The sequence below is a fragment of the Nonomuraea sp. CX421 genome, assembly GCF_059358955.1.
This window is the reverse complement of sequence record NZ_JCADBK010000018.1, coordinates 56,365-114,035: the sequence shown is the minus strand read 5'-3', so window position 1 is coordinate 114,035 and position 57,671 is coordinate 56,365. Positions and strand designations below refer to the sequence as shown.

The following is a 57,671-nucleotide window of genomic DNA, read 5'->3' as shown; positions in this document are numbered from 1 at the left end:
CCGCCCACCTGGACCTCAGCCGCGCCGACGCCGTCCGCTTGCACCACGAGTATCTGAACGCGCTGGCCCACGCGGCCAAGGCCGACGGCATCGTCACACCCGCCGAATGCCGCGAACTCGACCTCGTCGCCGCCCTGCTCGACCTCCCCCCGACAGCGGTGGAAGCCGCGCTGGCGTCCAGCGAAGCGCCCCGGCACCCCTGCGCCTCGGGCGGCTTCCGTCTCCAGCCCGGTGATCTCGTCGTGTTCACCGGCGAAATGGAGGGCGGTCGTGAGGCATGGGAGGAGCGGGCGCGTCAGGCCGGCTACGTCCCACACGGCAACATCACCAAACGGGTCCGATTGCTGGTCGCCGCCGATCCCGACTCGATGTCCGGCAAAGCACGCAAGGCACGCGCCTACGGCATCCCCATCGTCACCCCGGACGCTTTCGCCCGCATGAGTGCTCCACCAACCGCCCCGGCGTAGGGGCCGAGTCCGTTGGAGTCGCGCTCGTGGATCGTCATGCCACCATGGGCGCCACTGGACGGACCCGCCGGCACCAGGTGGTCTTGGGAGCACTCACCCCCATAACCGGTCATCGGCACAGACCCTGATGTCGGTGACCTGGCTGACGTGCCGGGCGCCGCAGCGATCACCCGGCATCACCAGGTGCGGGCCCTGCTCGTCCAGAGCCCGGCAGTCCATGCTGACGGCCAGCAGCGCCGCCGTGTTGCCGAACTCCGGATCGAGCTCTCCCCACGACAGCACCGCGCGATGGCCGTCCCTGCCCGACCGCAGGGCGGCCATGCTCAGCCAGGCCGGCTCGCGCACCTCACCGGTCAGGCGGACCGGACGGTTCGTCCCCAGCTCGATCGACGTGGGCTTTATCTTCCCCGAATGTGCCGCACATGATGCTTTCGGGCTTCCGTACATTCTGAGGCGCCGAGCTCAGCGCAGGAAGGCAACCTGACCCCTGATCGTGGAGACGGCAGTTCTGTGCAGCCTCATTCAACGTGATGCACCGCAGGTCAGCTCTACCGCCACATCACCCAAGGCCGGGCCGAGGGCGATCGGCCGGAGTCAGCCTCCTCATGTTCTGGATCAACATGATCATGGCTGCTCTGCTCGCCCTGATCGGGCTGGTGCTTGTGGTCATCGAAACCAGGAGGAGTGTTGCACAAGGCGCGGAGCCAGGCGGTGGTGCCGGCTTATGAGACGGGCCTGGTCACGGCGCGGGTCAACGGGACGCTCAAGCAGGAGGCCGAGACCGGTGACCTCGCGTCCGAGCTCGGCTGATGGGAACATCGAACACGAGACTCCACCCCCGGGTGTACACCGCAGGTTGGCAGCCGGGCGGCGACTACCGCGGTTGTCGTAGTCAAGATTCAATCCAGCGCCGAATGGTCGCCCGATCATCCCGCGTCTAGTTTCTGATCATCAGGACGGGGTGTGGGGAGCGGGTGCGATGCTGGTGATGCTCGGCGGCAAAGGCGGATCAAGGCGCGTTCTGGCCCAGGGCGTAGCGGTTCTCGCCGTGCTGGCAGGCCTGAGCGTGGGCGGGTCTGAGGCGGGTGCGGCCGCGGTCACCGAACCGCCCGCGGATCCGCCCGCCGGCACAGCGGTGACCGACGACGACGCGGTCACGCTGGCGCGGAAGTCGGGACGGCCGGTGGAGGTGCTCTCACAGCGGGGCGAGCACCGCACGGTCACGGTCCTGCCCAACGGACGGTTCGAGGTGACCGAGCACCTGCGGCCGGTGCGCACGCGCCGCGACGGGCAGTGGGTCGGCATCGACACCACGCTGCGGTGGGACGGTTCCGGTGTCGCCCCGGCCGCGACCGCTGTCGGGCTGCGGCTGTCCGGCGGCGGGCAGCAGCCGCTGGTGCGGATGTCCAGGGCGGGGCGCGAGCTGTCGCTGTCGTGGCCCGGCCCGCTCCCCGAGCCGGTTTTGGAGGGGGACAGCGCCGTCTACCGGGCTGTTCTGGGGAGCGACGTCGATCTGCGTGTACGGGCGCTGCCGGACGGCTTCTCGCACACCCTCGTGGTCAAGACGGCGGCGGCGGCCAGGGACCCTCGGCTGAGCCGGGTCCCCTTCACCCTGGACACCTCCCGGCTGTCGGTGGACCGGGACGCCGCCGGAATGCTGCGAGCCGGGGACGGCACCACCGGCGAGGCCGTGTTCGAGGCGCCCTCCCCGGTCATGTGGGACTCCTCGCCGCCCGCCACGGGTACGGCGGCGCGCGACCTGGCCGCTCGTGGCCAGGACCTGAGCAAGGGGCCGGGAGAGGGCTCCCGAACCGCCGACGTGCGGGTCGGCCTGGGTGAGAGGCGACTGGAGCTGACCCCGGACCAAGGGCTGTTGACCTCACCCGACACCGTGTTCCCCGTCTACATCGACCCGGTGTGGCAGACCAGCGCCGCCTACTACTGGGGAATGGTGTCCTCGGGCTACCCCGACGAGAACTATCCCAAGTTCAACGGCAACGCCACCGAGGGCATGGGCCGTTGCGAGGTCGCCAAGGACGGCCGGTGCGTGAAGAACCAGACCAAGCGGCTCTTCTACCGGATGAAGCTGCCCTCGATCAAAGGCAGGTACATCGAGTCGGCCGAGTTCGTGGCCTACGAGACCGCGGCCTACGACTGCGACAACGCCACCTCGGTGCAACTGTGGCGGGCCGGCTCACTCACCTCCGCCGCGACCTGGAACAACACCAAGAACGCCTGGCTTGAGCACCTGACCTCGCGCGACGTGGCCTACTGCTCGCGGGCGCCGGTCGAGTTCGGCGGGTCCAAACTCCGCGCCCACGTGCAGAGCGCGGTGGACAAGGGGTATTCGACCATCACCTTCGGCCTGAAGGCCTACAGCGAGAGTTCGATGGACTGGTGGAAGCGGTTCGCCGACGACGCCTACCTGCGCATTCAGTACAACCGGCCGCCGCACCAGCCCAACACCGGCTCGATGTTCGCCAGCCCCGGCACCAAGTGCGTGAACAGCGGAGAGGCCCAGTGGGTCAACGACCTGTCCACGCTGTACGCCTACCTGTGGGACCCGGACACCGAGGACGCCAAGAAGGTGCGAGGCCAGTTCACCCTGCACTGGGCCGCCAACGCCGACGGCTCGGACTGGGGCGCCAAATGGACCTCAGCGCTGACACCCGCGCTGACCTCGGGCAGCAGGCACCAGATCAAGCTGCCCAGCTCCATCCCGCAGAAGAAGCTCATCGGCTGGGGCGTACGAGCGTGGGACGGCGTCCAGTGGGGACCGTGGAGCTACGACGGCGCGCAGACCGGCTGCTACTTCTTCTACGACCCGTCCGTGCCGGCCGCGCCCTCGGTGTCATCGGCCGAATACCCCGGCGACCAGAGCTGGCACGGCGGCGTCGGGGACGCGGGCACGTTCACCATCAGCGACCCGGCCAGGGCCGCGGCCCGCTACGAGTTGAAGCTGAACGGGGCCCCCCTCACCACCGTCGCCACGGCGGGCGGCGCCGCGCGCCAGGTCGCCGTGGCGCCCAGCCGCTCCGGCCCCAACCTGCTGACCGTGCAGGCGTTCACCCAAGCCAACCAGAACAGCGCACCGACCACGTACGAGTTCTGGGCGCGGGCGGGCGCGGACGCCGCGGCCCGGTTCACGCTGGATGAGACGGCGGGCGCGACGAGCGTGACGGGCCGCGGCCCGGGCGCGGCGGCGTACATCCGCGGCGGCGCCACGCTGGGCGGTGCCGGCCAGGCGGGCACGTCACTCACCGTCGACGGAACCAGCGGCCACGCCGAGACGAACCTGCCGGTGCTGCGCACCGACGACAGCTTCACCGTCTCCGCGTGGGTCAGGCCGGTGAGTCACGGCATGGTCAACGCGCTGTCCCAGGACGGGGTGCACCAGAGCGGTTTTCAGCTGGGCATCCTCCCGTCAGGGCAGCCGGAGTTCAAGAGGCCCGGCGCCGACACCGCCGGCGACGGCGGGGGAGCCTGGTACAGCGCCAGGGGCGACACCCCGATCCCGCTGAACGCCTGGACGCACCTGTGCGGCGTCTACGACCGGCCCTCCGGCCAGCTGCGCCTCTACGTCGACGGGCGACTCGCCGGCGCGGTGAGCGGGGTGACCGCCTGGCAGGCGGGGGGCGCCTTCCAGTTCGGCCGCAGCAAGTACAACGACGCCCAGGCCAACCAGTGGCCGGGTGGCATCGACGAGGTCAAGGTGTTCCAGCGGGCGCTGCCCGACCAGGAGGCCCAGCAGCTCGCGGCGGGCGCGACGCCGTCCGGCGCCGGTCCGGTCGCGTACTGGTCCATGGACGAGGAGGCCGGGGCCGGGCGCGTCTACGGCACCGCCACCACCGTCCAGGCCGCGCTGTCGGGCGGCGCGACTCTCGGGCAGGCCGGTCAGGACGGCACGGCGCTGCGGCTGGACGGCTCCACCGGCCACGCCGCCACGAACGGGCCGGTCGTGGACACCAGCAAGAGTTTCGCGGTGTCGGCGTGGGTGCGCCTGGAGACAGGCCGGCTCGACGGGAACTACACGGTCGTCTCCCAGGACGGGCTGCGCAAGAGCGGCTTCTACCTGAAGTACGACGGCGGCATCAGGAAATGGGTGTTCGCCAAATCCAAGACCGACACGGACGACAGCGGCTGGTACCAGGCGGTCTCCAAAGCCACTCCGTCCGCTGGTTCCTGGACCCACCTGGTCGGCGTGCACGACGCGGTCACCCGCAAGCTGCGCATCTACGTCAACGGCGAGCAGGGCACCGACAGCGGCCCGCTGGAGGCGGTGTGGCACGCGGCCGGCGGGCTGCAGATCGGCCGCGCCAAGTGGCTGGGCGCCTACGTGGATCAGTGGCCCGGCCTGGTCGATGACGTACGGGTCTACGACCGGTCCGTGGGCGCGGTCGAGGCCGAGGAACTCGTCACCCAGCACCCGGTGGTGAAGGGCCGCTGGAAGCTCAACGCCGATGGCGCGGGCGAGCCCGCCGGCGCCCAGAACCTCACCCTCGCGGGCGGCGCCGTCATCGACCCCGCCGCCGGCTTCCGCTACGTGTCCAGCGCGGGGCTGCTGCTCAACGGCACCACGGCCTACGCCGAGACGGCGGCCCCGCCGATGCGTACCGACGACAGCTTCACGGTGGCCGGCTGGGTGCGCAACATGGGCCGCCCGCAGGCGGCCAGGACCGTGTTCTCCCAGGCGGGAGCGAACGCCAACGCCTTCGCGCTGCGGTACGTCCCTGATCCGGCCGATCCCGACGCCGGAGGCTGGCAGATCCAGATGCGCAACGCCGACTCCACCGCCGCCTCCGAACTGCGTCAGGCCGAACATTCGGCCTTCACCGAGTGGGACTGGGACCACGTCGCGCTCGTCCACGACGCACTGCGAGACCGGATGAGCCTGTACGTCAACGGCCAGCTGGAGGAGACCGCGCTCGGCGTCTCCCAGGAGGACCAGGTGTTCGGGTTCACCGCCGCCAACGGCGGGCTGCAGGTCGGCCGCAGCAGGTTCGGCGGCGAATTCTGGCCCGACGCCATCGACGACGTGTGGGCCTACCAGGGCGCGCTCACCCAGGAGCAGGTCCAGATGCTGGCCACCGGCGGCGAACTGGACACCGCCTCCGGTCCCTGACGCACATCGGCCGCCCGCGCCTCCGCCAGGGGGCCGGGCCGTAAACCCCTGTCGGCTGCCCTGCCCCGTGGAGATCGTGATGAAGGTGAGCCTGAAGCGCGCGGCCCTGCGCTGGACCGTGCTCGGCACGGCGCTGGTGTGCCTGACCGGGGTCCTGCCCGGCGTCCCGGCACTGGCCGAGCCCGAACCGGTCAACACCGAACGGCCCAGACCGGCCCGCACCGAACGCCCCGTCAAGGGCAGGACCCTAACGGGTCTGCCCCGCCCGGCCGACCCGGCGGCCCGCCCGGGGCCGCCGCCCATGGCGGCCTGGCCGGTGGCGGGCACCGCGGAGGTGAGCGTGCCGGGCGCGGGAGGACCGGTGCGCGCGGGCCGGCTGCCGGTGTGGATACTCCCCCCAGCTGAAACCTCGGCGCAGGCACAGCGGACGACGCCCCCTCCCGCGGGCAGGGTACGCGTGTCGGTGCTCGACAAGGCCGCCGCGGCCAGGGCGGGCCTGGACGGCCTCGTGCTCACACTGGGCTCCGGGGAGGCCGCCGGGCCCGGCCCGGTCGGGGTGCGCGTCGACTACTCCTCCTTCGCCCAGGCCTACGGCGGCGCCTATGGCACCAGGCTGCGCCTGCTGCGCCTGCCGGAGTGCGTGCTGACGACCCCGGACGATCCGGAGTGCCGTACGGCCGTGCCGCTGCCGGCCACCAACGACGGGGCCGCGCGAACCCTGACCGCCGAGGTCGAAGCCGCCTCAGGGACCGTGCTGATGGCCGCCGCCGGGGAGTCGGGAACGCAAGGCGACTACAAGGCGAGCTCCCTGTCGGCGTCGGCCACCTGGGAGGCCGGCGGCAACGGCGGGGAATTCACCTGGACCTACCCGATGCGGGTGCCGCCCGTGCCGGGTGACCTGAAGCCAGAGGTGGCGCTGACCTACTCCTCGGGCAGCGTCGACGGGCGCACCGGCAACACCAACGGCCAGCCGTCCTGGGCAGGCCAGGGCTTCGAGCTGTCACCGGGGTTCATCGAGCGCCGCTTCACGTCGTGCGAGGACGACGGCGCCCCGAAGGACTCCTGGGGCAACCACCCCGGCGACCAGTGCTGGGGGTACGACAACGCCACCGTCTCCTGGAACGGCAAGGCAGGCGAACTCGTCAAGGCCGCGGACGGGAAGTGGCGGCTGAAGAACGACGACGGCACCATCTTCGAGAAGCTGACCGGCGCCGCCAACGACGACGACAACGGCGAGTACTGGCGGGTCACCGGCACCGACGGCGTGCAGTACTTCTTCGGCCGCGACCGGCTGCCCGGCTGGACCGACGGCGACCCGGAGACCGCCTCGACCTGGGCGGTGCCGGTGTTCGGCGACGACGCGGGCGAGCCCTGCCACGACTCCTCCGGTTTCGCCGGCTCCTGGTGCCAGCAGGCCTACCGGTGGAACCTGGACCACGTCGTGGACCGGGACGGCAACGCGGTCACGTACACCTACGCCAAGGAACGCAACCACTACGGCCGTAACCTCAAGGCCGGCGACGAGACCCCGTACACCCGCGGCGGGTACCTCAAGTCCATCGCCTACGGGCTGCGCGCCGACGCTCTGTTCGCCGCCGCGCCGGCCAGGGTGGTCTTCGGCACCGCCGAACGCTGTCTGCCGGACGCGTCCTTCGACTGCGCCCCCTCCAAGATCGGCGACCACCCGCAGCGCTGGTGGGACGTGCCCTGGGACCTCAACTGCGACGCCGGCCAGGAGTGCAAGGACAGCCACGGGGCGGTGGCGCCCACCTTCTGGTCGCGCAAGCGGCTGACGAAGGTCACCACCCAGGTGATCAAGGCCGATGGGTCGGGCCACCGCGACGTGGAGTCCTGGTCGATGGACCACGCCTGGGGGCTGGCGGACGTGGAGCGGGACCTGCTGCTGGCCTCCATCCAGCACACCGGGCACGCCGTCCCGGACGGCGAGAAGCCGGTGACGCTGCCGAAGGTGACGTTCAGACACGTGCAGCTGCCCAACCGGCTCGACAAGTCCGGCGACGACATCCTCGCCTACATCCGCTACCGGCTCGGCGCGATCTACGACGAGTCCGGCGGGCAGATCGACGTGCGGTACAGCGAGCCGGACTGCGCGCTCGACGCGTTACCGACCCCGCAGACCAACACCAAGCGGTGCTTCCCGGTGATCTGGCAGCCACCGGGGCGGGAAGACCCGATCACCGACTGGTTCCACAAGTACGTCGTCACGAGCGTCACCCAGGTGGACCGCACCGGACTGGCCCCCGACATGGTCACCACGTACGAGTACCCGGGCGGTGCGGCCTGGCACTTCGACGACGACGACGGGCTCACCAAGGAGAAGCACAAGACCTGGTCCCAATGGCGCGGCTACGGCCAGGTCCGCACGCTGACCGGCGATCACGCCGCCCCCGCCACCCAGACCGACGTCTTCTACCTGCGCGGCATGGACGGCGACCGGCTCGACAAGTCAGGCGGCGAGAAGTCGGTGACGGTGCCCGACGGCGAGGGCGGCACGCACACCGACCACGACGCCCTGGCCGGATTCGAGCTGCGCACGATCCAGTACACCGGTCCCGGCGGCCAGGTCCACGCCAAGACCGTCAAGACCCCGTGGCGGGCGCAGACCGCCTCCCGCACCCGCTCCTGGGGCACGGTCACGGCCAACGTCGTCAACACCGACGTCACCCGCACCTGGACGGCCAAGGACGGCGGCGGCTGGATCGAGACCAGGACCGACGCCGACTACGCCCAGTCAGGCCCCGGTGTCGGCCGCGGCACCACCGTCAACGACCTGGGCGACGTCACCACCGCCGCCGACGACAAGTGCACCCGCACCAGCTACGGTGACAACACCGCCGCGCACATGGTGACCTTCCCCATCCGCGTGGAGACGGTCGCGGTGGCCTGCACCGCCACCCCCGACCGGTCCCGCCAGGTCATCTCCGACGTGCGCACCTACTACGACAACGGCGCCTACGGCGCCGCCCCGAGCCGGGGCAACGTGACCAGGACCGACGCGCTGGCCGCCCACGACGGCACCACCGCCACCTACGTCACCGACAAGCGGACCGCCTACGACCCCTACGGCCGCCCCACCGTCGTCACCGACGCCCTCGGACAGTCCACCACCACGGTCTACACCGACACCCGCGGGGTGACGACCAAGGTCGCCAAGACGCCGCCGACGGTACCCGGCCTGGAGTCCACCCCCCTGACCACCACCGAGGAACTCGACCCGGCGTGGGGCGAGCCGACCGCCAAGATCGACGAGGCCAACCGGCTCCGCACCGACCTGGCCTACGACGGGCTGGGGCGGCTCAGCAAGGTCTGGCAGCCCAACCGCTCCAAGGCCACGGGACAACAGCCCAACTTCGCCTTCGCCTACCGGGTTGAGGACCAGAAGATCGTCGCGATCACCACGACCGAGCTGACCGCGACCGGTGGCCAGCGAGTCTCGGAGATCGAGCTGCTGGACGGCTGGCTGCGCTCGCGGCAGACCCAGGTGCCAGGACCGGAGGGCCGGCTGATCACCGACACCTACTACGACGACCGCGGACAGGTGAACAAGAGCTACGCCCCCTACTCGGCCGCCGGGTCACCGCAGCCCGAGCTGTTCGGGGTGCTGACACCCGGCAACGTCGAGGCGCAGACCCGCACCCAGTACGACGGGCTGGGCCGCAAGACCGCCGAGATCCTGATGGTGGGCAACGGCTCGCAGCCCGCGCAGGAGAAGTGGCGCACCACCACCGGCTACGGCGGCGGCAACCGCGTCTCCGTCACCCCGCCCGCGGGCGGCATCCCCACCACCGAGATCACCGACGCCCGCGGCCAGGTGATCGAACGCCGCCAGCACCACGGCTCCACGCCCACGGGCGACTACGACGCCACCCGCTACACCTACACACCCGCCGGAGAGCAGGCGACCGTGACCGGACCGGCCGGCGCCGTCTGGACCACCACCTACGACCAGCGTGGCCGGAAGATCAAGACAGTGGACCCGGACAAGGGCACGACCACCTTCACCTACGACGACCTGGACCGGGAGACCTCCGTCACCGATGCCCGCGGCAAGAAGGTCGTCACCGGCTACGACGCGCTGGGCCGCAGGACCGGCACCCGCGAAGACTCGGCGAACGGCCCCCGGCTGACCTCCTACACCTACGACACCGCGCCCGTCGGCAAGGGCAAGGTCGCCACCTCCACCCGGCACACCTCCGGCGGCGACTACACCAGCCAGATCCGCCACTACGACCAGCTGGGCCGCGCCGACACCACCGCGGTCATCGTGCCCGCCGCCGAAGGCGCCCTGGCCGGCACCTACGTCTTCACCACCTCCTACGGCCTGGACGAGACCGTCACCGGCCGCAGCCTGCCCGCGGCCGGTGGCCTGCCCGCCGAGGCGCTGGTGACCACCTACGACGACCACCTGCGCCCCACCCGCCTGACCAGCAACCTGGGCACGTACGTGGCCGCCACCGACTACACCCCGGCCGGCAAGCCGCTGCTGTACGAGCTGGGCACCACCGGTAAGCGCGTCTGGCAGACCTTCACCTACGAGTGGGGCACCCAGCGGCTGACCACCGCCCGTACCCTGCGCGAGAACCAGCGCGGCACCGATCGCGACGCCACCTACCGCTACAACGACGCGGGCCTCGTCACCGCCCTGTCCGACGCGTCCAACAGCGGCACCGACAACCAGTGCTTCGCCTACGACCACCTGCAGCGCCTCACCGAGGCATGGGCCGAGGGCGACGCCTCCTGCGAGACCGCCCCCACCGCCGCCGTGCTCGGCGGCCCGGCGCCCTACTGGCAGTCCTTCACCTACGACAAGGCCAGTAACCGCACGTCGGAGACCCGGCACGGAGTCGGCGGCACAGCCGACACCGTGCGCGCCTACGCCTACGCCCCGGCCGGCCAGAGCCACCGGCTCAACCAGATCGCGCAGACCGGCGGCGACGGCGCCCGCACCGACGCCTACACCTATGACGCCACCGGCAACACCACCACCCGCACCATCGGCGGCGCCGTCCAGACCCTCGACTGGGACGCTGCCGGCCAGCTGGTCCAGGCCACCGAGAGCGGCAAGAGCACCGCCTTCGTCCACGACGCCGAAGGCAACCGGCTGCTGCGCAAGGACGCGACCGGCACCACCCTCTACCTGGCCAACACCGAGCTGCGCCTGAACACCGGCGCCACCACGCCCGTCGGCACCCGCTACTACAGCCATGGGGACGAGACCGTCGCCATGCGGACCACGACCGGAGTCACCTTCCTGACGGTCGACCACCAGGACACGGCCCAGATCGCCGTGGACGCCGCCACCCAGCGGACGACCACGCGCCGCTTCACCCCGTTCGGCGGCCGGCGCGGTCCCGACGCGTCCTGGCCGGGCGAGCGGGGCTTCGTCGGTGGCACCAAGGACCCGACCGGGCTCACCCACCTGGGCGCGCGTCTCTACGACCCGGACACCGGCCGGTTCGTCTCCGTCGACCCGGTCTTCAACTTCGACCATCCGCAGAGCTGGAACGGCTACGTCTACGCCAACAACACCCCTGTCACGCAGAGCGACCCCTCGGGGCTCGACGGCCCCCTGCGCGGCAACACCGGCTGCTACTACTCCGGCAAGAACTGCGGCGGCGGCGGAGGCTCCTCGCTGTGCAGGGCGCTCCCGTTGCTGTGCCAGATCCTCAACCCGCCCAGGCCGAAGATCCCCAAGAAGGTCCGCAACAGCCTCGGCTCGATCGGCTGCGGCATCCTCTACTCCTGCTCCTCCGGCGGCGGCAGCCGAGGCGGCTACCGTCCTGCCCCGCGGGCCAGGATGGTGCCTTTGATCCGCCCGGTGCAGCCCTACGAGACCCCGGACGGTTACCTGGGGATTTTCATCAGCAACCTCAATCCGCAGGCATTCACCAACCAGGGCTGGGGGAGCCTCGGCAACACCTTCCTCAGCACGATGCTGGGCGGCGCGCGCACCATCCCGCTGCTGAACCACGGCGACGAACTGGCGGAGCTGAGGAGAGCCAAGTTCGCCGCCGAGCTGCTGGCCATCAAGAACGGCGGAAACTACCGCTACTGGTCCGACTACTACCGAAGCGCCATGCTCAAGTCGATGACCGGGGCCCAGACCAAGAGCCTGCGTCTCGTACGGCTCGCCAAGGGCGCCAACTACGTCGGGGCCGCGCTGGCGGGCTGGGACAACTACAACGCGCAAAGGGCGGAGGACAAGGGCCGTACGGACCTGTCCGGCGGCATGAAGACCACGCGAGCCGTCGTCCGCGGTGCCGTCACGGTCGGCGGCGCGCTGGCCGGTGGAGCCTTGGGCGGCGCGCTGTGCGGCCCGGCGTGCGCCGGGGTCGGCGGCTATCTCGGTGCCGCGGCGGGCAGCGCGGCGGGCGCGTGGGCTGCCCGAGCGCTGCCGAAGGTCAGGAGATGGTTCGACTGACAGCCGTTCCGATCTGTGGATCTGGAGGTCGGCCGGTGGATCTCCGGACCGGACGACCTCCTCCCCGGCGATCGGGCACGAAGGCTGGACACACCCCTAAGATGCGACCTTATGATCATTCGCTTATCCGTCGGGACGGCCATGGGCCTGGCTCTTCTTTCCGCTCCGGCGCTCGCCGAGCCGGTGAAGGGCGCCCCCGAGCTGACCCACAACGCGCTCTACAAGGCGGCCAAACTGCCCAAGGTCGCCTGCAAGCTGAACAAGGGCACGAGCAGGGCGTCCACCAAGAAATACGTCACCAAACTCGTCGGCTGTCTCAACACGGCGTGGAAGCCGGCCATCAAGGACTTCGTCCCGGTGAAGGTGGTGTTCAAGGACGCCGACGACAAGCAGTCCTGCTCCACCGGCCTGGACGTCCGCGGCTCCTTCTCCGAGATCTGCACCACGGAGATCCGCGTCCGGCTGGCCGATGACTGGATCAAGGCCAAGAGCGACCTCACCGTGTTCACGTCCATCGCCAGGACGTGGGGCGGGGTGGTGACCGGGCAGACCGGCATCGGTGAGGCCTGGTGGGGGTTGGAGAACGGCGCGTCCGAGCCCGTCATGAACGAGCAGAACCGCCGCTACTACCTGCAGATCGACTGCTTCCTGGCGGTGTCGGCCAAGAGTGTGGGGCGTCAGGTCAAGGACTGGAAGCCGGTCGTCAGGGTGCCCGAGTTCTGGAAGAACAAGTTCCACGGCAAGACCGGCAACCGCCTCTACTGGCTGGAAAAGGGTTACAAGGCCGGCAAGCCGGGTGCCTGCAACACCTGGTCGGCGAGCTCGTCCAAGGTCGCCTGAGCCGGAACCCACGTGACGGGACAAGCTCTGGTGGAGCTCGTCCGGGCCCGCCGGCCAGGTGCCGGCGGGCCCGCCGTCGACAGGGTCAGCCGAGCGGTATGACCGGCTCCGTCGAACGGCTGGTGTAGAAGCAGCCCGTGGTGGGCAGGCTGCTCGCCGCCGGCGGCGTGGTGCCGTCGTACACGGCCAGCAGGAAGTTCTGCGGGCACCGCCGGGTGCTGGCGGTGCGGATGCCGAAGTGCAGATGCGGACCGGTCGAGTTGCCGGTGTTACCGGTCAGCCCGATCTGCTGCCCGGCGCCGACCGACGCGCCGTTGGAGACCGACCACGACGAGAAGTGGCAGTACGTGTAGATGGCCCCGTCGGTTCCGGTCAGGTTGATGCCGCGCCCGCACGAGCTGTCGTCGATGACCGTCACCGTGCCGGCGCGCACCGCGTACGCCGGGGTGCCGGTGCCGACCGGGAGGTCGATCGCGGGATAGTCGTGGTGCGGGTCGTCGTACTCGCTGCGCGGCAGCGCGCTCCGCGGAAGGGGCAGCGAGAACGAGACCGCTCCGGTCGAGGAGGTGATCCTGACCGCGTCGGCGACGACGTAGCCGGGCTGGCTGGTCCAGCGGCTGACGCCGACCACGTTGTAGTCGCCGGCGGCCAGGGTGAACGTGCCGAGACTGACCCAGCGGCCACCGTTGGCCCGCTGGTCGACGACCACACTGCGGGTGCCGCCGGTGGTCGCCACCATGAACGGGGTGGCGCTGTTGTAGCCGGCGTCCGCCGGATACCAGACCTCGACCAGGTGGGCCCCGGCCTCGGCGATCGCCGCCTTGAACCAGGCGGCGTCGCTCGTGACCAGGTTCGGTGTCGCGAACCGGTAGTCCGCGCCGTGCCGCTGCGCGGACCAGGCCGACGTGCCCCAGTCGCTGCTGGCGATGAACCGTTCGGCGGTGGCGTTGTCGACCGTGGTGCTCGCGGCCGCCGCGGCCGCCGCGGGGCCGACCAGAACCAGAGAGGCCGCCACGACGGCGGCTAACCAACTAACGATGATCTTCACGAGCTGTTCCCTCCGAGGGGGGTGAGGGTAAGCGAAGGTGAAGGTATTTAACCAATACGCGAAGGCTTGTGAAAGATATCTACATAAATCAGTTTCTCAGCCGCTGGTCAGCGGCCGGGATCGCGCCGGTCGCCGCTCGTCCCGCGCATGGCGGCTGCCTACCCCGTGTTCGGTATGGACCAGCTTCGCCGCAGGTGAAGATCGTGTCCTGATGTCGCCCGCGACGATCAGAAGGTGGGGGTGACGTCGATCGTCTGGCCGGCGGTGCCGGTGTGGTCGGGTCCGGTGGACCACCGCGAGTCGTTGATCAGTGGCTTGAACGCGAACGTCCGGCCGGCGGGGATGCCCTGGATCGGGCACTCCCACAGGGCGGCGGCCTTGTTGACGCAGGCCAGGCCGCTGCTCCAGCTCAGCGGGGCGGTGTCGCCCCTGATCGTGATGCGGTTGCCGTAGCCGGTGTCGTAGTGCACCCGCACCGTCGTCGCTCCCGGCGTCACCGTGGGCGCCGGGCCGGCGTCGCCGAGGCGGGCGCCCGCGTGGATGGCCAGGGCGTCCATCCCGGCGACCGGCGCGGTGAACCTGCCGTCGGCGTTCACGCTGACGGTCCGGCCGGAGCAGGTGCCGGCGTTCGCGTCGAAGTCGCCGTCGATCACGTCGCAGTAGACGCCGGCCGGCAGACTGGAGTCGAACGCCCGTGACAGCGTCCCGTCGGTACGGTTGATGACGACGTACCCCTTGTCGCCGCGCCCCCAGGCGGTCTGGTTGCCGTTGATCCACCTGTCGCCGACCGGGGCCGAGCCGACCGCGTTGCGGAAGCCGACCATGTTGGCGGTCTCGCGGTAGCGGTGCTCGCAGACCCACTCGCCGCCGCAGGAGGTCACCGGCCTGGTGTCGCCGTTGGACTGGCGGGGCGGGCTGGTGTCGCGGTCGGTGAAGGCGAAGCTGGACATGACGACCGGCGTGCCGTACGGCCAGCCGAGCTGGAAGACGTTGGCCAGCTTGTACAGGGCGCCGTCCTTGTACGTCAGCACGTGGTGCTTGGTGAGCTCGTCGCGCTGGGTGTCGTGGTTGTCGACGAACGGCACGGCCCGGTCGCCGGGGATCAGCCCCCAGCCGCTGCCGTAGTCGTGGCCGACCAGGTCGGAGACGGTGCCGCCGGTGTTCTTGAACTTCTTGGCGAGCTCGGTGCCGGAGCGGAACTCGTTGGTGTCGCCGATGGCGAAGTACTCGGCGGGAGTGATCGGCTCGCCGGCGCCCTCGTACCAGACCTCCTGGTAGTAGTACGGCGCGGCCAGCCCGGCGGCGGCGGTCTTGGCGCTCACCCTGCTCTTGACGGCGGCCAGGTCGGCGGGCCGGACGTGCTTGGCCGCGTCGACGCGGAACCCGTCGACGCCGTTCCTGACCAGCTGGAACAGGTACTCCGCGATCCGGTCCCGGACGTAGTCGGTGTCGGTCCTCAGGTCGGCGAGGTTGAGCAACTCGCAGTCGCGGATCTCGCCGGCGTCGCTCCAGTTGGCGATGTCACGCCGGCAGGAGCCGAAGTCGCCGTCGCCGTAGCCGTACTGGCCGTCGCCGTGCAGGTCGGGGCTGCGGTACTTGGTGGTGATCGTGGTGCCGGCGCTGCCGGTGCCGCCGCCGTCCTGGCCGGTCAAGTGGTTGACGATGACGTCGGCGTAGATCTTGACGCCGGCGTTCTCGCAGGTCTGCGTCATGGCCCTGAACTCGGCCAGCGTGCCGCGCCTGGTCTTGTCGAGCCGGTAGCTGATCGGCTGGTAGTCCTGCCACCAGGGGTAGCCGCCGGAGCCGGCGCTCGGCAGCACGACGTGCTCGGCCGGGGGCGAGACCTGCACCCCGCCGTACCCCTTGGGGCCGAGGACGTTCGCGCACTCGGCGGCGATGTCGGTCCAGCGCCACTGGAACAGGTGGGCGATCACCGAACGCTCGCCCGGAGGGGCCGCGAGCGCGGAGCGCGTCGTGGCCGTGGAGGCGCCGGTGAGGGCCGCCGCCGCGATGACGCCCAGCGTCACCAGGGCGCTGATCCCGGTTCTGTGCGGTTTCATGGCTCCCTTTCCTGTGGGTGTGACTGTGGTGTCGCCCCATGGGCGGGCTCGGGTGTCGACGGTCCCCAGGCCCGGAGCACCGTGGCCTGCACGAGGTGGCATTGCGGGAGTGCTGCCCGGAAGGTACTCAACGCACCAGATCATTGCAATGCCTCTCTGAAACTTCGGCACCGGATTTCAGAAATTTTCAGTAAGATCTTCCAATCGTGGTCAGGTGGGCGTAACGTCCGGGCGTACTCCACCCCGGCCGGCCGGATCTTCCGCGTCGTGGGCCGGACCCCCCTTGAGTTCACGAGGAGAAGAGATGCGGCGAGCCCTCCCGGCCGCGGCAGTCGTTGCGGCCCTCGCCCTGGCGGTCTCCGCCTGCGGCGGCGGCGGCGAGACCGCGGCCCCCGCCCCCGCCCAGTCCGCCGCCGACCCGTCGCAGATCAGCGGCGAGATCACCTGGTGGGACACCACCCGCCCCGACAGTGAGGGCCCGACCTTCCAGGCGCTGATCAAGCAGTTCGAGGCGGCGTACCCGAAGATCAAGGTGAAGTACGTCAACGTGCCGTCGGACCAGGCGCAGAACCAGTTCCAGACGGCCGCCCAGGCGGGCGCCGGCGCGCCCGACGTGATCCGCTCAGAGGTCGCCTGGACCTCGCAGTTCGCCTCGCTCGGCTACCTGCAGCCGCTGGACGGGACGCGCGCCCTCGACCAGCAGGACGACTTCCTGCCCGGCCCGCTGTCCAGCACGAGATTCCAGGACAAGACCTACGCGGTGCCGCAGGTCACCGACACCCTCGCGCTGATCTACAACAAGCGGCTGCTGAAGGAGGCCGGTCACGAGGAGGCGCCGAAGACCGTCGCGGAGCTCAAGCAGGTCGCGCTGGACGTCAAGGCCAAGACCGGCGTCAACGGCCTCGCGCTGAACGTCGACTCCTACTTCTTGCTGCCGTTCATCTACGGCGAGGGCGGCGACCTGCTGGACGTCGCCGCCAAGAAGATCGTGGTCGACTCGCCCGCCAACGTGAAGGCCGTCCAGACCGTCGCCGACCTGATCAGCTCGGGCGCGGCGCCCAAACCCGCCACCACCGACAGCTACGCCAACGCGATGACCGCCCTCAAGGACGGCAAGGCCGCGATGATCTACAACGGCCCGTGGGCGCTGTCGGAGATCCACCAGGGCAAGGAGTTCTCCGACAGGTCCAACCTCGGCATCGCCCCGGTGCCGGCCGGCTCGGTCAAGGCCGGGGCGCCCACCGGTGGCTGGAACCTGGCCGTCTACGCGGGCTCCAAGAACCTGGACGCCTCCTACGAGTTCGTCCGGTTCATGTCCACGGTCGAGGCCCAAGGGAAGATCGCCAAGGAGCTGGGGCTGCTGCCCACCCGTACCTCCGCCTACGGCACGCCCGAGGTGCAGGGCAACGCCGACGTCTCCGTCTTCAAGCCGATCATGGAGACCGCCGTGCCCCGCCCCTGGATCCCTGAGGGCGGCCAGCTGTTCCAGCCGCTGCTGGAGGGCTACCAGGCCCTGGTCAGCGGACAGAGCGAGCCCGCCGAGCTGCTGAAGAAGGTCGACGAGCAGTACCACGGGATCATGAAGGGCTGGAGCTGACCCCATGGCGCTCTCCACTGGGCGTGCGGCGGGCACGGCCAGCGACCCGGCCGCGGGCGGCGACGCCCGCGGCCGGCGCCACCGGGGCGAGCGGGGCCGGCTGCGCGGATCGCTGCACAGGCACTGGTACGCCTGGGCGATGGTCACGCCGGTGCTCGTGGTCATGGCGGTGCTCATCGGCTGGCCGCTGGCCCGCGGCGTCTACCTGTCGCTCACCGACGCCACCGAGGCCAACATCGGCCGCACCATCGGCGTCAACGTCATCCCGTCCAGCTACGAGTTCGTCGGGTTCGACAACTACCTCGAGATCCTCACCAGCGACGTCTTCTGGGACAAACTCCTCTGGACCGTGGTGTGGACCGTCGTCTGCGTCGGCTGCCACTACGGCATCGGGCTCGGCCTGGCCATGATGCTCAACCGCGAACTCCGCTTCCGCTCGCTCTACCGGGTGCTGCTGATCCTGCCGTGGGCGGTGCCGGCGTTCGTCGCCGCGTTCGTCTGGCGCTACCTCTACAACAGCGACTACGGCGTGATCAACGGCATGCTCAGGGCGGTGGGCCTGTCCGGGGTCGGCTGGCTCGACGACCCGACCACGGCCAAGCTCGCGGTGATCGCGGTCAACGTGTGGATCGGCGTGCCGTTCATGATGATCGCCGTGCTCGGCGGGCTGCAGTCGATCCCCAAGGAGTTGTACGAGGCGGCCGAGGTCGACGGCGCCACCCCGTGGCAGCGGTTCGCCCAGATCACCCTGCCCGGACTGCGGCAGGTGTCGAGCACCGTGATCCTGCTCGGCACGATCTGGACGTTCAACATGTTCCCCATCATCTTCCTGGTCACCAGGGGCGGGCCCGGCAGCGAGACCGAGATCCTGGTCACCTACGCCTTCCGCGAGGCCTTCACCGGGGTGCGCGACTACTCGGGCTCGGCGGCCTGGGGCGTGATCATCCTGGGGCTGCTCGTCGTCCTGGCGCTGGCCTACCGGCGCACGCTGCGCAGGCAAGGAGAGATCTGGTGACGACCGTGACGGCCAAGCGCAGGAGCCGCGAGGACCGCGGCCCGCTGGCCTCGATCGCCCTGCACGGCACCCTGATCCTCGCGGTCGGCGTCGCGCTGTTCCCCGTGGTCTGGCTGGTCCTGACCTCGCTCAAGCCGCGCGACGGCTGGCTGTCGACCGAGCTGCGGCTCTTCAGCGACAGCTCGCTGGACAACTACGCCCGGGTGCTGGGCGAGACGCAGTTCCCGCTGTGGCTGCTCAACTCGGCGCTCGTCGCGGCCCTGACCACCGTGCTCGGCGTCTTCCTCGCGGCCACCACGGGCTACGCGGTCAGCCGTTTCCGCTTCCCGGGACTCCGGAGCGTCATGTGGCTGCTGCTGGTGACCCAGATGTTCCCGGTCGCCGTGCTGATCGTGCCGCTCTACAACCTGATGGCCGCCCTCGGCCTCCTCAACCAGATCCCGGGGCTGGTCATCGCCTACATGACCATCGCGGTGCCGTTCTGCGCGTGGATGATGAAGAGCTACTTCGACACCGTTCCGCGCGAGCTGGACCAGGCGGCGATGGTCGACGGGCTCACGCCGTTCGGCGCGTTCTGGCGGGTCATCCTGCCGCTGGCCAGGCCGGGCATCGCGGTGACCGCGTTCTACTGCTTCATGACCGCCTGGGGCGAGGTCGGCTACGCCACGATCTTCATGTCGCAGGAGGACAAGCGCACCCTCGGCGTCGGGCTGCAGCAGTTCGTCGGGCAGCACTGGTCCGACTGGGGGCTGATGACCGCCTCCGCGGTGCTGATCGCGATCCCCGCCGGAGCGGTGTTCCTGGTGGTGCAGCGCCACCTGATCACCGGACTCACGGCGGGTGCCACTAAATCATGAGATTTCATTCGATCGGGGGAGCGACATGACCGAGCTCGCACACGTGGACCGGGACGCCTCCGGCGCCACCGGCTGGTGGCGGGACGCGGTGATCTACGAGGTCTACCTGCGGAGCTTCGCCGACGGCAACGGCGACGGCGTCGGCGACCTGCTCGGCCTGCGCGGCCGGCTGAGATACCTGGCCGACCTGGGCGTCGACGCGATCTGGGTGACGCCCTTCTACCCCTCGCCGATGGCCGACTTCGGCTACGACGTGGCCGACCACCGCGACGTGGACCCGATCTTCGGCACGCTGGCCGACGCCAAGGCCGTGATCGACGACGCCCACCGGCTGGGCCTGCGGGTGATCATGGACGTGGTGCCCAACCACACCTCCGACCGGCACGCCTGGTTCCGGCAGGCGGTGGCGGCCGGGCCGGGCAGTCCCGAGCGCGAGCGCTACGTCTTCCGTGCGGGCCGGGGAGAGCTGCCGCCCAACGACTGGGAGTCGGTCTTCGGCGGCCCGGCGTGGACCAGGCTGCCCGACGGGCAGTGGTACCTCCACCTGTTCGCGCCCGAGCAGCCGGACCTCAACTGGGAGCACCCGGAGGTGCGCGCCGACTTCGCCGGCGTCCTGCGGTTCTGGCTGGACCTCGGCGTCGACGGCTTCCGCGTGGACGTCGCGCACGGCATGGTCAAGGCCGAGGGGCTGCCCGACGTCGGCAGGCCCGCTCACGTCGAGATGATCGGCGGCGCCGTCCTGCCCTTCTTCGACCAGGACGGGGTCCACGAGATCCTCCGCTCCTGGCGGGCGATCCTCGACTCCTACGAGGGCGAGCGGATCGGCGTGGCGGAGGCCTGGGCGCCGACTCCGGAACGGCTGGCCCGATACGTCCGCCCGGACGAGCTGCACCAGGCGTTCAACTTCCACTTCCTCAACACGCCCTGGGACGCGGGCCGCTTCCGCGACGCGATCGACGAGTCGCTGGCCACGACCGCGCTGGTCGGCGCGCCGGCCACCTGGGTGCTGTCCAACCACGACGTCAAACGGCACGTCACCCGCTACGGCGGCGGCGAGACCGGCCTGCGCCGGGCCCGCGCGGCCACGCTGCTGATGCTGGCCCTGCCCGGTTCGGTCTATCTCTACCAGGGTGAGGAGCTCGGCCTGCCCGAGGTGTCCGGACTGCCGGAGGAGTACCTGCGCGATCCCCAGCGGCTGCGAGCCCCCGACAGCGGGCGCGACGGCTGCCGGGTGCCGATCCCCTGGGCGGACCTCGCGCCCGGCTTCGGCTTCGGGTTCCCCTGGGAGGAGAGCTGGCTGCCGATCCCCGGCACGTGGGGGCCGCTCAGCGTCGGCTCTCAGCTGCGCACGCCGGGCTCGACGCTGCGGCTGTACCGGAAGGCGCTGCGGATCAGGCGGGAGCTCGGCGACCTCGGCCCGCTGACCTGGCTCGACGCGCCGGACGGCACGCTCGCCTTCACCCGGGGAGACCTCATCTGCACGGTCAACATGACCGGCCGGCCGGTCGAGCTGCCCGCGCCGGGCGAGGTCGTGCTGGCCAGCGCGGCGCCCGCTCCGCTCGGGGCCCGCGTCCTGCTGGAGCCCGACTCCACCGTGTGGTGGCGCTGAGGTGAGCGCGGCCGGCAACGGGACGACCCGGCTGACCGACATCGCCGCCCACGCCGGGGTGAGCGAGGCGACGGTCAGCCGGGTCCTGAACGGCAAGCCGGGGCCGTCCTCCGCCACCCGGCAGGCGGTGCTGGCCGCCATGGACGTCATGGGCTACGAACGCCCGAAGCGGCTGCGGCAGCGCAGCAACGGGCTGGTCGGCCTGGTGACCCCGGAGCTGGACAACCCGATCTTCCCGGCGTTCGCCCAGGCCATCGAGAAGGCGCTGGTGCAGCACGGCTACACGCCGCTGCTGTGCACCCAGCTGCCGGGCGGCGCGATCGAGGACGAGTTCACCGAGCTGCTCGTCGAGCGCGGCGTCAGCGGCATCATCTTCGTCTCCGGGCTGCACGCCGACACCACCGCGCGCGCCGACCGCTACGCGGAGCTGATCCGGCAGGGCGTGCCCATCGTGCTGCTCAACGGGTACGCGGCGAAGGTCCCGGCGCCGTTCATCTCGCCCGACGACCGCGCCGCCGCGGGCCTGGCCGTCCAGCACCTGGCCGACCTCGGGCACGAGCGCATCGGCCTGGCCGCCGGTCCGGTCCGGTTCGTCCCGGTGATCAGGAAGATCGAGGGCTTCCGTGCCGCGATGGCGCGGGTGCTCGACGGCGGGGACGTGGACGGGCTGATCTCGCACTCGCTGTTCTCGGTGGAGGGCGGCCAGGCCGCCGCCGGCCCGCTGCTGGACCGCGGCTGCACGGGCGTCGTGTGCGCCAGCGACCTGATGGCGCTCGGGGCCATCAGGGCGTGCCGCGAGCGTGGCCTGTCGGTCCCGGGAGACGTGTCGGTCGTCGGTTACGACGACTCGCCGCTGATCGCCCACACCGACCCGCCGCTCACGACCGTCAGGCAGCCGGTGCAGCCCATGGTCGCCGCCGCGGTCGACACGCTGCTGGAAGCCGTCGCCGGTGCTCCGGCCCGGCACTCCGAGCTGGTCTTCCAGCCCGAGCTCATCGTGCGCGGATCCACCGGCTCGGGCCCAAGGATGCTGCGCTGACCGGGTCGCGGCCCGTCCCGGGACGCCGGTGGCGGCAGACTGCTGATCGTGCGCTCCTCATCGCTGATCTCGGTCACGCCGCTGCTGCCGGTGGCGCTGCTGGCGCTCGTCGCCCTGGGCGCGCTGGTGGCCCGGCTGGGCGGGCTGGGACACGGCCGGGCCGTGGTCACCGCCTGCCTGCGGGCGGCCGCGCAACTGGGCGCGGTGTCGGCGGTGATCGCCGCGGTCGTGGCGCTGCCGCCCGCGGTGGCGGGGTTCGTCCTGCTCATGTACGGCGTCGCGACCTTCACCGCGGGCCGTCGCATCACCCGGAACCGGGGCTGGTGGTGGGCCGGGCTGCCGATCGCGGTCGGCACCTGGCCGGTCCTGGCGCTGCTGCTGGCCTGCGGGGTGATCTCCACCCAGGGAATGGTGATCATCCCGGTCGCCGGCATCCTGCTGGGCGGATGCCTGACGGCCACGACGCTGGCCGGGCGGCGCGCGGTGGACGAGCTGGTCCAGCGCAGGGGAGAGGTGGAGGCGGCGCTGGCGCTCGGGTTCGGGCGGAGGGAGGCGGCGCTGGAGATCTGCCGCCCGGCCGCGGCGCAGGCCCTGGTGCCCGCCCTCGACCAGACCAGGACCGTCGGGCTGGTCACGCTGCCGGGCGCGTTCGTCGGCATGCTGCTCGGCGGGGCGAGCCCGATCGAGGCCGGGATCGTCCAGCTCGTGGTGCTGGTGGCCCTGCTGGCCGCCGAGGCGGCGGCGACCGTGGTGACCATCGAACTCGCGGTCCGCGGCCACCTCGACGGCGGATCGCCCAGGGTGACCGGGGGATCGAAGGTCAGCGGAAGACGCCGCTGTAGGCGTTGAGGGCGGGCTGCCCGCCGAGGTGGGCGTACAGGACGTTGGAGCCCTTGGGGATGGTGCCGTCGCGGACGAGGTCGATCAGCCCGGCCATGGACTTGCCCTCGTAGACGGGGTCGAGGATCACGCCCTCCAGGCGGCCGGTGAGCCGGATGGCGTCGACGGTGGACGCGACGGGGACGCCGTAGCGGTCTCCGGCCCAGCCCTCCAGGAGCGTGATCTCGTCGTCGCGCAGGTCGCGGCCGAGGCCGATGAGCTCGGCGGTGTCGCGGGCGATCTTCTCCACCTGGGCCCGGGTCTCGGCCGGCTTGGCCGAGGCGTCGATGCCCAGCACCCTGCGCGGACGCTCCTGACCGGCGAACCCGGCGATCATGCCCGCCTGGGTGCTGCCGGTGACGCTGCACACCACCACGGTGTCGAAGAACACGCCGAGCCGTCGCTCCTGCTCCTGGACCTCGTACGCCCAGCCGGCGAAACCGAGGCCGCCGAGGGGATGGTCGGAGGCGCCGGCGGGGATGGCGTAGGGGGTGCCGCCCGCGGCCCGGACGCCGTCGACGGCCTCGGTCCAGCTGTCCTTGAACCCGATGCCGAAGCCGGCGTCGGCGAGCCGCACGTCGGCGCCCATGACGCGGGACAGCAGGATGTTGCCCACCTTGTCGTTGACCGCGTCGGGCCAGTCGACCCACGCCTCCTGCACGAGCACGGCCTTGAGCCCGAGTCTCGCCGCCACGGCGGCCACCTGCCGCGTGTGGTTGGACTGGACGCCGCCGATGCTGACCAGCGTGTCGGCGCCCTGCCGGAGAGCGTCGGGGATCAGGTACTCGAGCTTGCGCGTCTTGTTGCCACCATAGGCGAGACCGCTGTTGCAGTCTTCGCGCTTGGCCCAGATCCGGACGCCGCCGAGGTGGTCGCTGAGCCGGTCCAGCGGGTGGACGGGGCTGGGGCCGAAGGTCAGGGGGTAGCGCTCGAAATCGTCGATGGACACGCGTGGCTCCTTCAGTCGGGCCGGGTTTGACGGTCGGGGTCGTCGTCAGGCGGGTTCGCCGGGTACGCCATCGGTCAGGGAGGACGAGGAGGTCAGGAGCGGGGCCAGGGTCTCCCAGTTGGCCCGGGACGCCTCCGCCGCCCCGTCGGCGTCGCCCGCCTCGCACAGCGCGATGATGCGATCGTGGTGGGCGACCGAGCTCCGGCCGCTCAGCGAGGAGAAGCGCAACCGCTCGATCCGCCGCAGCACCGGGGTGAACTGCTCCAGCACCGCGCGTACGGCCTGGTTGGCGCAGGCCTCGACCGGGACGGCGTGGAAGTCGTCGTCGGCGGCGAGCGCCTCGCCCGCGTCACCGCGGCGCAGCGCGGCGGCGAAGCGGGCGTTGGCCGCGCGCATCGTGTCCAGCTCGGCGGCCGAGAGGTTGGGCACCGCCTCCCGGACGGCGAGCGCGTGCATGGCCGAGGTCACCGACTGCGCGTCGCGGACCGCCCGGACGTCGAGCGGGCTGACGATCGTGTAGCGGCCGGGTTTGGTCAGCACCAGGCCCGACTGCTCCAGCCGGCCGAGGGCCTCGCGGATCGGGGTCCGGCTGATGCCCAGCCAGGCGGCGAGGCCGACGTCGTGGAGCCGCTCGCCGGGGGCGAGGGTGCCGTCGACGATCGCGTCCCGGATCGCCCGGTAGGCGTCCTCACGGAGCAGCGGTCGGGAGACGAGCCCTCGGCTCTGCGGTATCGGCATGCAATATTATGCACTTTGTATATCGCATTTTGTCAACGATAAGTCCTGTTATGTCGTGATTGATGGGTGGTCGGTCAGGCGTTCAGCAGGGTGATCACCCCGGCGCCCACCAGCGCGGCCGCCCACATCCGGTCCACGTTGAACCACGCGCGGCGCAGCATGGTCAGCCCGGCCACCTCGTAGACGGTCAGCGCGATCCCGCCCGCGACCGCGAACATCGCGAGCGTGTGCAGCGCCGCGACGCCGAGGCCCCCCGAGAGCGCGTGCCCGGCGTGCCCGGCATGACCGGCGTGCAGGCCGGTGAACACCGGGATCAGCATCAGGCCCGCGCCGTGCGCCGACGACATGAGGAACGACCACGCGGCCAGCTGCGGCAGGGACAGCCGCATGCCCACCCAGCGGAAGTGCCGCTTCGACAGCAGCCGCCACAGCCCGAACCCGACGAGCACCACGCCGCCGGCCATCGACAGCATCGTGCTCGTCGTCAGCGACCCGGTGACCCCGACCACGACCGCGACCAGCGCGACCGACCCCAGGTGCCCGGCCGCGATGGCCGGCAACGACGCGAGCAGCCTGACCCTGCTGCGCTCCTGCAGGCCCCGGGCGACGGCGAAGAGCCAGCCCATGGCCGGGTTCAGCCCGTGGAAGGCGCCCAGCAGGAGCGCCGCCGCGACCGTCACGGGTAGCAGTAGGAGTCGGAGGCATCGCCTCCCTGGAGTCTCACCTGGTGGGGGCGCAGGCCGCGGAAGTCGTCGCCGTGCGGGAAGAACCGCTCGTCGAACGTGAACGTGTCGGCGTCGATCCCGGCCAGCCAGGCGCCGACGCCCTCGGGATAGAACTGGTCGTCCCACGCCCCGTACAGCGAGTTGCTGACGTAGACGCGCCTGCCGTCCCTGCTCACCTCGACCATCTGGGGGCCGCCGCGCAGCGGGCCGTCGGCGGACGGGTGGGACTCCTGGCGGGTGATCCCGCCGATCCGCAGCGAGCCGATCTCCACAGGCTCGAACGGATCGCTGACGTCGTACTGCTTGAGCTCCCCGGTGCCCCAGCAGGAGACGTAGAGGCGCTGGTCGTCCACCGACAGATCGATGTCGGTCACCAGCGGCGGCACCGCCCCGAACGGCTTGAGCACGTCGGGCAGGCCGGCCGGGTCGGCAGGCTCGGCGGGGATCTCGATCACCTTGCGCGCCTGCCACGCGCCGTTCTCGCGGAACCAGGTCCACACCGAGGCCGACAGGTCCTCGACGCTGACGACCACGCCCGCGAAGCCGTAGGTGTGGGTCGGGTCGTGCGCGGGGCGCAGCTCCAGCGTCATCTGGTGCTGGTCGCCGAGATCGAGCTCCTGGACGTGGCGGCGCTTGCGCAGGTCCCAGAAGTGCAGCTTGTGGCCGTACTTCCGGCCGAGCAGCAGCTCGCCCACGACCCCGTTCTCGATCATGGACGGGGTGCCCCACTCCGAGCTGACCAGCACGTCGTGGTTGATGTGCCACCAGAAGTCGTAGGCCAGGTACTGCGGGCCCCGGTCCACCTCCCACCGGCCGAGCACCTCGAACGACTGGTGGTCGAGGATCGCGATGCCGCCCGGCCCGTCCCTGCCGTCGGCTCCGCCGAGCGCCGAGACGTAGAGCCCCTCGGGGCCGCAGTGCACGGTGTGCGGGCGGGAGTATCCGGCCCGCTTGGCCAGCTCCTCCGGCTCGATCACCTTGACGATCTCCGGGCTGATCCGGTCCTTGGTGTCGAGGATGTAGATGCGCGACGAGCGCAGACCGGGCACGACGAGGTAGCGGCGCTCCACGTGCGGATGCGGCGCGTACGGGCACAGCGCGCTGCTGCAGGCGTTCCAGCCGAAGTGGTGGAGCTCGTCACCCGTGTGGGGCAGGTCGGTCCAGCCGACCACGGTGCCGTAGTCCGAGGAGGAGGGGTCGGTGTCGAGGACGGCGATCGCATCCGGCCTCCGCGCGCCGCGGTCGAAGGCGGCGACGTAGGCGAGCCGTTCGGCCGGCGCGCCGGCGGCGTCCCTCGGCGAGGGGTAGAACGTAGGATCCGGTGTCCAGAGTGCCATCTCCCCATAATCCCCGCACTCCCTACAGGGTCAAGAGGCATTGCCCGCGTGTCGTCCGGCGGCCGTCCCGGCGAAGGTCACGAATAGGACCGATGCCTTGATCGGTGATGGATCGGACTGTTAGACAAGGTCAGCGGTTGCTCATCCCGAGGAACGGTGGTCCCCCCGTGCAGCAGTCCGTCCTCACCACAGTCATGCTTCCGGCCGCGCTCGCGCTGATCATGTTCGGGCTCGGGCTGTCGCTCACCCCGCGCGACTTCGCCAACGTCGCGACCCGGCCCAAGGCCGTGGTCATCGCCCTGGTCGCCCAGGTGCTCCTGCTGCCGGCCGCCTGTTTCGGGCTCGTCGTGCTGTTCGACCTGGAGCCGCTGCTCGCCGTCGGCATGATGCTGCTCGCCGCCTCACCCGGCGGCACCACCGCCAACCTCTACAGCCACCTGTTCGGCGGCGACGTCGCGCTGAACGTCACCCTCACGGCCGTCAACTCGGTGCTGGCCGCGTTCACGCTGCCCGTGGTGGTCAACCTGTCACTCGCCCACTTCGTGGGGGACGGGCAGGACATCGGGCTGCAGGCCGACAAGGTGGTGCAGGTCTTCGCCATCGTGCTCGTGCCCGTCGCGATCGGCATGCTCGTCCGGCGGTTCGCCATGGCGTTCGCCGACCGGATGGACAAACCGGTCCGGATCCTGTCCGCGGTCGTGCTCGCCGTCGTGATCATCGGGGCCATCGTCCAGGAGCGCGAGCGGATCGGCGGCTACATCGCCGCCGTCGGGCTGGTGGCGCTGCTGTTCAGCGCGATCAGTCTCACCGTCGGCTACTGGCTGCCCCGCCTGTTCAGAGTCGAGCGCCGGCAGGCCATCGCGTCCGGCATGGAGATCGGCATCCACAACAGCACGCTGGCCATCACCATCGCGCTCAGCCCGTCCCTGCTCGGCAACTCGACGATGGCCGTGCCGCCCGCCGTGTACGGGGTACTCATGTTCGGTACCACACTGGTCTTCGGCTACCTCGTACGACGCCGGCGCGACATCACCGAGGCCGACGAGCCCCTGACCGCGGACACCTGACAGGGGAGCGCTCATGCCACGGATCATCGGCACCACCGGCGGAAAGGTCCAGGGGTTCGAGCGGGACGGATGCGAGATCCACCTCGGCATCCCCTACGCCGAGCCGCCGTTCGGCGCCGGCCTGTTCCGGCCGCCCCGGCCGCGCACCCCGTGGCAGGGCGTCCGCGACTGCACGGCGTACGGGCCCATCGTGCCCCAGCCGCCGATGCCCGTCATGCCGTGGCCGGTCGAACCGGGCGAGGACTGCCTGTCGGTCAACGTCTGGAGCCCGGCGGGCGCGTCCGGGCTGCCGGTGATGGTGTGGTTCCACGGCGGCGCCTACATGTACGGCTCCGGCGCCGAGCCGCTCTACGACGGCGGCGCGTTCGCCCGCGACGGGGTCGTCCTCGTCACCCTCAACTACCGGCTCGGCGCCCTGGGCTTCCTGCACGCGGGCGCCCTGGACCCGGCCTACGCGCAGGCCACCGGCAACTACGGCCTGGCCGACCAGATCGCCGCCCTGCGCTGGGTGCGCGACAACATCGCGGCGTTCGGCGGCGACCCCGGCAACGTCACCGTCTTCGGCGAGTCGGCCGGCGGGACGTACGTGCTGAGCCTGCTCGGCTGCCCCTCGGCGGCCGGGCTGTTCCGCAGGGTCATCTCCCAGAGCGCGGGCGGCCCGCCCCTGTACGGGTTCCCGCCCGAGGCGGCGGAGCCGGTGGCCCGCCTGGTCCTCGACGAGCTGGGCGTCAGCCCGGCGGAGCTGCCCTCGCTGCCGTACCAGCGGATCCTCGACGCCCAGGTCGCCGTGCTCGGCCGGACCGGCGGCGAGCACGGCGACGCCGCCGCCGGCGGCCACACCATCCCCTTCCTCCCGCTCACCGGCGCCGACCTGCTGCCGCTCGCGCCGATCGACGCCGTCGCCGCCGGAGCCGGAGCCGGCGTGGACCTCATCGCCGGGACGAACCGCGACGAGGTGGCCACCTTCGCGTTCATGGGCGCAGGCGGCCCCGCGTTCGACGCCGACCGGATGTGGCCCGACGACCCCGCCCGCCACGCCCGGATCACGGCCGTGTACGAGGCCACCCACGAGCCCGGCAGCCCGATCTCCGTCGCCGTCGCCGTCGGCACCGACCGGGCCTTTCGGGTCCCGTCCGTCCGGATGGCCGAGGCGCACGCCCGAGCCGGCGGCGCCACCCGCATGTACCTGTTCGGCTGGCGTTCGCCCGCCTTCGACGGCCGCCTGGGCGCCGGCCACGCGATGGAGATCCCCTTCGTGTTCGGCGACCTCGCCTCGCCGATGCTGGCGATGCTGCTCGGCGACCGGCCCCCAGTGCGGCTGGCCGACGCCATGCACGGCTCGTGGATCGCGTTCGCGACCGGCGGCGACCCGGCCGCCGGCGGCCACGTCCCCGAGTGGCCGCCGTACGAGCCGGAGCGGCGCGCGACCATGGTCTTCGACGACACCTGCGAGGTCGTCCTCGACCCCGACGCCGAACGGCTGGCCGCCTGGAACACCCCTTGACCCCCGGCGGGGCTTGACAGGCCCGGGCGGCGGGCAGAGCGTGACGCTCACCACGCCGCATCGAGGGGGCCGCCATGGCCGTACACGAGATCCGCATCGACCCGAGCCGTACCCTGCGGGAGCAACCCGGCACCGGGCACAACCGCTGGCACCCCGACATCCCGCCCGTCGTCCGCTGCGAGCCGGGCGACGAGGTCGTCATGGAGACCCGCGACGCCTTCGACGGCCAGATGGGACCCGACGCCACACTCAAGACCGTGGAGGCGCCCGACCTCGACGTCGTCCACCCGCTCACCGGCCCCGTCTACGTCGAGGGCGCCCAACCGGGTGACCTCCTGGAGATCGAGATCCTCGAGGTCGTGCCCGACGGCTACGGCTACACCGTCCAGGTGCCGGGGTTCGGCTTCCTGCGCGACGACTTCCCCGAGCCGTTCATCGTGCGCTGGCGGCTGGCCGACGGCTGGGCCACCTCCGACGACCTGCCCGGCGTGCGCGTTCCGGCGGCGCCGTTCATGGGCACGATCGGCCTGTCACCCGGGAACCGGGCGCTCGCCGCGATCATCGCCCGCGAGCGGGCCGCGCTCGATCGCGGCGGGTTCGTGCTGCCGCCCTCGCCCCAGGGCGCCGTGCCGTCCGAGCCGCCGATCGCCACCCACGGGCTGCGCACGATCCCGCCCAGGGAGCAGGGCGGCAACGTCGACATCAAGCAGCTCGGCGCCGGCACCCGCCTCTACCTGCCGGTCGACACACCCGGCGGGCTGTTCTCCGCCGGTGACGCGCACTTCGCCCAGGGCGACAACGAGTCCTGCGGCACCGCCATCGAAATGAACGCCACGCTGCGGGTCCGCTTCACCGTCCACTCCGGCGAGGCCGCCGCCAAGGGCATCCGCGAGCCGCGGTTCGCCCGCGCCGACTACTGGGTGGCACCCCAGTACGCCGCCCCGCGCAGCTTCTACGCCACCACCGGCATGTCGGTGAGCCGCGACGGCACCGTGGCCGCCGAGGACGCCACCCTGGCCGCCCGCAACGCGCTCCTCAACATGATCGACCACCTCGGTGAGCGGGGCTGGACCCGGCAGCAGGCGTACGTGATCTGCAGCGTCGCCGTCGACCTCAAGCTGAGCCAGCTGGTGGACGTGCCGAGCTTCCTCGTCTCCGCGTTCCTGCCCGAGGACATCTTCACCTGACCTGTCCAGCGGGCGGCGGATGGACCTATGATCGCCGTCGTGGACTGGGTCGAGCGGGTCTGCCGGGTGCGGCAGTGGCGCCAGGACGGCAGGCGCGCGCCGCACAAGCCGCTGCTCCTGCTCTACGCGCTCGGCCACTTCCAGCGCGAGGGCGACGCGCCCATCCGGTTCCGCGATGCCGAGGAGCAGCTGCAACTGCTGCTCACCGAGTTCGGCCCGCCGCGCCGATCGACCATGGCCTACCCGTTCTTCCACCTGCGCACCGACGGCCTCTGGCAGGTCACCGGGGCGCGGATCGAGCCGAGCGCCGCCGCCCTCCGCGACGGCGACGCCGCCGGCCGGCTGGCGTCCGACCTCGTGCGGGCGCTCCGTGACGACTCCACCCTGGTCGTACGGCTCGCGCGGGCCATCCTGGAGACCAACTTCGAGACGTCACTGCACCCCGACATCTGCCAGGTCGCCGGCCTGCGGCTCGACCCGGCCGGCGAGGTCGCGCCGCTGCCGGTGCCGATGCCGGCCCGCGACCCGGAGTTCCGGGAGCGGGTGCTGATCGCGTACGAGTACCGCTGCGCCTTCTGCGGTTTCGACGGCGCCTTGGGCCGCAGCCCGGTGGGCCTGGAGGCCGCCCACGTGCGGTGGTGGTCGGAGGGCGGGCCCGACGAGACCGCCAACGGCCTGGCCCTGTGCAGCCTGCACCACAAACTGCTCGACCTCGGAGTGCTCGGGATCGGCGGCGACCTCACCGTCGCCGTCTCCGACCGGTTCGTCGGCCGCTCGCGCATGGCCCGCGCCATCGTCCACGACCTGTCCGGCCAGGCCGTCCTACGCCCGCAGCGCGGCCACCCGCCCGTACGCGCCGACCACATCGCCTGGCACGCCCGAGAGGTCTTCAAGGGCCGCACCCGCCCCGCCGCCTGAGGCCGCCTGCGCAAGATCCCGCCAGCGGTCCTCCCGAAGCGCGCTCACCCTCCACGTCGCTATGAGAGGGCAGATGGCGCTCCACAGCGAATTTCGCTTTTCGCGATGCGACAAGGGGACCAGTGAGTAAGGATTTTCCTCCTCCATAAGGGGATCGGAGCCTGGCATGTCTGAAATCTATATGTACGCTGACGAGACCGGAAATTTGGACCTAACGGGTTCCGGGGGCGCGAGCCGATATTTCGGATTCGGCACCGCGGTATTCCCTTGGGATCACGGCCGGGAGATTTGGGAGGGAATGCGGCTCCGATGCGATTTGGAGCGGCGCGGAGTGGCACTTCCCAAAGGGCTTCACGCCAAGGACGACTCACATGTCACGCGTGGAGAGGTGTTCGACGTGATCGAGGCGCAATGCCCCCGGCTCGACGCCACCTTTCTCTATAAGAACAACGCGCATCCTGCTATCCGTGAGCGGTCTCACCTGTTGTACAAATGGGCGTGGTACTCCCACTTCCGGACCGTGTTGCCACTGGTCAGTCGGCCCGGAGACTCCGTCTATGTGATTGTGGCGACTTTTGGTACGAATCGTCGGCTCATGGATGCGCGGGCGGCGCTCGCCGATGTCTGCGACGAACTCTCGGCGAACCGTGAGATCGTGCTCTGCGTTTGGGAGGCACAGAGCGTGTGGGGGATTCAGGTCGCCGACTACGGGCTCTGGGCCGTGCAACGATCTCTGGAAGGCCGGCCTTGCAAATGGTTTGTGAGTCACATAGAACCGATTTTGCATTCGATGTCGACCCCGTGGGGCAAGGCACGATAAAGGCTGGCTATCCCGGTTTCCCGGGAAGAGGTCCCCTGGACCTCTTGTCACCAGCCGTTTCCAGTACACGGTATCCGGCGAGCAGCCGTCAAGCGCTTTCGGCATTCGCCAGTCCGTCCGGCTCGCACGGGCGCTCCGGAGACCACTTCGAGTCCTTGCCGCACTCCGACCTCTGCCAGGCGGCCGGCGTCTTCACCCAAATCTGGGCCGCCGCCGGCCGATACCGCTTCGGGCGCGTGGCCACTGTCGTCGTCGCGCTCTACCTTGCCGCCGTGGTCGTCACCGTGGTGTGCGCCGCCGTGTCCGGCGACCTGGCAGCGCTGTCGGTGGCCGCGACGGCCACGACCTGGGGCCTGTCCGAGCGGGGCGACTGGCTGGGGCCCCCGCTACTCGGCCCGCGCCCGCCGGGCGCCGGCTGCGGCTGTCCGTGGCCGTCGCGCTCGTGCTGCCGCTGGTCGTGGTGGGCGCCGAGGAAGGCGCCCGGTTCAGTTTCACCGGCGCGGACGAGGGCTGCCGCGAGCGGATCCGGTCCTACGCCGACACCCGGCCGGAGGACCGGCGGCGGGCGTTCCTCTGCCTCGCCAGGGACGACACCCACACGGGGACGCCGATGTTCCCTGAGGACCTGCCGGACCAGCACCTCCTGGCGTACGGAGAGGAACTGTGCGCAATGCCCGGCCTCGAGGAGCGGCGGGCGCTGGTCCGGCGGGCAGGCGGGTCGGCGGGCGCGGCCGAGCTCGGTGACGCCCTGCAGTTCCTGTCCCCCGGCGTCGTCGCCCAGCAGCGGGCGGACCAGGCGTGCGAACAGGCCGAGCAAGAGCGGGAGTGGGCCGCGCGGAAGGCCGAGATGAACGTCCGATGCGCCGACCCCTGGCCGAAGCTACGGGCCAAGCGGCAGGGCACGGCCGCGTACCTGCTCTTCGAAGGGGGCGGATACGCCGTCTTCGACGACCGGGACAGCACTGGGGGCGCGGGCGGCGACATCTTCAAGGCCATCGACGACGGGTTCATCGACGCCGCCGGCAGCAGCGCCGCCATCACGACCCACAGCGAGAACGCGCCGATGTGCCTCACGGTCAAGGCGTTCGGCGCCGCCCCGCCGCTCCGGCTCAAGGGCTGGAACCAGGTGGTCGAGGTGGGCGTCGTCAGCCGCAGCGGCCGCCTGGTCGTGCCGACGTATCCGGAGGGTGGCGACAGCGGGACGATCGAGCCGCTGCCCAGCCTGGCCATCGCCGGCCCCGGCCGCTACCGGATGCGCGTCTACGCCCGCACCTTCGAGTGGGACGAGGACGACCCTGACGCGCCCGTCGAGGAGCACCTGATCGTCGTCTACCCCGGCCGCTCCACGAAGAAGATCGTCCACCGCCTGCGACGGTGACCCAGGCGCTGTGCGTGCAACCGGTGAGCTCCATCAGTTGCTGCTGGCCGAACTACACGCCGCTGACCGGCTGGACTGGTCCAAGGCGGTGATCGATAGCTCTCACGTGCGGGCGCTCAAGGGCGGCCCAAACCGGTCCGAGCCCGGTCGACCGAGGCAAGAGCGGCTCCAAGCATCATGTGATCACCGACGGGAACGGCATCCCGCCGGCGGTCAGCCTCAGCGGCGGCAACCGCAACGACATCCTGCAGCTCTTGCCCCTGATCGAGGCGATCCCGCCGGTGCGCGGCAAGGTCGGCAAGCCCCGGCGGCGCCCCAGGACGCTGTACGCCGATCGCGCCTACGATCACGACCGCTACAGTACCGCGGTCAGCTCCGGAACAAGAGAATCGAGCCGATCATCCCGCGCCGGGGCACCGCGCACGGCTCCGACCTGGGCGTGCATCGCTGTGGTCGAATAGACCATCGCCCTGCTGCACTGGTTTCGCCGATTACGCATCCGCTGGGAGATCCGCGACGACATCCACGAGGCCTTCATGACCCTGGCCTCCGCCACCATCTGCTGACGGCGTCTCAATCACTGAGCGCATTCTGTTAGAAGTTTTTAGGAGAGCGGCGGCCATACGGTTGGCCTATATGATGTGAGCTGCATGAACATTCCACACAGCCCGCATGGCCTGCAAGATCATCCCGCATATGTCCCGCACCTGTCGAGGGCGGCCACCACGTCACTCGATGGCAGCCGACCCAGGCCGCAGGGTTGCCAAGATTGAGCGTCGGAAACGACGCCGCAGTGCGAGATTCCTACAATGGGGAGGTCCTCAGAACGAGTTGTAGCCTTTGAAAATGTAGAAGCCGAGAGCTTCTAGGAGTCGCAACAGGCGATAGTCATCGTTCTGTTTGCGCGTGGGGGCGGTCACCGTGCTCGCGTGCTGGAGCGCCAACGTGAGTCCCTCGTACGGATCCCCAGAGAGAGCCCCGCTCAATGCCTTCACCGCGTGGTGCTTCATCAGTAGCCGTCCCCAGTCCGTGTTGGGGTCGGGGCGGTGGATGTTCTCCCGTCCCTGCATGACCTGGCCGGCCTGCGCTGCCAAGCTCTCCGCCAGGTCGTTGAGTGTATCCCGCAAGGCGTTCATCTGCTCACCTCGGCGGCCCGTCGCGATGGCGGCCAGCGCCTCCTCCACAAGGTCCCTGTTGAGGGATTCACGCAACCCCGCAGCCCCAACGGCCAACTCCGCCACGATCAACGTTCCCTCGGTGAATTCCTCGATGGGCGGTGAGGCTACGATGGTGGCCACTCGTGGGTGGCGTGAGATCAACTCCCGCATGTGAAGGGGCAGCTTCAGAGGCGGACGCTGATCAGGTTCTCCGTCGCCTGCTCCCTCAACCCTCAAGACGAGGTGAGCCTGGTCCTTCCAATCGCGGTCGATCCGGATGCCGGACATGCTCTCCGCGATAGCGAAAGCGGCGGCTCGCCAATCGTCTTGCCACTCCCGAGTGGAAATACCGTAGGCGCGAGACCATTCCAGGTACTCGGCTTCGTAAGCACTGGTTGCCTGCCTGACTGGGTCAAACGCCACGTCGATACGCCCGGTGCGGGCGTAGGTGAACGTCGCATCCCACTCAATGCTCCATGCCAGGGCTAAAGCATCGCCTTCCGCTGACAGACCGCACAAGACATCCGGCTTCGCTCCTCGGTATCTCGTGAGCTCGACGGCCAGAATCCAGTCACCGGCCTGTGTGATGAGTACGACACCTTCCTTTTCCTCCATTTCGAAGGCGTCATACAGATCCACAAAATGCCCGTCACTGATCTGCTCCGGTCGACCTCCGAACAGGCGCGCGACCTCCTCGACCTCCTTGCCGCGCACCCAGGTCAGGCATGCTGGCACATCGAATATAGAGTCGAGCGCGTTTTTGTATGTCGAGAAAGCGACCAAGTCGCCGTACTCCCTTATTGGTGCTTGAGTAGCGGAGACGTCTTGGGGGCGGAGGTGAGCCCGCCCCCAAGACGGCGAACTATTGGCGGTTACTGTCGGCTACGACACGCCATCGATGGTACATGTGGCGAGGCTGATGGACGTGGGGGTGGGATCGTGAGCTACAGTACCCGGAGCGCCACTATGTGGCCGACTGTAACCCTGCCGGATGACATCAACCCAGTATGAGTCGAGGTCAAGAATCCGGTTGCGCTGATACCACTGGACCATCATGCCGCCTTGAGAGCAGTTCTGGGTCTCATGGATAATGGCAACGGAGTAGTTGTAGCCGGTATTTGTTTGGCCGGCTCCTTGGAGTGATGTCGCGAACGGATATTCGTCGCAACTGTCTGGTTTCACGTAGTTACGGATCTTCTTGCATTCGGGGATCGCTACACCGCGGTTCGCCTTTTCGACGGCCTTGCTCGTCGACCTCCTAAGGCAGAGGTTGGCGCACGAAGGCGCATGCGGAATAAAAGCTCCCGGTATCTTCTTTGCGGGCCCGCTGCCTACCTTTGGATACGTGATGGCCGGATCATAGAGGGCAGTCCAGACGTGTCTCGCAGCTTGGATCTCGTTCGCGTTGTTCTCATCGAAGATAAGGACTGGGCGAAGGGTTGACAAAACACAACCACTAGAATAGAGGGTGATGGCTCGGGAGCTGTCACACCTAAAGGTGTGGGGGTTCTCGAGATCCTTTCTCACCCAGAAGGCGTGCGTCGTGTACCTGACGTTTGGGTTGATCGTACACGAGCTCTTTTTGTCCGCGTCGGGCGAGTTGTCGTCCGACGTGCGGTCGAGGATGACCTCGTGGATGCCGCCTCGCGCCCAGTCTTCCACCGTCTTATGGGCGCCATCGTTAGCGTCGGCTGTGCAGCCTGCCGCTCCCGAGTAGACCCGCATCCAGCGATCGTCCCAGTCGTCGAGGAATGACCCCTCGGCGGAGACCGGCCCCATCTGGATCTGCATCCTGATCTTGCGGCTGGCGAGCGTGCGCCCGATGGGCACATCGCTGGGTCGCGCCTGATACTCGTTTGCCTTGCCGATCATGTGGCCGACGTACGAGTGCACGACGATGATCATGTGTGCTGTCCATCGCCCCGCTTCCCACTGAGCCCCGGGCGGCCCCTTCATCTCCCTTTCTCCAACCAGGTAGGAGTAGCACAAGGAGTAGGAGCCGGTGGTGGCGACGGCGCTCGGAGCGACAGGACGGACCCGCCTGCACTCGTCGGCGGAGATGTGCCCGTACGGGAACTTTTTGGCGGCAGTGGTGGTGTTCAGCGGTTTCGTGTTGGTCTTTGCCGTCGTTGTCGGCGCGACAGAGGCGGTAGCGGTGTAGAGCATACCGACCTGGTCAGCGGAAAGGGCCTTCTGATAGGCGAATACCTCGTCAAGATCGCCCGCCATGTCGGCGCCGAGGAGCATGGGACCCGTACCGTTCCAGACAGGGAAACTGATCGGCGCGTTCTTTATCTCAGCGCCATTGAGATAGAGCGTCACCTTGCTGGCTGCGCTGTCGTAGACACCAGCGAGGTGGAACCACTCGTTGACCGGAGGCTTGACTCCCGATAGAGCTCCCTCCGCAGTTGTGCCGTTCTCGTCGGTGCGCCCCAGAGTGAACACCAGACCGTGCTGCGGGTCGTTGCCGAGGCGGAAAGGAGTAGTGTTCGAGCCCTTCTGCTCCAGGACACTGTTGGCGGCGTCCGTGCTGGTCCAGCGCAGCCATGCCCCGACTGTGAAACTCTGGTCGGTACGCAGGACGGGGCCCGCGCTTTGAGCCAGGGAGGTCTTGGCCGTGCCGGTCACGTCCACAGTCACCGACTGCCAGTCCGACCACGGCGATGTAGAGGCCGCTGTGGCGTTGACCGCGCGTGCACGCCAGCGGATCTTCCAGCCGTCGCTCAGCTTTCCGGCCGGGACACTCACCGCGGCTTGACTGCCAGAGGCGACCGCGAGTGAGGCGCCGGCCCAGATTCGGCCCGTGCCCTGGCCGGTGGCGTCCGGGTCGTGCTCAATCTCGAACTCCCCGGTGAGGTCGCCGCCGATGGTGTCGGCGACGGTGGCGGCCAGTTGTGGGGTGAGCGAGGTGGCCACGGTTACTCCGGCCACGTCCTGTGCCGGTGTTATGGCAAGTCCGGAGACGGTAGGTGCCGATACAGGCCCGCTGGTGGTGACGGTCAGCGTGGGCGGCTGGTTGAACTCGGTGTCTTCCGAGGCCGTGAGGTAGCGCCAGTTGATTGCGGTGCTCTCGGTCGGCGACTGCACCACCAGCCCATGGTCGGCGGCACCAGCGGCCCAGTCCTGGGCGATGCCGGTGACGTTCCACTCCAGGTGCTTGGCCCCGTCGGCGCATGCCAGGTCGTAGCCCGCCTTGTTGATCTGTGCGTCCTCGGTGGTCGCGGTCGGCTTGTTCGCCCAGTAGAGGTTGTTGACGTCCCAGGTGCCGGTTATCCGGCGGACCTGGAGTCCGTCACTGACCGACGCGCCACAGGCTGAGCTGGTGATGTTGTACAGCGACAGCTTAGCGTCGGTCACTGTCTGACCCTGCAGACTCCCGGTGGAGAACCGCAGGTAGGAGCGCAGCTTCTGCCCCGTCTGCACACCGGCGAGCATGACCGCGCTGTCGGGGTACGCCGGCGAGTCCGCCGTGTCGGTGCTGGCGAGTGAGACGTCTTCGCTGCTCGTCGATGCCGCCAGCGGCTGCAACCGGACCGGGTAGGTGGTGTCCGGGTCGGTCAGGAACCGGTGGTGGGGCTTGAGCACCAGCTCGGTGTGGTCCTCCTTGGTGACCACGTCTGTGGCAATCTTGACTCGCTTCGCGCTCTGCGGGCGCTCCTTGGCGCTGGCGTCCCACATGAATGGCTGCGGTGCCGACGCCACGAGCTTCTTGTTCTTGCCGGTGAGCAGCAGTCGACCGTCCTTGCTCTCAGACAGGGCGGCGTTGCCCGCAATGCTTATGCGGAGTTCCAGCGGCTTTTCGGGCCGCTCGCGCAGCACGACCATCTGCTGCAATCCAGTCGGCAAGACAGTGATAACCAGATCCGCTCCAGGACCGGCTGCGTTCACAAACGTCGCTGTATTTCCTTTCACCGTGGGCTTGGGCAAGGCTGTCGGCCAGGACAGCGCGGATGTCTCACCTTGGCGGTGGGTGATTTTCGCATAGGGCTTGGTTCCGCCGGTGGAGATTTCCAGGACGACACCTGTGGCGATCGCCTTGGGCTTCAACGCACCGCCTTCCTCTATGAGAGAGGTATCAATGGGGACCCATACACCGTCCTTCAACGTACGGACTGGGCCCGACGTTATGTCGGTCCGATAGGAGCCGTCAGGCATTGCATGAGTGATGCTGGTTTCCGAAGTCTCGTGAGCGACCTCAACCGGCTTGCTTTGCCTTGCAGCCTCCTTGGCGGCAAGGAAGCGCAGACGTTCCGACGTCTCGTTCGCCGAGGTGGCGGGAGTCTTGATCGCCGGAGTGGTCATGCTCGACAGAGCGGTGCCGTGCTTTCCGGGTACCCAGAAGGTGGACTCACTCACGACGGCGTCGTTCCCGTTGCCCGAGGAGTCTGCGGCAGCGCTGCCGGTCCCCTCATCGAATTTCCAGAGCGCCTGCGGTCCATGCTCGGTGGTGAACGACCAGGAATGGGCAGCCATCCTGTTACCCGCAGCGTCCTTTGCCCCGCTCACCTCGACCGTGTAAGCCGTGTAGGCGCTCAATTGCTGCTGGGGCCTGAAGGTCATCGCGGTGCCCGCGGTGTCCATCGCCACCGTCCCGGCGACGCTGGTTCCCCCAGAGGTTTTGACCGCAGCCTGCACCTCGGTGACCGGTTCGCTAAAGGTTGCCTTGATGGGGATGTTTATTGGAACACCAGTCGCGGCATCGGCTGGGACGGTGGAAGTCACCGTGGGCGGAGTGGTGTCCGAGCCGGGATCCGGATCGGTCCCGTCGCCGACGGGATAAGTGGCCTCCATCCCATCTAGCCATTCCTGTTCAGTCACCTCCTCAGGGATGCCGAACCCGTAGGTGGTGTCCTCCATGTAGTAGCCCGGCGAGTCCGCGCGCATCGCGGTCGCCTGGTCGTCTGTCACCTCTGGAGCTGATCGAACGATGGGATCGCTGGATGTGTTGGCGTCGATCTCCGCACCTGTTGGATCGGTGTCCTGGTAGGGCATAAAGATGCCCCTGATCTCAGACGGAGCAGGGATATATTCGACTATGAGGGTGGGTGGGTGTCGGTACCCGGGGTAGGGGTCGCCGCTGTATTCGCTGGAGTAGTACTGGCGCCAGTTGATTGATGCGGTCTCGGGGAGGGCTCGCAGCACTAGCCCGTGGTTGGGTTCGTCTTGTTCGATCCAGGCGCGGGCCATGGCGTTGACCTGGTGCAGCAGGGTCTCTTCCTTGGCGCACCAGCTGGCAGGATCGGCTTCGTAGTTGTAGCCGGCCTTGTTTCCTCCTTCTAGGGTGCCTAAGGTCGAGGGCTGGTTGGACCAGCTCAGGCTGCTGGAACTCCATGAAGAGGTGACGCGTTCGGCCGCGATGCCGTTTCCGAGGTTCTCGCCGCACAGTTGGCCGTCGGGGCCGCCGGATTTGTAGTTCCACATCCACAGGTCCGCGTCGACGACGGTGGCGCCCTCGAGCTCCGGCGCGTCGGTGTTGAACTTGAGGTATACGCGGGCGATGTCGGCGCTGGTGGAGGTGGTGCCGGCGCGCAGCCATCCGGCAGCAGCGTTGTTGGTGCTGGGGTTGTTTTTGTTAACCCAGGCGTCGGTGGGTACGCCGCCGCCGAACCATTCGGAGGCGGCGGCGATGGTCACCGGATAGGTGACCGCCGGGTCGGCCAGGAACTTATTGTCCGGGGTGAACACCAGCTCCGGCGTCTTGCCGGAGGTCTCCACGCGCGCGGTGATAGGGGAGCTCTTGCCCTCGTCGGGGGAGGCCTCCACTTTGGCGTCCATCGCGGTCAGCACGATCGGCGCAGCCTTCGCCTTGCCCTTGGCGTCCTTGAGCTGCGGCAGGCCTTCCGGCGTCTTGCCGAACGTGGTGCCCTCGGGCAGCGTCAGCGGGAGCCGCACCCGTCACCGGGCCGGTCGGCCGCTGCCGGAAGACCACCCGGGAGATAAAGCCGTCAGCCTGGGCCTGCACCACCAGGTCGGCCCCGGGGGCGACGGCGTCGGGGTAGGTGACCGCGCTGCCGGAGATCTTGGGTTCCGGCAACGCGCGGGTCACGTTTAGGCCGGTCTTGCCCTGCTTGCCGGCCGCGGACACCAGGTGCTTGGTGCCGCGTTCGCCGAAGGTCAGCGGGGTCTTGACGCGGGCGGCCTGGAGCTTGCCATCGCGGGTGACGATGCGGGTGTCGATGGGTTCCCAGGCGCCGTTGGCCGGGTTCTTGAGTTGGACGGGGCGGGTGTACAGCTCGGCTCGCAGGTTCTTGCCATCGGGGTTGGCCCAAACCTTCATGGTTTCGGTGAACCGGGAGGGAACCTCGACAGGCTTTCCGGATTTGGCAGCCTTCTCCCAGACGGTCTTGAGGCCTGGCTCCGAAGTGGCGCCCGGTGGTGTTGTCGATGCGGAGGCTGGGGTGGGGGGTGGCGTGGGGCCCTGGGCGATCGCGGGCGCGCTCATGAGCGAGAGCGGTAGCGTCAGAGCCGTGATCAGGGTAGCGCGGCGGCGCGTCCGGGCAGATAAGCCGGACGCTGATCGGCGTGTTTTCACTCACAGCCTTTCGAACAGACGTGGCAAAACGGATTGATCATCACATGAGGGAAAACTAAAAGTAAAGATCATTTTCAGTAACGGGAACGAGATCCTCCGTGATTACGGGATGTGATCCACCCGTGGCTTAAGCCGTGATCCGCTCACGCCTGCAAGCTGCCATGAAACCCTGTCCAGGCCTGGCACTAGATGGTCGCGATGGGCCAATGAGTAGCACAGCGTATCCATGATCATTTGGCTAGCCGCCTGATCGGGCGGGCGCCGTCGGCAGCGCCGTCCTGATCAACCGCTGGGACGACACCCGCAGGTGCGCCGCCGCGTGGCCAGCCCCTGCCGCCGCACGGACGAGCTCACCGCAACAGCCGCCCGCTACTAAACCGCAAGGGCACATGACGCTGTAGGAGAGCGGTGGCTGTACAGCTGACTCCGCTGCCCTGACCTGCGTAGATGCTTCGCACTCTCCACATCATCTGGAAGATCATCCCGCGTTTGTCCCGCGTTGGCCGCCTCGTCATGGGCCGCTCGCACCCGACCGGTTAGCGGAGGTAGGAGGCGCCGTTGAGGTCGAGGACGGCGCCGCTGGCCCACTCGGCGGCCGGTGAGGCCAGATACACGACGGCCGCCGCGATCTCCTCCGGCTCGGCCACCCGGCCGAACGGGCTCTGCGCGCGGATCTCGTCACCCCGGGGCGGCTTGAGGTGTTCGTTGGTCATGTCGGTGGCCACGAAACCCGGCGCCACGGTGGCCACCGCGATGCCGCGCGGCGCGAGGGCGATGGCCAGCGACTGGCCGAACGCGTTGAGGCCCGCCTTGGTCGCGCCGTAGGCGGGGCCGTCGGGTTCGCCGCGGAAGGCCCCGCGCGAGGAGACGTTGACGATCCGGCCTCCGGCGGGCATGTGCTGAAGCGCGCACCAGGTGACGTTGGCCGCGCCCACCAGGTTGACGTCGAGCGTTCGCCGCCAGGCGTCCTGCCACTCCTCGTAGGACAGCTCGGTGATGGGGTGGTGCAGGAAGATTCCGGCGTTGTTGACCAGCACGTCGATGCCGCCGAGCGTCTCGGCCGCCGTGTCGGCCATGCGCCGCACCTCGTCGGGGTCGGCCAGGTCGGCCTGGACGATGACGTGCCCCTGACCGGGCAGTTCGCCGAGCAGCCGCCGCGCCTGCTCGGCGGAGTCACGTTGGTGGATCGCGACCCGGTCGCCCTCGGCGGCGAACGCCGCCGCGACCGCCCGGCCGATGCCTCGCGACGCCCCGGTGACGAGAACTCCACGTCCGCTCACCCGCCGCACCCTAGCAGTCGCACAGATACGGCTCCCGCCCAGGGCGAGAGCCGTACCGGGAACCGTACCGAGCCGGGGTCAGGTGTCGCGGGACGACGTCTCGGCCATCTGGCGACGCTCCTCGCGGGTGGCGATGAGCCCAGACGGTTCGACGATCTTGGATTCCTCGAACGGCGCCTCGGTGTTGGGCAGGGGTTCTCTGGTCCTGATCGCCTTCGCCCACACCCGCATCGCGTCGACGAGCACGACGATGATGAGGATCGCGAACAGCGCGGCCAGGATGCCGTCCACGGTGGAGTTGAACACGATCTGCCGCATCGCGTCGGGGGTCTTGGCCGGGGCCAGCAGTTGCCCCTGGTCGAGCGCGGCCTGATAGCGGGCGCGCTGGGCGAAGAAGCCGAGGATGGGGTCGCTGGAGAAGACCTTCTGGTAGCTCGCCGTGAGGGTGACCGCGACGTCCCAGGCGAGCGGGATCCCGGTCACCCACGCCCATTTCAGCCGGCCGCTCTTGATCAGCAGGGTCGTGGCCACGGTGAGGGCCACCGCGGCGAGCAGCTGGTTGGCGATGCCGAACAGCGGGAAGAGCTGGTTGATGCCACCGAGCGGATCGTTGACACCCTGGTAGAGGAAGTAGCCCCAGGCCGCGACCACCACCGCGCTGGACAGCACCAGTCCGGGCCACCAGCTCACGCGGCCGATCGGCTTCCACAGGTTGCCCAGCGTGTCCTGGAGCATGAACCGTCCGACCCGGGTGCCGGCGTCGACGGTGGTGAGGATGAACAACGCCTCGAACATGATCGCGAAGTGGTACCAGAAGGCCTGCAGCCCGGGGCCGCCGATGAAGTCGGAGAAGATCTGCGACAGGCCGACGGCCAGCGTGGGCGCGCCTCCGGTGCGGGCGATCAGGGTCTGTTCCTGTACGGCCTGCGCCGCCGCCTGCAGTTGCTCGGGGGTGATGACGAAGCCCAGGTTGGTGACCGCCTCGGAGGCCGTCTGGACGGTGGCGCCGACCAGTCCGGCGGGGGAGTTCATGGCGAAGTAGAGGCCGGGGCTCAGGATGGAGGCCGCGGTGATGGCCATGACGGCGACGAACGACTCCATCAGCATGGAGCCGTAGCCGATCATCCTGACCTGCGACTCCTTGCGGATCATCTTGGGCGTGGTGCCGGACGAGATCAGCGCGTGGAACCCGGACAGGGCGCCGCAGGCGATGATGATGAACACGAACGGGAACAACGACCCGGCGAAGACCGGCCCCTTGCCGTTGAAGGCGAACTCGGTGAACGCCGTGGTCTGGAGCGTGGGCATGGTGACCGCGACGCCGATCGCCAGCAGGACGATCGTGCCGATCTTCATGAAGGTGGACAGGTAGTCGCGGGGCGCCAGCAGCATCCAGACCGGCAGGACCGCCGCGATGAAGCCGTACCCGATCAGCCAGAGGGAGAGCGCGGACGGGCTCAGCGTGAAGGTGGGCGCCCAGCTCGACTCCTGGACCCAGCCGCCGGCGACGATCGCCAGCACCAGCAGCGTGACGCCGATCACCGTGGTCTCCATGACCCGGCCGGGCCGGAACACGCGCAGGTAGAACCCCATGAACAGGGCGATTGGGATGGTCATCGCGATGGAGAACGTGCCCCACGGCGACTTGGCCAGCGCGCCCACCACGACCAGGGCCAGCACCGCCAAGAGAATGATCATGATGGCGAAGACGGCGATCAGCGCCGCCGCCCCGCCGACCGGGCCGATCTCCTCGCGGGCCATCTGGCCGAGGCTCCGGCCGTTGCGCCGCATCGAGAAGAACAGGATGACCATGTCCTGGACGGCGCCGGCGAAGATGACGCCGGCGATGATCCAGATCGTGCCCGGCAGGTAGCCCATCTGCGCGGCCAGCACCGGGCCGACCAGCGGGCCGGCGCCGGCGATGGCGGCGAAGTGGTGGCCGAACAGGATCCGGCGGTCGGTCGGGTGGTAGTCGATGCCGTTGTCGAGTCGTTCGGCGGGAGTGGCCCTGCGGTCGTCGGCGCCGAGCACCCGGCGCAGGATGAACCGGGCGTAGAAGCGGTAGGCGATGGCGTAGGAACCGAGCGCCGCCGCGAGCAGCCAGATCGCGTTGACGTTCTCGCCCCGGGACAGTGCTAGCACAGCCCAGCCGGTGGCGCCGACGAGGGCGACCGCCGTCCAGACGATGATGGAGCGCACGTTCACCGATTACCTCCAGATAAGGGTCTTCCAAGGCAGCAGCGCAGTCCGGCGTCCGGGGGAAGGTCGGTCGTGAACCGCCGCCAGCGGCCCAGCGCGCGGCAGTCGACGGTGACCGGGAGCCCGGCGAGATGAACCCAGGCGGTCGGGTGGGCGTACACGGGCGCGGATCCGATCTGGCGCGCGCGTCGTGGCAGGCGTCGCCGGCGCAGCGGGCGGACCGAGAACTCTCCCGCGTCCGCGCAGCAGAGGCCGACGACATGCCAGTCGAAGAAGATCACCTCATCCTCGCGCAGCGCGTCACGAGCCGCGGAGGTCAGCATCATCGAAGACATCTGTCACTCCTGAGTGAGCTGCTTCAGAAGTTAGTCCTCGATCATCACCGAGTAAAGACGCCTGTTAAGAGATCGCGTCCGCCGTGCCCCTTACCAGCGGTCGTGGACTCGCGGGCGGATCAGCTCGTCGTAGACGGCCTGGACGGCCGCCAGGGTGGCCTGGGGGAGCGGCGGCAGCGCCGCGGCGGCCGCGTTGGCCGCGGCCTGGGCCGGGTTGCGGGCGCCGGGGATGACGACGGAGACGCCGGGCTGGTCAAGGATCCAGCGCAGCGCGAACTGCGCCATGGTCGCCCCCTCGGGCACCAGCGGCGCCAGCCCGCGGACCGCCTCCAGCCCGGTCGCGAAGTCGACGCCGGAGAACGTCTCGCCCACGTCGAACGCCTCGCCGTGCCGGTTGAAGCTGCGATGGTCGTCGGGCGCGAAGACGGTGTGCTCGTCGTAGCGGCCGGACAGCAGGCCGCTGGCCAGCGGCACGCGGGCGATCACGCCCACCCCGGCCGCGCGGGCCGCGGGCAGCACCCGATCCAGCGGCTTGAGCCGGAACGCGTTGAGGATGATCTGCACGGTCGCCACGCCCGGCCGGGCGATCGCCGTCAGCGCCTCCTCGCACGTCTCCACGCTCACTCCGTACGCGGCCACCTTCTGCTCCTCGACCAGCGTGTCGAGCGCGTCGAAGACGGCGTCGGACGAGTAGACCGGGGTGGGAGGGCAGTGCAGTTGCACCAGGTCGACGGTGTCGACGCCGAGGTTGCGGCGGGAGCGTTCGTTCCAGGCGCGGAAGTTGGCCATCACGTAGTTGGCGGGCACCTGCTCCAGCCGGCGGCCCATCTTGGTGGCGATGGTGAGCTCCGGCCGCCCCTTGGCGAACCGGCCGACGATCCGTTCGCTGCGCCCGTCGCCGTAGACGTCGGCGGTGTCGACGAAGGTCACCCCCGCGTCGGCGGCGGCCTCCAGGGTGGCGAACGCGTCGGCCTCGCTCACGTCACCCCAGTCAGCCCCGAGCTGCCAGGCGCCGAGCCCGACCACGCCCACCCGCCGTCCGGTCCGCCCCAGCACCCGCTGCTCCATAACGAAGCACCCTATCCGTACAGCCCTTCCCAGGCGGTCGCCGAAAGCCGTCTCCTCGCTGGACACCATCGGGTCAGGGGAGGAAGACCTCGCTGAGGTGCCAGTCCAAGGCCTCCGGATCGGGATGGTCACGCGGCTGGTCGGGGACCGCGATGAGAGTGCCGGCGCGCTGGTAGAACTCCTCGCCGTTGCCGAACTCCTCACGTAGTCGGGGGCTGACCCGCAGCCGGTGCTCGGGATCGACGGTGAGGTAGCCGCGGTCGAACAGGGTATGCACGTCCGAACGCAGCAGCAGACCGTTGTCGACCCGATGCTGACCGCCGGCGGAGACCGGCCGGATGTGCGCGGCCTGCAGCACTGGTCGGATTCTGTGACCGGTGATCGCGCAGCGTCGGTGATAGGCGTTGAGAACGACAGCCTGAAATGCCTGCTGGCCCAGGCGCTGTGGCGTCAGTCGGGGATCACCGAAGACCGGCCCGTCGCGGTGCCATGGCTTCGACAGATCGATGTCGACGTGGTCGGCACCGTCGAGCAGGCGGGCGATCAGATGGTGGAAGTAGTCAGCGTGCGGGTGGAGGGCCAGGTCGTAGCCCTTGCCCTGGACGATGTTGGAGGCGAAGTCGGGCGGCTCGGCAGCGGGGACGTCGAAGAAGCGCGTGTCGCGGATCAGTACGCAGCCGATGACAGGGTCTTCGGAAGGAGTGATGGGCTGCTTGCGGTAACGGCTGATCCGCTGTCGCATCTGGGGTAACCCGGTAGCGCCGTTGGCCTCACCGAAGATGTCCCAGGCCTCCGAGAGTCTGAGTTGCTCGAAGCCGTTGAAGAAGCCGCCGCCGACCACCCGATTGTGCGGATGGTGGGTCTTGAAGAAGAACGGCTCGCCGTGGCTGAGCGCGCGAAACCGGGTGCGGCCGGAGGGGCGCCAGAAGTTGGCCTCGGTCAGGATTGGCCGGTCGGCCAGGAATCGGTACCAGTCGCCGTCAGTGACCCCGACATACGCTCTCACGGGGAAATTGTGCAACTTGGTGATCAGATTGACTAGATGCGCTCGCTCGCTGGGTGAAGAAGCGGATTCGCCGCGTGGGTGGGGGCTGTCGGTCCGGTTCGGCGTGCGGGGTTGACCGAGGGGAGGCGCGGTCGCATGATGGAATTATTCAACAGATGATGAAATATGGTGATGAAGATGAGTGGTCAGGGGACCTGCGTCATCATCGGAGGAGGTCCGGCCGGCATGGTGTCGGGCCTGTTGCTGGCTCGCGCCGGCGTCGAGGTGACCGTCCTGGAGAAGCACGGCGACTTCCTGCGTGACTTCCGCGGCGACACGGTGCATCCGTCGACGCTGCGGCTGCTCGACGAGCTCGGGCTCGGCGACCGGTTCGCCAAGCTCCCGCAGAACCGGATCCACGAGATCGCCTTTCCCGTCGGCGAGAACCGTCGCGTCGTCTTCGGCGACCTGCGCCGGCTCAAGGTCCGCCACCCCTACATCGCGATGGTGCCGCAGTGGGACCTGCTCACGCTGCTCGCCGACGCGGCGGCGGAGGAGCCCGGCTTCACCCTGCGGATGCGGACCGAGGCGACCGACCTGATCCGCGAGGACGACCGGGTCGCCGGGGTCCGCTACCGCACCGAGGACGGCCGGACCGGTGAGATCCGCGCCGATCTGACCATCGCCTGCGACGGCCGCTGGTCGATGGCCCGCCGCCGGGCCGGGCTGCCCGCCAAGGAGTTCCCGGTGCCGTTCGACGTCTGGTGGTTCCGGCTGCCGCGCACGCCCGAGGACGAGGCGGCCACCCTCACCCCGATGCTGGGCGGCAACCGCATCATGGTCGTGATCCCGCGCGAGACCCACCTCCAGATCGGCTACCTGGCCAGGAAGGGCCTCGATCCCGAGCTGCGGGCCGCCGGCATCGCCGGCTTCCGGCGCGAGATCGCGCGGATCAATCCCGCCCTGGCCGGCCGGACGGACGCCCTGGAGTCGATGGACGACGTCAAGCACCTGGACGTGCGCATGGACCGGCTGCGGCGCTGGCACCGTGACGGCCTGCTGTGCATCGGCGACGCGGCACACGCCATGTCACCCCTCGGCGGCGTCGGCATCAACCTGGCCGTGCAGGACGCGGTGGCCGCCGCGACGCTGCTCGCCGAGCCGCTGCGGCGCGGGACGGTCACCCCCGAGGCGCTCGCCGGGGTGCACGCCCGCCGGCTGCTGCCGACCTTCCTGGTGCAGAGCCTGCAGCGGCTGATGCACCAGGTCCTCGCCGTGCCGGTCATCGAGGGCAGGCGCAAGGGCCCGCCGCGCGCCCTGCTGGCCCTGCTGCGGGTGTTCCCCCAGCTGTCGTACGTGCCCGCCTACCTCATCGGCGTCGGCCTGCGGCCCGAGCACGCCCCGTCCTTCGCCAGGCGCCCCGCGACCGGAGCGCACGGAGCCGCCCGGCAATAAACAGCGGCATATGTGATGATGTCTCGCCATAATCGGGCGTCATGCATGAGCTGACGGGATCCGCGGGCGAACTGCTCGACGAGATGGAGACCCTGCCCTTCCAGGAGCGGCGCCACCGGCTGCACCACCACGGCCGCCGACTGGCGGGGCGGCCCGAGCTGCGGGGGATCCTGGACGAGCTCGCGGAGCGCGGCCCGTACGAACGGCACACCGGCCTGACCCTGGCCGCGGCGGTGGGAGAGACCGCCCACGTCGTCCGGGCGACGCGAGACCCGGATCCGGACGTCGCCGGTTACGCCATCACCCTGACCGTCCGCCTCGGTCTTCCCGCCGAGGTCGTCGAACGCATCGTGCGCGAGGGATCGACGCAGGCCCGGAGCACGGCCTACCGGGCGATCCGGCGTCACGGCCGGAGCGATCTCGCGGAACGGCTGCTCGGCCAGGTCCGCGAACGATGGGGTGAGCGGGAGGCCGCCCGGCTGCTCGTCGCCTGCCGCCCGGAGGTCGTCGCGGCGGAGCTGGACGGCCTCGCGCACGCGGTGCGCAACTGGGCGAGCCTGGGCAGGCGGCACCCGCTCGCGGTCCTCGCCCACGCCGAGAACGTCCTGCCCGAGCTGCCGCACCAGCTGCGGAACGACTGGTGGAGGGGGCACGCCGCGGGCGTCGAGGCCGCCGCGCCGGCGGCGCCGGAACGCGTGATCGCGCTGCTGGAGCCGTACTGGACGCCCGTGCTGTCGGCGCGGTGCGTGGCCCGGCTGCTGGAGGCCGATCCCGGCCGCACGCTCGCCCTGTTCCTCGTCTCCGGACGCGCGGGGTGGCTGCGCTCGCTGCTCCGGTCGAGAGCGGTCCGGGACCGCCTGGGCGCGCTGGCCGACGCCGAGCTGGGCGAGGTGGGACGCGTGGTCCGCGAGGACGATCAGGGGTCGGCCGACGATCTGCTGAGCGCGCTGGGCGACGCCGGGATGGGCTTGGCGGCGGTCGTGGCCGGGGAGGGCGACGAGGGGCTGGCCGACCTGCTGCGGGCGCTGCCGCCGAGCCGCAGGGAGGCCGTGTTCGACGCGGCGACGGCCGGCACGGACCTCGGCCGGGCCGAGCTGTCCGGCCCGCTGCTGGAGCTTCTGCCGCTGGACCGTCGCTCCGCCGAGGCGCGCCGGATGGCACGGCTGAGGCCCGTCGCGCAGAGCCCGTCCCGCCTGCTGGAGACGACCGGATTCCTCCCGTACGGCGAGGCGGAGCCGGCGCTGCGGGCGGCGACCCGGCGCTCGAACGGGAGCGACCGGGCCCTCGGCTACCGGCACCTGATCGCGTGCGCGGGACGGAGCCGTGACCCGGAGGTGATCACCGCCCTGCTGGAGTCGCTGGGGCGGCTCCGCAACGAGCAGGACCCGGTGCGGCTGGCCGCGGTCGAGGCGCTGGCCGCGATCCCGGCCGGCCTTTTCGTGCCCGCGCACCTGCCGGCGCTGGAACAGGTGGTCGACGGCGCGCTCGCCGCCCGCGACCGCTCCAGCGGGACCGACTACGCGCTCACCGGCCTGGCCGGCCAGGTGCTGCAAAGCGGCGCCGCCCGGGATGAGGCGGACCTGCTGGAGTTCGCCCTGCGGACCCTCGCCCGGCTCGCGCGACACACGGGACGGATCCACCTGAGCCGCCTGTCCGGGGTGCTGAGTCCCGGCCAGGCGGCGGCGCTGGTGGACCGGGTGGCTCCGTTCCTGGCCGCGGAGGCCGGTCACGAGCGGCACGAGCTCACCTTCCTGCTGGCCGGTGCCCTGGGGCGGCGCGGTCACGCGATCCCCGAGCTGCGGCGGGCGCTGGCCCGGGCGCTGACGTCAGGGAGCGAGGGGAGCGTCAGGACGGCGGTCGCGCACTGGCTGGCGCCGCCGCGGACCCGGGGTGAACGGGTGCCCGGACTGCTGGCGATGGACCCGTCCATGGTCACGCTCCGCGAGGTGTTCCAGGCGATCGCCTGGCACCGCACCGACCTGCTGGACGCCGCGCTGGGCGAACAGCCGCCACGAGGCCGCTTCACCCAGAGAGGCATGCGGCGCGTCTGGTACGTCAGCCGCGCCGCGGCGCGCCGGTGGACGGCGCGGCAGCGGGAGGCGTGCCTGCGGCTGCTGCACCGGATCGCGGACGACGCCGAGTTGCCCGGCCACGAGCGGGCCATGGCGATCGAGATCATCGGGCGGATCCCGGCCGTCCCGTCCGGCGAGCTGGACCGCTACCTGAACTCACCCGACGACCTGACCCGCCGGGCGGCGCTGACCGCGCTGCCGTGGACCGGACACCCTCGGGACGCGCTCACCCTCCTGCTGGACAGCGCGTACGGTGACGACGCCCACGTCGCGGTGTCGGCGGCGGCCAGGGCCGCGCGGTTCGTGCCGCCCGGCGAGCTGACGACGGCGCTGACCCCGATCCTCGCCACGGGCAAGGTGACCGCGCGCAAGGAGGCCGTCCGCCTGCTCGCCCACCACCGGGCGCCGGACACCGCGAACCTGCTGCGGCGGCTGTGGGACGGGGCGGGGCCCGACGTCCGGACGGCGATCGCCTCGGCCTGCCGGGAGCTGCTCGACGATCCGGCGGCCTGGTCGCTGCTCGCGGACGTGGTGGCGGGAGGGGGAGACCCGGCCGCGCCGGTGCTCGGCGCGCACCCCCTGGACCTGCCCGGACGTTTCCGTAGCCGGTACGCGGAGCTGGTCGTCGCCGCGGCGGAGTCGGACGACCCGGTCACGCGCCGGGCGGCGGTCGGCGCGCTGGACCGGTGGGCGCGGTACACGCCCGCCGCCGTCGACCGGCTGGCCGGGATCGCGGGCGACCTGACCCGGACCGCCGACTGGCGGGTCGCGGCGCGAGGGCTGGTGCGATGCGCCCGCTCCGGGACGGGCGTCGCGGAGTTGCGGGCCACGGTGCGGGCTCTCGCCGCGGCTCCCGGCGAGCCCGACGCCGGCGCCGACCGCGACCGTCCGGCGGCCCAGCGGCTGGCCACGATCGCGGGCGCCCTGCGCGAACGCCGTTCGAGCGGATGGGCCGTCGAGCAGGACACCCTGGACGAGTGGCCGCCGATCGGCGGGGAAGCCGTCGAGCGGGGTGTCCTGTACGAGCGGCGGTCACCCGGAGGGGAAGCCGTCGAGCCGGTCGTCCGGCAGGTCGCCGGCGACTTCCCCGCGCACCTGGAGGCCGAGCTGGTGGCGGCCTCGGTGGACTGGGCGGATCCCCGTGCGCAGCTCGCCGCGCTGGTGGACAGAGCCGCCGGCGTTCTGGTGGCGGTCGACGCGGGGCGCGTCCTCGCCGGGTCGGCGTCCGGCGTCGACCCGGGCCGGATCCTGCCGCACGCGGCCTGGCTGGCCGGCCGGAACGAGACGGGCGCCCTGCTGGCCATCGCGCTCGCCGGCCGATGCGGTCCGCTGAGCGGCTGGGCGGAGCCCTGGCGCGACCTGGTCCGGCGGGTGCGCAACGGCCCCTGGGGCGAGGCGGCCCACCTGGCGAGCAGCGTCCACACCGCGGACGAATGAGCTCACGGGAGCGGGATGTTGGGATGCCGATCCGGCGGCTGGGGGCCAGGCACGCCGGTCGGCATCCCGCCATCACCCCGTGGGTACCACCGCACCGGATGAGCCGTTTCCGGTGCCCGGAGTGACGTTCAGTCGCTTCTCGCCGGTGTAGACGTTCATCGACTCCCCCCGCAGGAAGCCGATCAGGGTCAGCCCCTCCTCGGCGGCCAGCTCCGCCGCGAGCGAGGAGGGGGCGGAGACGGCGGCCAGGGCGGGAATCCCGCCCATGACCGCCTTCTGCACCAGCTCGAAGGAGGCGCGGCCGGACACCATGAGCACCGTGGAGCGCAGCGGCAGCCGGCCGTCGCGCAGCGCCCAGCCGAGCAGCTTGTCCACGGCGTTGTGCCGGCCGACGTCCTCACGCACGCACAGCGGCTCGCCGTCCGCCGTGAACAGGCCCGCCGCGTGCAGCCCGCCGGTCCGGTCGAAGACCCGCTGCGCCGAACGGAGCCGGTCGGGCAGCGCGGCGACGGTCGCCGGGGTCAGCTCCAGCGGGTCGTCCCGGACGCTCCAGCGGGCCACCGAGCGGACCGCCTCCAGCGACGCCTTGCCGCAGACGCCGCAGGAGGAGGTGGTGTAGAAGTTGCGCGGCTCCGGCGGCGGGACGCCGGGGGCGAGCTGCACGTCCAGCACGTTGTACGTGTTGAGCCCCTCCCGGGTGGCGCCCGCGCAGTAGCGGATCGCGGCGATGTCCCCGGCCGAGCCGACGGCCCCCTCACTGACCAGGAAACCGGCGGCCAGGTCGAAGTCGTCGCCCGGGGTCCGCATGGTGATGGTCAGCGGCAGCCCGCCGACCCGGATCTCCAGCGGCTCCTCGGCGGCCAGGGAGTCGATCCGGTGGGTGGGGGCCGCCTCCCTGATCCGCATGATCAGCCGCCGCACGGTGACCCTAGACATAGCCGTACCCGAAGCGGCCCTTGACGCAGAGGTTGCCATGGGTGACCGGGTTGTCGTGCGGCGAGGTCACCTTGACGATCTTGTTCTCCTGCACGTGCAGGGTCAGGTTGCAGCCGACCCCGCAGTAGCTGCAGATCGTGGTGGTCTGGGTCTGCCGCGACTCGTCCCAGGTGCCCTCGGCGCGCATGTCGAACTCCGACTTGAACGACAGCGCCCCGGTCGGGCAGACCTCGACGCAGTTGCCGCAGTAGACGCAGGCCGAGTCGGTGAGCGGGGCGTCGAACTCGGTGGAGATCGTCGAGTCGAAGCCCCGGCCCGCGACCGCGATGGCGAAGGTGTTCTGCCACTGGTCACCGCAGGCGTCGACGCACTTGTAGCACAGGATGCACTTGCCGTAGTCGCGCACGTAGAGGTCGTTGTCCACCTTGACGGGCTGCTCGACCGTGGCCGCGTCGTCGCCGAACCTGTCCGGCTCGGCGCCGTACTCCTCGATCCACTCGGCGGCGCGCGGCGTCGTCGACAGGTCCACCGACGAGCCGAGCAGTTCGAGCACCACCTTGCGGCTCTGCCTGGCCCGCTCGGTGCCGGTGCCGACGGACATGCCGGCCTCGACCTTCCGCGAGCAGGCGGGAGCCAGCGTCCGCGCCCCCTCGACCTCGACGACGCACACCCGGCAGGCGTTCTTCGGGGTGAGCGTGTCGCCGTGGCAGAGGGTCGGGACGTCCTTCCCGGCCGCCGCGCAGGCGTCGAGGATGGTCGAGCCTTCGGGCACCCGTACGGTCTCGCCGTCGATCTGGACGTCGACGAGCCGGCGGGGCGGCTGCAGCGGGATCACTTGTACACCCCCAAGCGGTCGATGGCTGATTCCACCGCGTTCCACGCGGTCTGTCCGAGGCCGCAGATCGAGGCGTCCCGCATGGTCTGGCCGACCTCGCGCAGCAGCACCAGGTCGCGCTGGTCGACCCGGCCGGACAGCCGGTGCAGGGCCTCCTCCTGGCGTACGGTGCCCACGCGGCACGGCACGCACTGGCCGCAGGACTCGTCGCGGAAGAACTCCGCGATCCGCAGCAGCATGCTCTTCAGGTCCACGGTGTCGTCGACGGCGAGCACCACGCCCGACCCGAGCGTCGCGCCCGCCTGCCGGGTGCCCTCGAACGTCAGCGGGATGTCCAGGTCCGTCACGAACGCCCCCGCCGCGCCGCCGAGGAGCACCGCCCTGAGCGGCCTCTCCGGCCGGGCGAGGTCCAGCAGCTCCCGCAACGTCGCGCCGAAGGGCAGCTCGTAGATGCCCGGCCGGTCGACGTTGCCCGAGACGCAGAACAGCTTGGTGCCCGTGGAGTCCTTCGTGCCGGTCGCCGCGTAGGCCTGGGCGCCGTGCTCCAGGATCGGCAGCACGTTGACCAGCGTCTCCACGTTGTTGACGACCGTGGGCTTGCCGAACAGGCCCTTCTCCACCGGGAACGGCGGCTTGCTGCGCGGCTCGCCCCGGAAGCCCTCGATCGAGTTGAAGATGGCCGTCTCCTCGCCGCAGATGTAGGCCCCGGCGCCTCTGCGCAGCTCGATGTCGAAGGAGAAGCCCTGGCCGAGGATGTCCGCGCCGAGCAGGCCCCGGGTACGGGCCGTCGCCATCGCGTGCTCCAGCCGCCGGGTCGCCCGGGGATACTCGCCCCTGATGTAGAGGTATCCCTTGGCGCAGCCGGTGGCGTAGGCGGCGATCGTCATCGCCTCGATGAGCGCGTACGGGTCGCCTTCCATGATCACGCGATCCTTGAAGGTGCCCGGCTCGCTCTCGTCGGCGTTGCACACCAGGTAGTGCGGATGGTCGGGCTGGCGGGCGGTGGCGTCCCATTTCCGGCCCGTCGGGAAGGCCGCGCCGCCCCTCCCCACCAGGCCCGACTCCAGAACCTCGCGGATCACACCCGCCGGGCCGAGCCGGAAGGCCCTGCGCAGGGCCGCGTAGCCGCCACTGGCCCGGTAGTCGTCGAGGCTCGCCGGGTCCACCACCCCGATGCGCCGGAGCAGCACCAGGCCGGGCTGCCTGGCCTGCGGCACCGCTGCCTCCACCGGAGGCTCCGCCGGCGCGGCGGCGTCCGCGAGAACGTCCGGGTCGGCGGGGCCGTACACCGTCGCGGCCGGGGACTCGCCGGCCGTGAGGGCGAGCGCGGCCGGGGCCCGCTCGCACAGGCCGAGGCACGGGCTGGGCTGCCAGGAGCCGCCCGGCGCGCCGAGCCGCTCCTCGACGCGCCGCCGTACGTCCTGCGCGTCCTTGGCCTGGCAGGCCAGGTCGGTGCAGACGTGCAGCACGCGCGGGGGACGGGGTTCGAGCGCCAGCAGCGAGTAGAACGAGGCCACCCCGTACGCCTCGGCGGGCGGGACGGTCAGGCGGCGGCAGATGTAGTCGAGCGCGCCCTCGCTGATCCAGCCGACCCGGTCGTTGACCGCGTGCAACGCGGGCAGCAGCAGGTCACGGGCGGGCTCGGCGCGGGCGGCGAAGCGCAGGTCGGTCGCGGTCCGGGCGCCGCCGTCCCAGGCGGTCGCGGGCGGCCCCAGCAGCGCGTCGACCGCCGCGCGCTCCTCGGCGGTGGGTTCGGCGTCGCGGAATCTCAGGTCCACGGCGTCACCCGGCCTGAACGGGCTTGAGCGTCTCCGCGCCGCGGGCGAGCTTCTCGACCCGCACGGCGGCCGCCTTGAACTCGGCCGTGCCCGCGATCGGGCAGGTGGCCTCGATGGTCAGCGCGTTGGTGTCGACCTCGTCCGGGAAGTGGAACGTCATGAACACCAGCCCCGGCCGCAGGGCGGGGTCGATGTGGACGGGCGCGATGACCGAGCCGCGGCGGGAGGTGATGCGCACCTCCTCGCCCGCGACGAGCCCCAGCCGGTCGGCGTCCTCGGGACACAGCTCGATGGTCTCGCCGCGGCGCAGTGGCGAGGCGAACCCGGAGGACTGCACCCCCGTGTTGTACGAGTCGAGCCGGCGGCCGGTGGTGAGGCGCAGCGGATACTCCTCGTCGAGCAGGTCCACCGGCGGCGAGTGCGGGATGACCGCGAACGGGGCCGGCATGCCGCGCCGGACCGGGTCGTCGTCCCAGAGGCGCCCGTGCAGGAAGGGCGGTTCGAGGGTGTCCTCCGACGGGCACGGCCACTGGATGCCCTGCAACTCCGTCAGCCGCCGGTAGCTCATCCCGGTGTGCGCGGGCGACAGGGCGCGCAGCTCGTTCCAGACCTCCTCGGCGCCGTCGTAGTGCCAGTCGTGGCCCAGCCGGCGGGCCAGCTCGCAGAGGATCTCGATGTCGTCGCGGGCCTCGCCCGGCGGGGTCACCGCCCGGCGCACCCGCTGGACCCGGCGCTCGCTGTTGGTGAACGTGCCCTCCGCCTCGCACCAGGCGGCGCTGGCGGGCAGCACCACGTCGGCCATCTGGGCGGTCTTGGTGAGGAAGATGTCCTGGACGACGAGGTGGTCGAGCATCGACAGCCGCTTGACGCAGGCGAGGGAGTCGGCCTCCGACTGGACGGGGTTCTCGCCGATCAGGTAGCAGGTGGTGACCTCGCCCTCGGCCATGCCGTCGAGCATCTGGGTGAGGTTGCGGCCGTAGCGCGGCTGGATCGGGCTCTGCCAGGCCCGCTCGAAGCGTTCGCGGATGCCGGGGTCGAGGAGGTCCTGGAAGCCGGGCAGCCGGTTGGGGATGGCGCCCATGTCGCCGCCGCCCTGCACGTTGTTCTGGCCGCGTAACGGGGACAGGCCGGAGCCGTAGCGGCCGACGTGGCCGGTGAGCAGGGCCAGGTTGATCAGCGCCCGGACGTTGTCGGTGGCGTTGTGGTGCTCGGTGATGCCGAGCGTCCAGACCAGCTGCGCGCGGTCGGCGCGGGCGTAGGCGTGGGCCAGTTCGCGGATCGCCTCGGCGGGGACGCCCGTCACCTGCTCGGCGGTGGTCAGAGTCCACGGCTCGACCGAGGCCCGGAACTCCTCGAAGCCGGTCGTGGCCCGCTCGATGAACGCCTGGTTGTGCAGCCCGGCGTGGATGATCTCCCGGGCGACCGCGTGGGCCAGCGGGATGTCGGTGCCGACGTTCAGCCCGAGCCAGCGGTCGGCCCACTGGGCCGTGCCGGTCCGGCGGGGGTCGACCGCGAACATCCGGGCGCCGTTGCGGATGCCCTTCAACACGTGGTGGAAGAAGATCGGATGGGCGTTGCGCGCCGCCGAGCCCCACATGAGGATCACATCGGTGTCCTCCACCTCCTGGTAGGAGGAGGTGCCACCACCACTGCCGAACACCGCCGACAGACCGGCCACGCTCGGGGCGTGGCAGGTGCGGTTGCAGGAGTCGACGTTGTTGGTGCCGATCACCACGCGGGTGAACTTCTGGCCTATGTAGTTCATCTCGTTGGTGGAGCGGGCACACGACAGCATCGCGAAGCAGTCGGGACCGTGCTCGGCGACGTTGCGGCGAAAGCCCTCGGCGGCGCGCTCCAGCGCCTCGTCCCAGGTGGCTCTGCGCAACTCGCCGTTCTCGCGCACCAGTGGATGGGTCAGGCGGTCATAGCTCATGAGCCCTCCATTCTGTATACAGACTACGGTATGTGTATCTATCCGGTACGGACAAGGTTCTCGTTGAGCAG

Annotated in this window: 38 protein-coding genes and 1 pseudogene (2 of these 39 only partly in view); 20 read left to right on the top strand and 19 right to left on the bottom strand. The window is 70.3% G+C overall.

Going from position 1 to position 57,671, the window contains the following annotated elements; all coding sequences use genetic code 11:
- Positions 1-467: the end of an exonuclease domain-containing protein gene (locus AC5L3X_RS27830; protein WP_494860788.1), read on the top strand. 772 nt of this gene lie to the left of the window's left edge; only the last 467 of its 1,239 coding nucleotides appear in the window; its start codon lies off the left edge, out of view; it ends in the stop codon at positions 465-467.
- A gap of 93 nt (positions 468-560) precedes the next feature.
- On the opposite strand, the gene AC5L3X_RS27825 is transcribed toward AC5L3X_RS27830, so the two are convergent.
- Complete coding sequence (locus AC5L3X_RS27825; RefSeq protein WP_494860786.1) at positions 561-812, bottom strand: hypothetical protein; 252 nt, start codon at positions 810-812, stop codon at positions 561-563.
- A 342-nt stretch (positions 813-1,154) separates the two neighbouring features.
- Between AC5L3X_RS27825 and AC5L3X_RS27820 the strand changes: the two genes are divergently transcribed.
- The 4 genes from AC5L3X_RS27820 (at position 1,155) to AC5L3X_RS27805 (ending at position 12,871) form a co-directional block, all read left to right on the top strand.
- Positions 1,155-1,277 (top strand): hypothetical protein, encoded by a 123-nt coding sequence (locus AC5L3X_RS27820; protein WP_494860785.1) that lies wholly within the window; start codon positions 1,155-1,157, stop codon positions 1,275-1,277.
- 169 nt (positions 1,278-1,446) lie between these two features.
- Entirely contained in the window at positions 1,447-5,589 is a 4,143-nt protein-coding gene (locus AC5L3X_RS27815; protein WP_494860783.1) for a LamG-like jellyroll fold domain-containing protein, read from the top strand.
- A 79-nt stretch (positions 5,590-5,668) separates the two neighbouring features.
- Positions 5,669-12,031 (top strand): RHS repeat domain-containing protein, encoded by a 6,363-nt coding sequence (locus AC5L3X_RS27810; RefSeq protein WP_494860781.1) that lies wholly within the window; start codon positions 5,669-5,671, stop codon positions 12,029-12,031.
- Between the two features lie 111 nt (positions 12,032-12,142).
- Positions 12,143-12,871, top strand: a complete 729-nt coding sequence (locus AC5L3X_RS27805) for a hypothetical protein (protein ID WP_494860780.1) — start codon at positions 12,143-12,145, stop codon at positions 12,869-12,871.
- A gap of 85 nt (positions 12,872-12,956) precedes the next feature.
- Here AC5L3X_RS27805 and AC5L3X_RS27800 read toward each other — a convergent pair whose 3' ends face one another.
- Positions 12,957-13,919, bottom strand: a complete 963-nt coding sequence (locus AC5L3X_RS27800; protein ID WP_494860778.1) for a golvesin C-terminal-like domain-containing protein — start codon at positions 13,917-13,919, stop codon at positions 12,957-12,959.
- 227 nt (positions 13,920-14,146) lie between these two features.
- Positions 14,147-15,979 carry an alpha-amylase gene (locus AC5L3X_RS27795; RefSeq protein ID WP_494860777.1) on the bottom strand — a complete coding sequence of 611 codons (1,833 nt, stop codon included), beginning with the start codon at positions 15,977-15,979 and terminating at the stop codon, positions 14,147-14,149.
- Positions 15,980-16,283: 304 nt separating this feature from the next.
- Between AC5L3X_RS27795 and AC5L3X_RS27790 the strand changes: the two genes are divergently transcribed.
- Genes AC5L3X_RS27790 through AC5L3X_RS27765 form a run of 6 tightly spaced genes read left to right on the top strand, consistent with a single transcriptional unit; the run spans position 16,284 to position 22,945 of the window.
- Positions 16,284-17,576, top strand: coding sequence for an extracellular solute-binding protein (locus AC5L3X_RS27790; RefSeq protein WP_189123097.1), 1,293 nt, complete (start codon positions 16,284-16,286; stop codon positions 17,574-17,576).
- Positions 17,577-17,580: 4 nt separating this feature from the next.
- Positions 17,581-18,591 carry a carbohydrate ABC transporter permease gene (locus AC5L3X_RS27785; protein ID WP_494860775.1) on the top strand — a complete coding sequence of 337 codons (1,011 nt, stop codon included), beginning with the start codon at positions 17,581-17,583 and terminating at the stop codon, positions 18,589-18,591.
- Positions 18,588-19,448 carry a sugar ABC transporter permease gene (locus AC5L3X_RS27780; protein WP_494860773.1) on the top strand — a complete coding sequence of 287 codons (861 nt, stop codon included), beginning with the start codon at positions 18,588-18,590 and terminating at the stop codon, positions 19,446-19,448. The genes AC5L3X_RS27785 and AC5L3X_RS27780 overlap by 4 nt, the downstream gene beginning before the upstream one ends.
- Before the next feature lie 25 nt (positions 19,449-19,473).
- A complete protein-coding gene (locus AC5L3X_RS27775; protein ID WP_494860771.1) occupies positions 19,474-21,057 on the top strand; it encodes a glycoside hydrolase family 13 protein in 1,584 nt (527 codons plus the stop codon).
- A 1-nt stretch (position 21,058) separates the two neighbouring features.
- On the top strand, positions 21,059-22,096 hold the full coding sequence (locus AC5L3X_RS27770; protein ID WP_494860769.1) for a LacI family DNA-binding transcriptional regulator: 1,038 nt from the start codon (positions 21,059-21,061) through the stop codon (positions 22,094-22,096).
- Between the two features lie 48 nt (positions 22,097-22,144).
- Positions 22,145-22,945, top strand: coding sequence for an ABC transporter permease (locus AC5L3X_RS27765; protein WP_494860768.1), 801 nt, complete (start codon positions 22,145-22,147; stop codon positions 22,943-22,945).
- Here AC5L3X_RS27765 and AC5L3X_RS27760 read toward each other — a convergent pair.
- The 4 genes from AC5L3X_RS27760 to AC5L3X_RS27745 all read right to left on the bottom strand — a co-directional run bounded on the left by AC5L3X_RS27760 (position 22,917) and on the right by AC5L3X_RS27745 (position 26,724).
- A complete protein-coding gene (locus AC5L3X_RS27760) occupies positions 22,917-23,924 on the bottom strand; it encodes a 1-aminocyclopropane-1-carboxylate deaminase (RefSeq protein ID WP_494860766.1) in 1,008 nt (335 codons plus the stop codon). The genes AC5L3X_RS27765 and AC5L3X_RS27760 overlap by 29 nt on opposite strands.
- Positions 23,925-23,969: 45 nt before the next feature.
- The gene (locus tag AC5L3X_RS27755) at positions 23,970-24,662 is read right to left on the bottom strand and encodes a GntR family transcriptional regulator (RefSeq protein ID WP_494860764.1); all 693 of its coding nucleotides are present in this window, start codon (positions 24,660-24,662) and stop codon (positions 23,970-23,972) included.
- Between the two features lie 74 nt (positions 24,663-24,736).
- The gene (locus AC5L3X_RS27750) at positions 24,737-25,342 is read right to left on the bottom strand and encodes a hypothetical protein (protein ID WP_189123090.1); all 606 of its coding nucleotides are present in this window, start codon (positions 25,340-25,342) and stop codon (positions 24,737-24,739) included.
- Positions 25,339-26,724 (bottom strand): selenium-binding protein SBP56-related protein, encoded by a 1,386-nt coding sequence (locus AC5L3X_RS27745; protein ID WP_494860763.1) that lies wholly within the window; start codon positions 26,722-26,724, stop codon positions 25,339-25,341. Before AC5L3X_RS27745 ends, AC5L3X_RS27750 begins: the two co-directional genes overlap by 4 nt.
- Positions 26,725-26,918: 194 nt before the next feature.
- Here AC5L3X_RS27745 and AC5L3X_RS27740 point away from each other — a divergent pair, with 194 nt between their 5' ends.
- The 7 genes and pseudogenes from AC5L3X_RS27740 to AC5L3X_RS27710 form a co-directional block, all read left to right on the top strand.
- Positions 26,919-27,791, top strand: a complete 873-nt coding sequence (locus tag AC5L3X_RS27740) for a bile acid:sodium symporter family protein (protein WP_225262323.1) — start codon at positions 26,919-26,921, stop codon at positions 27,789-27,791.
- Between the two features lie 13 nt (positions 27,792-27,804).
- A complete protein-coding gene (locus tag AC5L3X_RS27735) occupies positions 27,805-29,295 on the top strand; it encodes a carboxylesterase/lipase family protein (protein WP_494860761.1) in 1,491 nt (496 codons plus the stop codon).
- A 74-nt stretch (positions 29,296-29,369) separates the two neighbouring features.
- Entirely contained in the window at positions 29,370-30,482 is a 1,113-nt protein-coding gene (locus AC5L3X_RS27730) for an acetamidase/formamidase family protein (protein WP_494860759.1), read from the top strand.
- Between the two features lie 39 nt (positions 30,483-30,521).
- Positions 30,522-31,400 (top strand): phosphorothioated DNA-binding restriction endonuclease, encoded by an 879-nt coding sequence (locus tag AC5L3X_RS27725; protein WP_494860757.1) that lies wholly within the window; start codon positions 30,522-30,524, stop codon positions 31,398-31,400.
- Positions 31,401-31,566: 166 nt separating this feature from the next.
- Positions 31,567-32,220: a DUF3800 domain-containing protein gene (locus tag AC5L3X_RS27720; RefSeq protein WP_494860756.1), complete on the top strand. Its 654-nt coding sequence runs from the start codon at positions 31,567-31,569 to the stop codon at positions 32,218-32,220.
- 427 nt (positions 32,221-32,647) lie between these two features.
- A complete protein-coding gene (locus AC5L3X_RS27715; RefSeq protein ID WP_494860755.1) occupies positions 32,648-33,598 on the top strand; it encodes a hypothetical protein in 951 nt (316 codons plus the stop codon).
- A gap of 28 nt (positions 33,599-33,626) precedes the next feature.
- Positions 33,627-34,164, top strand: a pseudogene (locus AC5L3X_RS27710) (IS5 family transposase); the annotation flags it as partial.
- Positions 34,165-34,419: 255 nt separating this feature from the next.
- Here the strand turns inward: AC5L3X_RS27710 and AC5L3X_RS27705 are convergent.
- The 7 genes from AC5L3X_RS27705 to AC5L3X_RS27675 form a co-directional block, all read right to left on the bottom strand.
- A complete protein-coding gene (locus tag AC5L3X_RS27705; RefSeq protein WP_494860754.1) occupies positions 34,420-35,538 on the bottom strand; it encodes a DUF6461 domain-containing protein in 1,119 nt (372 codons plus the stop codon).
- Between the two features lie 99 nt (positions 35,539-35,637).
- Entirely contained in the window at positions 35,638-40,647 is a 5,010-nt protein-coding gene (locus AC5L3X_RS27700; RefSeq protein ID WP_494860753.1) for a DNRLRE domain-containing protein, read from the bottom strand.
- Between the two features lie 1,176 nt (positions 40,648-41,823).
- Positions 41,824-42,567, bottom strand: a complete 744-nt coding sequence (locus tag AC5L3X_RS27695) for an SDR family NAD(P)-dependent oxidoreductase (RefSeq protein WP_494860752.1) — start codon at positions 42,565-42,567, stop codon at positions 41,824-41,826.
- Between the two features lie 78 nt (positions 42,568-42,645).
- Positions 42,646-44,772 carry a carbon starvation CstA family protein gene (locus tag AC5L3X_RS27690; protein ID WP_494860751.1) on the bottom strand — a complete coding sequence of 709 codons (2,127 nt, stop codon included), beginning with the start codon at positions 44,770-44,772 and terminating at the stop codon, positions 42,646-42,648.
- Positions 44,769-45,101, bottom strand: coding sequence for a hypothetical protein (locus AC5L3X_RS27685; RefSeq protein ID WP_494860750.1), 333 nt, complete (start codon positions 45,099-45,101; stop codon positions 44,769-44,771). The genes AC5L3X_RS27690 and AC5L3X_RS27685 overlap by 4 nt, the downstream gene beginning before the upstream one ends.
- A 90-nt stretch (positions 45,102-45,191) precedes the next feature.
- Positions 45,192-46,169 (bottom strand): aldo/keto reductase, encoded by a 978-nt coding sequence (locus tag AC5L3X_RS27680; RefSeq protein ID WP_494860749.1) that lies wholly within the window; start codon positions 46,167-46,169, stop codon positions 45,192-45,194.
- Between the two features lie 73 nt (positions 46,170-46,242).
- Complete coding sequence (locus AC5L3X_RS27675; protein ID WP_494860748.1) at positions 46,243-47,175, bottom strand: HNH endonuclease; 933 nt, start codon at positions 47,173-47,175, stop codon at positions 46,243-46,245.
- Positions 47,176-47,352: 177 nt separating this feature from the next.
- On the opposite strand from AC5L3X_RS27675, the gene AC5L3X_RS27670 reads away from it, so the two are divergent.
- Complete coding sequence (locus AC5L3X_RS27670) at positions 47,353-48,609, top strand: FAD-dependent oxidoreductase (RefSeq protein ID WP_494860747.1); 1,257 nt, start codon at positions 47,353-47,355, stop codon at positions 48,607-48,609.
- Between the two features lie 41 nt (positions 48,610-48,650).
- On the top strand, positions 48,651-52,118 hold the full coding sequence (locus AC5L3X_RS27665; protein WP_494860746.1) for a hypothetical protein: 3,468 nt from the start codon (positions 48,651-48,653) through the stop codon (positions 52,116-52,118).
- 72 nt (positions 52,119-52,190) lie between these two features.
- On the opposite strand, the gene fdhD is transcribed toward AC5L3X_RS27665, so the two are convergent.
- The 5 genes in view from fdhD to AC5L3X_RS27640 are tightly spaced (at most 38 nt apart) and all read right to left on the bottom strand, a layout consistent with a single transcriptional unit that may run on beyond the window.
- Entirely contained in the window at positions 52,191-53,054 is an 864-nt protein-coding gene (fdhD, locus tag AC5L3X_RS27660) for a formate dehydrogenase accessory sulfurtransferase FdhD (RefSeq protein ID WP_494860744.1), read from the bottom strand.
- Positions 53,047-53,886 (bottom strand): 2Fe-2S iron-sulfur cluster-binding protein, encoded by an 840-nt coding sequence (locus AC5L3X_RS27655; protein ID WP_225262325.1) that lies wholly within the window; start codon positions 53,884-53,886, stop codon positions 53,047-53,049. The genes fdhD and AC5L3X_RS27655 overlap by 8 nt, the downstream gene beginning before the upstream one ends.
- Entirely contained in the window at positions 53,886-55,667 is a 1,782-nt protein-coding gene (locus tag AC5L3X_RS27650) for an NAD(P)H-dependent oxidoreductase subunit E (protein ID WP_494860742.1), read from the bottom strand. Before AC5L3X_RS27650 ends, AC5L3X_RS27655 begins: the two co-directional genes overlap by 1 nt.
- 4 nt (positions 55,668-55,671) lie before the next feature.
- Positions 55,672-57,600 carry a molybdopterin oxidoreductase family protein gene (locus AC5L3X_RS27645; protein ID WP_494860740.1) on the bottom strand — a complete coding sequence of 643 codons (1,929 nt, stop codon included), beginning with the start codon at positions 57,598-57,600 and terminating at the stop codon, positions 55,672-55,674.
- A 38-nt stretch (positions 57,601-57,638) separates the two neighbouring features.
- A protein-coding gene (locus tag AC5L3X_RS27640) for a 2-dehydropantoate 2-reductase (RefSeq protein ID WP_494860738.1) crosses the window boundary here: on the bottom strand, positions 57,639-57,671 show its 3' portion. It continues 945 nt past the right edge of the window; the window shows 33 of its 978 coding nt (coding positions 946-978); its start codon lies beyond the right edge, outside the window — the gene reads right to left on this strand; its stop codon occupies positions 57,639-57,641.

What these genes read in the sequence shown, in the direction of transcription:
- AC5L3X_RS27815 (WP_494860783.1), top strand. Translation starts at nt 1,447, where the DNA reads ATGCTGGTGATGCTCGGCGGCAAAGGCGGATCAAGGCGCGTTCTGGCC.
- AC5L3X_RS27810 (WP_494860781.1), top strand. Translation starts at nt 5,669, where the DNA reads ATGAAGGTGAGCCTGAAGCGCGCGGCCCTGCGCTGGACCGTGCTCGGC.
- AC5L3X_RS27805 (WP_494860780.1), top strand. Translation starts at nt 12,143, where the DNA reads ATGATCATTCGCTTATCCGTCGGGACGGCCATGGGCCTGGCTCTTCTT.
- AC5L3X_RS27795 (WP_494860777.1), bottom strand. Translation starts at nt 15,979, where the DNA reads ATGAAACCGCACAGAACCGGGATCAGCGCCCTGGTGACGCTGGGCGTC.
- AC5L3X_RS27790 (WP_189123097.1), top strand. Translation starts at nt 16,284, where the DNA reads ATGCGGCGAGCCCTCCCGGCCGCGGCAGTCGTTGCGGCCCTCGCCCTG.
- AC5L3X_RS27785 (WP_494860775.1), top strand. Translation starts at nt 17,581, where the DNA reads ATGGCGCTCTCCACTGGGCGTGCGGCGGGCACGGCCAGCGACCCGGCC.
- AC5L3X_RS27775 (WP_494860771.1), top strand. Translation starts at nt 19,474, where the DNA reads ATGACCGAGCTCGCACACGTGGACCGGGACGCCTCCGGCGCCACCGGC.
- AC5L3X_RS27755 (WP_494860764.1), bottom strand. Translation starts at nt 24,662, where the DNA reads ATGCCGATACCGCAGAGCCGAGGGCTCGTCTCCCGACCGCTGCTCCGT.
- AC5L3X_RS27745 (WP_494860763.1), bottom strand. Translation starts at nt 26,724, where the DNA reads ATGGCACTCTGGACACCGGATCCTACGTTCTACCCCTCGCCGAGGGAC.
- AC5L3X_RS27740 (WP_225262323.1), top strand. Translation starts at nt 26,919, where the DNA reads ATGCTTCCGGCCGCGCTCGCGCTGATCATGTTCGGGCTCGGGCTGTCG.
- AC5L3X_RS27735 (WP_494860761.1), top strand. Translation starts at nt 27,805, where the DNA reads ATGCCACGGATCATCGGCACCACCGGCGGAAAGGTCCAGGGGTTCGAG.
- AC5L3X_RS27730 (WP_494860759.1), top strand. Translation starts at nt 29,370, where the DNA reads ATGGCCGTACACGAGATCCGCATCGACCCGAGCCGTACCCTGCGGGAG.
- AC5L3X_RS27720 (WP_494860756.1), top strand. Translation starts at nt 31,567, where the DNA reads ATGTCTGAAATCTATATGTACGCTGACGAGACCGGAAATTTGGACCTA.
- AC5L3X_RS27685 (WP_494860750.1), bottom strand. Translation starts at nt 45,101, where the DNA reads ATGTCTTCGATGATGCTGACCTCCGCGGCTCGTGACGCGCTGCGCGAG.
- AC5L3X_RS27680 (WP_494860749.1), bottom strand. Translation starts at nt 46,169, where the DNA reads ATGGAGCAGCGGGTGCTGGGGCGGACCGGACGGCGGGTGGGCGTGGTC.
- AC5L3X_RS27670 (WP_494860747.1), top strand. Translation starts at nt 47,353, where the DNA reads ATGAGTGGTCAGGGGACCTGCGTCATCATCGGAGGAGGTCCGGCCGGC.
- AC5L3X_RS27665 (WP_494860746.1), top strand. Translation starts at nt 48,651, where the DNA reads ATGCATGAGCTGACGGGATCCGCGGGCGAACTGCTCGACGAGATGGAG.
- fdhD (WP_494860744.1), bottom strand. Translation starts at nt 53,054, where the DNA reads ATGTCTAGGGTCACCGTGCGGCGGCTGATCATGCGGATCAGGGAGGCG.
- AC5L3X_RS27645 (WP_494860740.1), bottom strand. Translation starts at nt 57,600, where the DNA reads ATGAGCTATGACCGCCTGACCCATCCACTGGTGCGCGAGAACGGCGAG.